At 39.4% G+C, this 50,579-nt stretch carries 44 protein-coding genes, 1 pseudogene and 2 riboswitches; of the genes and pseudogenes, 30 read left to right on the forward strand and 15 right to left on the reverse strand.

Features of this window, described 5'->3' with window-relative positions:
• Positions 1-516: 516 nt before the first annotated feature.
• The 7 genes from BABA_RS18965 to BABA_RS18995 all read left to right on the forward strand — a co-directional run bounded on the left by BABA_RS18965 (position 517) and on the right by BABA_RS18995 (position 10,572).
• Positions 517-1,755 carry an ABC transporter substrate-binding protein gene (locus tag BABA_RS18965; RefSeq protein ID WP_007086848.1) on the forward strand — a complete coding sequence of 413 codons (1,239 nt, stop codon included), beginning with the start codon at positions 517-519 and terminating at the stop codon, positions 1,753-1,755.
• Between the two features lie 279 nt (positions 1,756-2,034).
• Positions 2,035-2,961, forward strand: coding sequence for a carbohydrate ABC transporter permease (locus BABA_RS18970; protein WP_007086849.1), 927 nt, complete (start codon positions 2,035-2,037; stop codon positions 2,959-2,961).
• The gene (locus tag BABA_RS18975; protein ID WP_007086850.1) at positions 2,958-3,779 is read left to right on the forward strand and encodes a carbohydrate ABC transporter permease; all 822 of its coding nucleotides are present in this window, start codon (positions 2,958-2,960) and stop codon (positions 3,777-3,779) included. Before BABA_RS18970 ends, BABA_RS18975 begins: the two co-directional genes overlap by 4 nt.
• 39 nt (positions 3,780-3,818) lie before the next feature.
• Positions 3,819-6,878 carry a glycoside hydrolase family 2 TIM barrel-domain containing protein gene (locus tag BABA_RS18980; RefSeq protein ID WP_007086851.1) on the forward strand — a complete coding sequence of 1,020 codons (3,060 nt, stop codon included), beginning with the start codon at positions 3,819-3,821 and terminating at the stop codon, positions 6,876-6,878.
• A gap of 61 nt (positions 6,879-6,939) precedes the next feature.
• The gene (locus BABA_RS18985; RefSeq protein ID WP_007086852.1) at positions 6,940-8,604 is read left to right on the forward strand and encodes an amylo-alpha-1,6-glucosidase; all 1,665 of its coding nucleotides are present in this window, start codon (positions 6,940-6,942) and stop codon (positions 8,602-8,604) included.
• 12 nt (positions 8,605-8,616) lie between these two features.
• Positions 8,617-9,498, forward strand: coding sequence for a DMT family transporter (locus BABA_RS18990; protein WP_007086853.1), 882 nt, complete (start codon positions 8,617-8,619; stop codon positions 9,496-9,498).
• Between the two features lie 75 nt (positions 9,499-9,573).
• Positions 9,574-10,572 (forward strand): LacI family DNA-binding transcriptional regulator, encoded by a 999-nt coding sequence (locus BABA_RS18995; protein WP_007086854.1) that lies wholly within the window; start codon positions 9,574-9,576, stop codon positions 10,570-10,572.
• Between the two features lie 241 nt (positions 10,573-10,813).
• Here BABA_RS18995 and BABA_RS19000 read toward each other — a convergent pair whose 3' ends face one another.
• The 3 genes from BABA_RS19000 to BABA_RS19010 are packed head-to-tail and all read right to left on the reverse strand — an operon-like array spanning position 10,814 to position 13,936.
• Positions 10,814-12,211, reverse strand: coding sequence for an amino acid permease (locus BABA_RS19000; RefSeq protein ID WP_007086855.1), 1,398 nt, complete (start codon positions 12,209-12,211; stop codon positions 10,814-10,816).
• Positions 12,208-12,813 (reverse strand): YitT family protein, encoded by a 606-nt coding sequence (locus BABA_RS19005; RefSeq protein WP_007086856.1) that lies wholly within the window; start codon positions 12,811-12,813, stop codon positions 12,208-12,210. The genes BABA_RS19000 and BABA_RS19005 overlap by 4 nt, the downstream gene beginning before the upstream one ends.
• Complete coding sequence (locus BABA_RS19010) at positions 12,794-13,936, reverse strand: aminotransferase class V-fold PLP-dependent enzyme (protein ID WP_007086857.1); 1,143 nt, start codon at positions 13,934-13,936, stop codon at positions 12,794-12,796. Before BABA_RS19010 ends, BABA_RS19005 begins: the two co-directional genes overlap by 20 nt.
• A 65-nt stretch (positions 13,937-14,001) precedes the next feature.
• On the opposite strand from BABA_RS19010, the gene BABA_RS19015 reads away from it, so the two are divergent.
• From BABA_RS19015 to BABA_RS19025, 3 genes are all read left to right on the forward strand, one after another.
• Positions 14,002-14,679 carry a Crp/Fnr family transcriptional regulator gene (locus BABA_RS19015; RefSeq protein ID WP_007086858.1) on the forward strand — a complete coding sequence of 226 codons (678 nt, stop codon included), beginning with the start codon at positions 14,002-14,004 and terminating at the stop codon, positions 14,677-14,679.
• A 799-nt stretch (positions 14,680-15,478) separates the two neighbouring features.
• The gene (locus tag BABA_RS19020) at positions 15,479-15,697 is read left to right on the forward strand and encodes a hypothetical protein (protein ID WP_007086859.1); all 219 of its coding nucleotides are present in this window, start codon (positions 15,479-15,481) and stop codon (positions 15,695-15,697) included.
• Complete coding sequence (locus BABA_RS19025; protein ID WP_007086860.1) at positions 15,690-16,115, forward strand: hypothetical protein; 426 nt, start codon at positions 15,690-15,692, stop codon at positions 16,113-16,115. The genes BABA_RS19020 and BABA_RS19025 overlap by 8 nt, the downstream gene beginning before the upstream one ends.
• Before the next feature lie 75 nt (positions 16,116-16,190).
• Here the strand turns inward: BABA_RS19025 and BABA_RS19030 are convergent, their stop codons facing one another.
• The 4 genes and pseudogenes from BABA_RS19030 to BABA_RS27400 form a co-directional block, all read right to left on the reverse strand.
• Complete coding sequence (locus tag BABA_RS19030; protein ID WP_007086861.1) at positions 16,191-17,717, reverse strand: APC family permease; 1,527 nt, start codon at positions 17,715-17,717, stop codon at positions 16,191-16,193.
• Between the two features lie 592 nt (positions 17,718-18,309).
• The gene (locus BABA_RS19035) at positions 18,310-18,771 is read right to left on the reverse strand and encodes a staygreen family protein (RefSeq protein ID WP_007086862.1); all 462 of its coding nucleotides are present in this window, start codon (positions 18,769-18,771) and stop codon (positions 18,310-18,312) included.
• A 20-nt stretch (positions 18,772-18,791) separates the two neighbouring features.
• Positions 18,792-19,337: pseudogene (locus tag BABA_RS28175) on the reverse strand (HXXEE domain-containing protein).
• 595 nt (positions 19,338-19,932) lie between these two features.
• On the reverse strand, positions 19,933-20,100 hold the full coding sequence (locus tag BABA_RS27400; RefSeq protein ID WP_157273228.1) for a hypothetical protein: 168 nt from the start codon (positions 20,098-20,100) through the stop codon (positions 19,933-19,935).
• Between the two features lie 289 nt (positions 20,101-20,389).
• Here BABA_RS27400 and BABA_RS19045 point away from each other — a divergent pair, with 289 nt between their 5' ends.
• Complete coding sequence (locus tag BABA_RS19045; protein ID WP_007086864.1) at positions 20,390-21,229, forward strand: YitT family protein; 840 nt, start codon at positions 20,390-20,392, stop codon at positions 21,227-21,229.
• A 271-nt stretch (positions 21,230-21,500) separates the two neighbouring features.
• Here BABA_RS19045 and BABA_RS19050 read toward each other — a convergent pair whose 3' ends face one another.
• The 3 genes from BABA_RS19050 to BABA_RS19065 form a co-directional block, all read right to left on the reverse strand.
• Positions 21,501-21,965, reverse strand: coding sequence for a hypothetical protein (locus tag BABA_RS19050; protein WP_007086865.1), 465 nt, complete (start codon positions 21,963-21,965; stop codon positions 21,501-21,503).
• Positions 21,966-22,292: 327 nt separating this feature from the next.
• Positions 22,293-23,462, reverse strand: coding sequence for an MFS transporter (locus BABA_RS19055; RefSeq protein WP_007086866.1), 1,170 nt, complete (start codon positions 23,460-23,462; stop codon positions 22,293-22,295).
• Between the two features lie 90 nt (positions 23,463-23,552).
• Positions 23,553-23,652, reverse strand: a riboswitch (purine riboswitch).
• A 500-nt stretch (positions 23,653-24,152) separates the two neighbouring features.
• Entirely contained in the window at positions 24,153-25,187 is a 1,035-nt protein-coding gene (locus tag BABA_RS19065; protein ID WP_007086868.1) for a DUF3231 family protein, read from the reverse strand.
• Between the two features lie 711 nt (positions 25,188-25,898).
• On the opposite strand from BABA_RS19065, the gene BABA_RS19075 reads away from it, so the two are divergent.
• Complete coding sequence (locus BABA_RS19075; RefSeq protein ID WP_007086870.1) at positions 25,899-28,928, forward strand: efflux RND transporter permease subunit; 3,030 nt, start codon at positions 25,899-25,901, stop codon at positions 28,926-28,928.
• Positions 28,929-29,005: 77 nt separating this feature from the next.
• On the opposite strand, the gene BABA_RS19080 is transcribed toward BABA_RS19075, so the two are convergent.
• Complete coding sequence (locus BABA_RS19080) at positions 29,006-29,671, reverse strand: GntR family transcriptional regulator (protein ID WP_007086871.1); 666 nt, start codon at positions 29,669-29,671, stop codon at positions 29,006-29,008.
• Positions 29,672-30,080: 409 nt separating this feature from the next.
• Here BABA_RS19080 and BABA_RS19085 point away from each other — a divergent pair, with 409 nt between their 5' ends.
• The 4 genes from BABA_RS19085 to BABA_RS19100 all read left to right on the forward strand — a co-directional run bounded on the left by BABA_RS19085 (position 30,081) and on the right by BABA_RS19100 (position 34,080).
• Positions 30,081-31,100 carry a zinc-binding alcohol dehydrogenase family protein gene (locus tag BABA_RS19085; protein ID WP_007086872.1) on the forward strand — a complete coding sequence of 340 codons (1,020 nt, stop codon included), beginning with the start codon at positions 30,081-30,083 and terminating at the stop codon, positions 31,098-31,100.
• A gap of 24 nt (positions 31,101-31,124) precedes the next feature.
• A complete protein-coding gene (locus BABA_RS19090; protein ID WP_007086873.1) occupies positions 31,125-32,159 on the forward strand; it encodes a TRAP transporter substrate-binding protein in 1,035 nt (344 codons plus the stop codon).
• A gap of 83 nt (positions 32,160-32,242) precedes the next feature.
• Positions 32,243-32,803, forward strand: coding sequence for a TRAP transporter small permease (locus BABA_RS19095; protein ID WP_007086874.1), 561 nt, complete (start codon positions 32,243-32,245; stop codon positions 32,801-32,803).
• Positions 32,800-34,080, forward strand: coding sequence for a TRAP transporter large permease (locus BABA_RS19100; RefSeq protein ID WP_007086875.1), 1,281 nt, complete (start codon positions 32,800-32,802; stop codon positions 34,078-34,080). Before BABA_RS19095 ends, BABA_RS19100 begins: the two co-directional genes overlap by 4 nt.
• Positions 34,081-34,162: 82 nt before the next feature.
• Here the strand turns inward: BABA_RS19100 and BABA_RS19105 are convergent, their stop codons facing one another.
• Positions 34,163-34,591 (reverse strand): MarR family winged helix-turn-helix transcriptional regulator, encoded by a 429-nt coding sequence (locus BABA_RS19105; protein ID WP_007086876.1) that lies wholly within the window; start codon positions 34,589-34,591, stop codon positions 34,163-34,165.
• A 119-nt stretch (positions 34,592-34,710) separates the two neighbouring features.
• Between BABA_RS19105 and BABA_RS19110 the strand changes: the two genes are divergently transcribed.
• Positions 34,711-35,298, forward strand: coding sequence for an NAD(P)H-dependent oxidoreductase (locus BABA_RS19110; protein ID WP_007086877.1), 588 nt, complete (start codon positions 34,711-34,713; stop codon positions 35,296-35,298).
• A 263-nt stretch (positions 35,299-35,561) separates the two neighbouring features.
• On the opposite strand, the gene BABA_RS19115 is transcribed toward BABA_RS19110, so the two are convergent.
• Positions 35,562-36,236 (reverse strand): GntR family transcriptional regulator, encoded by a 675-nt coding sequence (locus BABA_RS19115; protein WP_007086878.1) that lies wholly within the window; start codon positions 36,234-36,236, stop codon positions 35,562-35,564.
• A gap of 224 nt (positions 36,237-36,460) precedes the next feature.
• On the opposite strand from BABA_RS19115, the gene BABA_RS19120 reads away from it, so the two are divergent.
• From BABA_RS19120 to BABA_RS19160, 9 genes are all read left to right on the forward strand, one after another.
• On the forward strand, positions 36,461-37,258 hold the full coding sequence (locus tag BABA_RS19120; RefSeq protein ID WP_007086879.1) for a transporter substrate-binding domain-containing protein: 798 nt from the start codon (positions 36,461-36,463) through the stop codon (positions 37,256-37,258).
• 103 nt (positions 37,259-37,361) lie between these two features.
• Positions 37,362-38,516 (forward strand): saccharopine dehydrogenase family protein, encoded by a 1,155-nt coding sequence (locus BABA_RS19125; RefSeq protein WP_007086880.1) that lies wholly within the window; start codon positions 37,362-37,364, stop codon positions 38,514-38,516.
• A gap of 86 nt (positions 38,517-38,602) precedes the next feature.
• Positions 38,603-39,259 carry an amino acid ABC transporter permease gene (locus BABA_RS19130; RefSeq protein WP_007086881.1) on the forward strand — a complete coding sequence of 219 codons (657 nt, stop codon included), beginning with the start codon at positions 38,603-38,605 and terminating at the stop codon, positions 39,257-39,259.
• A gap of 38 nt (positions 39,260-39,297) precedes the next feature.
• Positions 39,298-40,050 carry an amino acid ABC transporter ATP-binding protein gene (locus tag BABA_RS19135; RefSeq protein WP_007086882.1) on the forward strand — a complete coding sequence of 251 codons (753 nt, stop codon included), beginning with the start codon at positions 39,298-39,300 and terminating at the stop codon, positions 40,048-40,050.
• A 415-nt stretch (positions 40,051-40,465) separates the two neighbouring features.
• Positions 40,466-41,341, forward strand: a complete 876-nt coding sequence (locus BABA_RS19140) for a permease (protein ID WP_007086883.1) — start codon at positions 40,466-40,468, stop codon at positions 41,339-41,341.
• A 13-nt stretch (positions 41,342-41,354) separates the two neighbouring features.
• The gene (locus tag BABA_RS19145) at positions 41,355-42,221 is read left to right on the forward strand and encodes a TIGR03943 family putative permease subunit (RefSeq protein WP_007086884.1); all 867 of its coding nucleotides are present in this window, start codon (positions 41,355-41,357) and stop codon (positions 42,219-42,221) included.
• Positions 42,222-42,548: 327 nt separating this feature from the next.
• The gene (locus BABA_RS19150; protein WP_007086885.1) at positions 42,549-43,193 is read left to right on the forward strand and encodes a helix-turn-helix domain-containing protein; all 645 of its coding nucleotides are present in this window, start codon (positions 42,549-42,551) and stop codon (positions 43,191-43,193) included.
• Between the two features lie 50 nt (positions 43,194-43,243).
• On the forward strand, positions 43,244-43,993 hold the full coding sequence (tatC, locus tag BABA_RS19155) for a twin-arginine translocase subunit TatC (protein ID WP_040346974.1): 750 nt from the start codon (positions 43,244-43,246) through the stop codon (positions 43,991-43,993).
• A 36-nt stretch (positions 43,994-44,029) separates the two neighbouring features.
• A complete protein-coding gene (locus tag BABA_RS19160) occupies positions 44,030-44,245 on the forward strand; it encodes a hypothetical protein (protein ID WP_007086887.1) in 216 nt (71 codons plus the stop codon).
• A 647-nt stretch (positions 44,246-44,892) separates the two neighbouring features.
• Here BABA_RS19160 and BABA_RS19165 read toward each other — a convergent pair.
• Complete coding sequence (locus BABA_RS19165; protein WP_007086888.1) at positions 44,893-45,096, reverse strand: hypothetical protein; 204 nt, start codon at positions 45,094-45,096, stop codon at positions 44,893-44,895.
• A 168-nt stretch (positions 45,097-45,264) separates the two neighbouring features.
• On the opposite strand from BABA_RS19165, the gene BABA_RS26160 reads away from it, so the two are divergent.
• Entirely contained in the window at positions 45,265-45,882 is a 618-nt protein-coding gene (locus tag BABA_RS26160) for a DUF6241 domain-containing protein (RefSeq protein ID WP_007086889.1), read from the forward strand.
• 47 nt (positions 45,883-45,929) lie between these two features.
• Here the strand turns inward: BABA_RS26160 and BABA_RS19175 are convergent, their stop codons facing one another.
• Positions 45,930-46,112, reverse strand: a complete 183-nt coding sequence (locus BABA_RS19175; protein WP_007086890.1) for a hypothetical protein — start codon at positions 46,110-46,112, stop codon at positions 45,930-45,932.
• A gap of 546 nt (positions 46,113-46,658) precedes the next feature.
• Positions 46,659-46,842: riboswitch (Lysine riboswitch) on the forward strand.
• Positions 46,843-46,994: 152 nt separating this feature from the next.
• On the opposite strand from BABA_RS19175, the gene BABA_RS19180 reads away from it, so the two are divergent.
• The 3 genes from BABA_RS19180 (at position 46,995) to BABA_RS19190 (ending at position 50,367) form a co-directional block, all read left to right on the forward strand.
• Positions 46,995-47,708: a cysteine hydrolase family protein gene (locus BABA_RS19180; protein ID WP_007086891.1), complete on the forward strand. Its 714-nt coding sequence runs from the start codon at positions 46,995-46,997 to the stop codon at positions 47,706-47,708.
• Positions 47,709-47,727: 19 nt separating this feature from the next.
• Positions 47,728-49,074, forward strand: coding sequence for an APC family permease (locus tag BABA_RS19185; protein WP_007086892.1), 1,347 nt, complete (start codon positions 47,728-47,730; stop codon positions 49,072-49,074).
• A gap of 201 nt (positions 49,075-49,275) precedes the next feature.
• Positions 49,276-50,367, forward strand: coding sequence for a PfkB family carbohydrate kinase (locus BABA_RS19190; RefSeq protein ID WP_007086893.1), 1,092 nt, complete (start codon positions 49,276-49,278; stop codon positions 50,365-50,367).
• Positions 50,368-50,579: the final 212 nt, after the last annotated feature.

Genomic DNA, 50,579 nt, shown 5'->3' on the forward strand with positions numbered 1-50,579 from the left:
AGCCGATGAAGGACAAAACTCCAAAAATCCTGAGCAAAATGGTCTTCATCAAGTCATCGAAGGCGAGTTATTCACACTTGGAGGAAAGACGAAATAGGCTGTTGGAATAAGAATTAAAGACAAAATATAGGTTCCTTTCGCTAGAAATGTCTTTAAGAGCACTTTTTAAAGACAAAATGCATGTTCCTTTCGCCAGAAATGTCTTTAAGAGCACTTATTAAAGACAAAATGCATGTTCCTTTCGCCAGAAATGTCTTTAAGAGCACTTTTTAAAGACAAAAGACATCACAACTCATGCACAAATCCTCCTATTTTACTAAATAAATCCACTATCTTATTAGTCTTTTACCACAACAAACCTTTCATTCAATCCTTTTCTAAAAGTTGAAAACCCTACCAAAGCATAATTTTCCAGATTCTCACCGATATAATTTTAGTAAAAATACATATAAAACCGTTTACATTTAGTAAAATTCAGAATATAATGGGGATGTCATAAAAAATGGAGGTCATACGATGAAGCTAGTAAACTTTAAATCTATTTTCGTTTTATTTATTGCTGCCATGTTACTCTTAGCAGGTTGTAGTTCCTCATCTAGTAAAAAAAGTGATACTGCGAAAGATGGGAAAGTAAAACTGCGCTTTGCCACTTGGGATGTTGGAAGCGATGTTGACTTACAGCAAAAGATGATTGACAAATTTAATAAATCTCACGATAACATCGAAGTTACTTTAGAGGCTTATGGAAGTGAATATGATACAAAAATTACTGCTGGTATGGGGGCAAAGGATGCTCCAGACATTATGTATATGTGGAACTACCCGCAATACAAGGATGCATTAGAGCCACTAGATTCTTACATTAAAAAAGAAGGCGCTGAGTACAAAGACAATTTCTATGAAACTCTTTGGAACTATAACTCCGCAGATGGAAACGTCCTTGGATTACCAGTTGGATACACAACACATGTTGTTTACTACAACAAAGCATTGTTTGATAAAGCAGGTGTTGAATATCCAAAAGCAGGATGGACGTGGGATGACCTTCAAGCAGCTGCTAAGAAACTAACAAATAAGGAATCAAAAGTAACTGGATTTGCCTTTCCAGGAAAACCTGACCCATATGATTTCGAAATGTTCCTTTGGGGTAACAACGCGGATTATATTGATAAAGAAGGTAACTTAAAAGGAAACCTTGATTCGAAAAAATCAATCGAAGTGTTTGACATGTTCCAAAACATGGCGAAACAAGGTATTGCCATCACTACCGAGGGTTCTGGAACAACAGAAATGAAATCAGGTAAAGTTGGAATGTTCGTATACGGAGCATGGGGGCTAACTCCTTTTAAAGAAGCTGGAATTGATTACGGTGTTGTAGAATTACCAACGTTTAAAAATGGGAAAAGCGTAAGTATTTTAAGTTCTTCAGGTATTTCCATTTCTAAAAACTCAAAACATAAAGAAGAAGCATTTGAATTTATAAAATTCTGGACAAACGAAGAAGCAAATAAAGAAAGAATTGGTTTCGAACTGCCAGTTTTAAAATCAGTAGTTAAAAGTGAAAATCTTGAGCAGGATGAAATGAAGAGTGTGTTCTATTCCATGCTTAAAAAGAGTGACGGATATACACCAGCATCCTTCATCGTTGATGACTGGAGCGAAGTATCTGACAAACTAAACGATGTTTTCGAATCTATTTTTAACCCGAGTACATTTATGGAACCAAAAGAAGCATTAAAGAGTGCTGCTAAGTAAAACTTTCATTTCTTCATAAGTTAAGAAAGTATAAAATTTTCAACTTCGAGAATTGTCTAGCTTCAGCGCCCTAGCGGCTAGCGTCCTTCGCTCTCCGCCCTACGATAAGTCAACATCGGTTCACTACGTTCACCGTGTTTCCTTTATCTCAGTTGGGGAGCTCTAGGCCGTACGCCGCTGACCAGGGCGCTTGCGCTTTTCTTAGGTGGTAAAGCACTTTGCAACTAGCTACTAAAGTGCTTTACCTTATTTTCTTATTCTGACTAAGGGGTCATCTTCATGAAATCGAATAAATCGAATAGCTATCAGCTAGTAAGTAGGAAAGTACCCTATTTATTTATATCACCGTGGATTATTGGATTTTTGGTGTTTACCTTAGGGCCATTGGCTTTTTCATTAGTGATGAGCTTCTATAATTGGCCGATTACAAGTGCACCAACCTTTGTGGGAATCGAAAACTATAAAACGATGTTCACTGGCGACCCACAATTCTATAAATCTTTAGCTATTACCTTTAAGTTTGCTGCCATTTTTGTACCGTTAAACTTAGTTAGTGCCTTAATCCTAGCACTCCTCATTACGCAGCCATTAAAAGGAATGAAATTTTTCCGTACCATTTTCTATTTACCTGCGGTTGTTTCTGGAGTTGCCATTTCAATTATTTGGGGCTGGATTTTCAACTCTCAATACGGGATTTTAAACTATTTACTATCATTCATTGGCATTGAAGGACCAAAATGGCTTGTGGATCCGAAATGGGCGATTCTTACCATTGTCATTGCGAGTGCCTGGGGTGTCGGAACGATGATGCTGATTTTTTATACAGATATTAAGGGAATTCCACCAGAATTATATGAAGCAGCGGCGATTGATGGCGCTGGTCCATTTCGTCAGTTCTTCAGCATTACCATTCCAAGTATTACACCAACGATTCTATTTAACGTCATTACATCGGTCATTGGAGCCTTGCAGCAGTTAGCATTAGTGTTACTTTTAACCGGCGGCGGTCCATTAAAATCAACCTATTTCTACGGAATATATGTGTTTAATAACGCGTTTAAACACCAAAAATTAGGATATGCAAGTGCAAACGCGTGGTTTATGTTCATCGTCATCCTCATCTTAACGATGTTCATCTTCAAATCATCATCTACATGGGTATTTTACGAAAATGAAGTGAAAAAAGAAGGGAAGAAGAAAAAATGAGGATGTCAAAAAAACATAAAATCATCATGTACAGCCTTCTTGGGTTATTTACCCTTTACTTCTTACTACCATTTGTATGGGTAATCCTTTCAGCATTAAAAACAGAGTCAGAAGTGTTTAGTTTCCCACCAAAGATTTTTCCACATGTACCACAATGGGGGAACTTTATTGATGCGTGGAACAGCCAGCCGTTCGGCACTTATTTTATTAACTCCGTTATTGTAACGGTGATGACGACGCTGGGTCAGCTGATTTCATGTTCATTAGTTGCATACGGATTTGCACGATATGATTTCAAATTTAAAAATGGACTTTTCGTCCTATTGCTTGCAACGATGATGATTCCTTGGGACGTAACGATGATTCCGTTATATATGGAATTCAATTTATTCGGGTGGATTAATACCTTGAAACCATTAATTGTCCCGGCGTTTTTTGGATCAGCCTATTATATCTTTTTATTACGGCAATTCCTGATGAATATACCAAAGGATCTTGAAAATGCGGCGAGAATTGATGGGGCAAACGAATTTCAGATTTTCTTTAAGATCTTCGTGCCGATTATGAAAGCACCACTTATCCTAATCGCGGTATTAAATATTTTATTAGTCTGGAACGACTACCTTGGTCCATTAATTTACCTTCAAGATCAATCGAAATATACATTAGCACTAGGACTTGCAGCATTTAAAGGGGTTCATGATCTGCAAATCTTACCGATTATGTCAATCACATTAGTCATGATTATCCCACCTGTTCTTGTGTTCCTAATTGCACAGAAGTATATTGTCGAAGGAATCAGTGGTTCCATAAAGTAAGAAAGACAATCAACATAGAGTCATCGGAGGAAAATTACTATGCGACGAGAGATGAAAAGATGGGAGAACATTCACCTAACGGGAATCAACAGACTCCCTGCCCATACCGATTTTTACAGATATGAAACGAGAGAGAACGCAAACACATTTAATCGTGAAAAAAGTATTGGATATACATCACTAGACGGCATGTGGAAGTTCCTGTTTGTTGACGCACCAGAACTTTCACCAAAAGGATTTGAAGCGGAGCACTTCCCAGTTGAAGGATTAGATGATATCGAGGTTCCGTCTAGTTGGCAGATTAAGGGCTACGGAAACATGCATTATACGGACGTTTTATACCCTTTTGCCATTAACCCGCCGTTTGTCCCACAAGAAAATCCAACCGGGATTTATTTTAGAGATATCGAGGTTTCCGACCTAACTGGCGAACAAGCACTTATCTTAAAATTCAATGGAGTCGACTCTGCTTTCGATTTATATGTGAACGGAAAACATGTCGGCTTCAGCAAGGTGTCAAGATTACCGTCTGAATTTGATATTACAGACTATGTAAGACAAGGAAGTAACCGTCTCACGGTTCGGGTTTATCAATTTTCTGATGGCACGTACCTTGAGGACCAAGATATGTGGTGGCTATCTGGAATATTTAGAAGTGTAGAGCTCTATAAAATCAACAAAGATGCCCTACAGGATCTCTATGTGGAGACACTTCCTGATGAAAACTATGAACACTTCACATTAAAAATGGACGGAATGTTTTTAACCAGCCATGTAAAAGATGTAGTCGCTACTCTTACCTTTCAAGGCGAAAAAGTAGATGAATTTGAAATTGAAGTGATCGATGGCAAATTCGAGATCAGTAGAGTGGTCGAACATCCACTTCTATGGAATGCCGAAGAGCCAAATCTCTATCATCTCGTCTTTGAATATGGTTTACCAAACGGTCAACAGGAAGTCGTGCCCCTTCGCATTGGTTTCCGTGCCATTGAAGTCATCGATAACGAAATTCGTGTCAACGGTAAACGGATTTTCTTTAACGGTGTGAACCGTCACGACTCGCATCCGAAGACTGGTCGAACCGTAAGCTATGAGGATATGCTTCAAGATATTAAAATGATGAAACAGCACAATATCAACGCGGTACGTACAGCGCACTATCCAAATAATGATGTATTCTATGATTTATGTGATGAGTACGGCCTCTATGTGATTGATGAAGCAGACCTTGAGTGTCACGGCTTTGAAAACACGGGTAACTACAATTGGATTTCTGATAATGAGCTATGGGAACAACAATATGTAGACCGTGCCGTAAGAATGGTGAAAAGGGATCGCAACCATCCAAGTGTGATCATGTGGTCACTAGGAAACGAGTCAGGTGCTGGACGTAACTTCACGGCCATGTACAACGCAATCAAAGCACTCGACTCTACTAGATTGGTCCATTACGAGGGGGACAGAGTTGCAGCCTATAGTGATATTTATACAACCATGTACACTCGCCTAAAACCGCTTGAAGAGATTGGTAAAGATACAGAAGGCAAGAAGCCTCATATCTTATGTGAATATGGCCACGCCATGGGGAACGGCCCTGGCGGCTTGACGGATTACCAACAAGTAATGAGGAAGTATCCTAGATTACAAGGTGGTTTCATCTGGGAATGGTGTGACCATGGAATCGAAACGACAAACGAAAATGGGGAAACCTATTATTTATATGGCGGTGATTACGGGGATTTCCCTACAAATGGAAACTTCTGTATTGACGGGCTTGTGTTCCCGGATCGAACGCCATCACCAGGACTTTTAGAATACAAAAAGGTCATCGAGCCGATTGTAACGGAAATCGTAAACCTGGACGAAGGAAAAATTCGCTTGAAGAACCTGTATGATTTTAGAAATTTAAGCGGAACCCTTCTTCATATTGAAGTAAAATCTTTTGGTACACTTATAGAGGAAAAAGAAATAAAGCTTCCAAGCATCCAGCCGCATGAAGAAGCAGAAATGATTTTACCAATCAATTTGGAAAATGCCGCTCAGTATGACGATGTTCGCATCTACCTGAGCTACCGAGAAGCTGAAGACACTCTCTATGCTGAAAAAGGTCATGAGATCACAAAGGAAAGCTTCTTATTAGAATCGACAAAAGTTGAAAAAGTAGTGAAAATGGTTGCTTCAACGGGATCCAATTTCATGATTGAGGAAGATGGCGCCCAGCTTACCATTGAAAACGATCAGTTTAAGGCTATCTTCTCAAACGTGTTCGGAACATTAGTGTCCTTCGAATCTGAAGGAGAAGAAATCATCAACAAAGGACCTGAAGTTACCCTTTGGAGAGCGATTATTGACAATGATATGTATAAAAAGGATGACTGGGTGAACAAGTACTTCCTAAAAAATACAAAAGAACAGCTAGGCGAAGTTTCTTACGAAATGGCAGAGGATCATGTCGATGTCGTCATCACGAAATACCTATCTACGGTGAATCAAGCATGGGGCTTCCACCTAACGTACAACTACCGTATGACGAAGAATGGTGCCCTACATGTTGACCTGAAAGGTGAAAAAGTCCTACGTGGTCATGAAATACCGGAAATGCTGCCGCGAATCGGGATCACCTTGCACCTTAATCAGGATTACAACCATGTTACTTGGTATGGCCGGGGAGATTCCGAATCCTATCAAGATACAAAGCGCAGCCAGCCAATAGGCCTTTACAGCAAGACCGTTCAAGAAATGCATACTGATTATGTGTATCCGCAGGAAAATGGTTCACGCTGTGATACTTCCTTCCTTGCGCTTGCAAAAGGTGATCATGAGTACCTGATCAATTTTAAAGAAGAGTATGACTTTACGATTCATGACTATGAAACCAGTGCTCTTGAAGAGGCAAAACACCGCGGTCATATTGATAAGTCACCATTCAATGTGTTGACGATCGATTACAAACAAAGCGGCGTCGGAAGCAATAGCTGTGGTGAGGAACAGCTTCCTCCCTATCGAACCGTGATTGAGGACTTCCACCTTCAATTTGAACTAAGAAAAGTTCAGAAGGATCTTCTAGTAGAAGAAAGTAAATTCTTTACAGCACGTTAAGAGATAAGCAGGGGAAACCCTGCTTATTATATAGAAAGCGTATAAAGGAGAAATAAAGTCTATGAAATTAGATATAAGTGAAATTCCTTTTTCCAGATTCGGTTCTTACTTTTGCGTATCGCAGGAAAAAGATTCAGGGGAAATTTATATACGAGATGTTCATGGCGGGGATGACGCCCCATCAAAGCTTTTTAAGCTTGATCTGTTACAGGATGGAGTGGAAAAAAAGTTTGACATCCTTGCAACTGAAACGTCCCTCCGCTTTTATCTAGTAGAGGATTTAGAGAAATATGCAGAAATCATCATCCCGGAAGAGGACGAGCTTCAACTTGAAACAAAGGGTGTCGAGGTCCGCCTGCAAGCAAGCAAAGTGAAGTACGACACCTTACACGAATATGAGGATGGGATGTATGAATACCACATCTATCCAAAGGAACTAAAACTGATGATTAGCAAGCTGTCCGGTGAGATGTCTGTTCATGCTCCTTGGAACGTGATTGGCAATGATTTTATCGATATACGCATGAAGGATGGTCACTTTGTGATGGAGAGCTACCGTACTGTTTTTAAGCCAAAGAAATATGGAAGCTTTGAAGCGGGAAAAGAAAAGGTGGAGAAACTCTATCAGGAGTGGCTAGAAAATAGTACCGAGAAGAATGAAGTCTATGAGGCTTCCATTGACCGTGCTGCCTATATTACTTGGTCAAGTATCGTTCATCCGGATGGCCTCTTAAAAAATTACGCGATGTATATGTCAAAGCTATGGATGTATAATATCTGGTCTTGGGACAACTGTTTTAATGCGCTGCATCTTGGAGCGAACTATCCAGAGCTCGCCTATTCACAGCTAAAAATCTTCATCGATACACAGGATGAATCCGGGGCGTATCCGGATTTTGTGAATGATAAATTTGTTTCTTATAACTGTATTAAACCGCCAATTTTCAGCCTTATTTATGAAAAACTCATGAATATGAATGACTATTTTATGGAGGAAAAACGTCTAAGAGAGGTTTATGAATCGACAAAAAAAGTCATGAAGTATTTTGAATTATATAGAACCTATGAAGGCAGACTGCCGCATTATAAGCATGGCAATGACTCAGGCTGGGATAATGCGTCTTTATTTCACCGTGGAATGCCGGTGGAAGCACCGGATCTTGCAAGCTTTTTAATTCGAACACATGATATTTTAGCAAAATTTGCCGGCCTTCTTGGGGAAGAGGAAGAAGCGAAACAATTTACAGAAAAAGCGGATGATCTGTTTGATCTGTTAATGAAGCGACTTTATGACGAAAAAGGCTTCTTTGGCCGTGTGGGCAAGGACGCTGAAAAAATTGACATCCGCTCAAGCTTGATTTTACGATTGCCCGTTTTAATTGGGTATCGACTAGATCAAAAGGTGATGGATCAGCTTGTGGATGACCTTGTGGAAAACTTTGAAACGAAATACGGATTCGCAACCGAAATGCCATCAAGTCCATTTTATAAGGAGAATGGCTATTGGCTTGGCCCCATTTGGGCTCCTGTTACGTATCTTTTTGTTGATTCATTAAAAAGCTATGGCTACAGTGAGATTGGTGAGAAAATAAGAGAGAAATTTTTAAATCTTACACTTGCCGGCGGAATGGCGGAAAACTTCGACCCGCATAATGGAAAAGGGCTTGTTGATACCTCCTTTACGTGGACGTCAAGTGTCTTCCTAGAATTACTTGAAAATAAATAGGCGGCGGATTACATGAAGAAATATATCGGGGAAATAGGCCTTACCATTGTAGCTGTTATTTGGGGAAGCGGTTTTGTCGCAAGTGCGGTGTCACTTGATCATTTTACACCCTATCAAATTCTTGCGATCCGTTTCCTGATCGGTGTCATTTTGTTAGGGCTTGTCTTTTTTAAAAAACTAAAGAATATCAAAAAAAGTACGATTATGAAGGGTTCGATCATTGGCATCTTTTTATACTTGGCATTTGCCCTGCAAACGGTCGGCTTGGTCTATACCACACCATCGAAAAATGCCTTTTTAACCGCAGTGAATGTGGTGATCGTTCCGTTTATCGCCTTTTTTATTTTTAAACGAAAAATGGATAAGTTTGAGCTTCTTGGCGCAATGCTTGCTGTTACAGGTATTGGGGTGTTGTCATTGAGGCTCTCAGGAGGCGTCAATTTCGGGGACTTCCTTACGTTATTATGTGCGGTCGGATTCGCGTTCCATATTTTCTACACAGCACAGTTTGTAAAAGATGAAGATCCCGTCCTGTTAACAATCATTCAAATGGCAGTTGCTGCCGTTTTAGGTTTTATCGTTGTCCTGTTCAAGGGTGAAACGCATCTTACAGCAAGTTTTGAAGGGGTATCTGCCGTTCTGTACTTAGGCGTGTTCTCAACAACAATTGCCTTTTTACTGCAGACAGTCGCCCAGAAATTCACAACTGAGACAAATGCAGCCATCATTTTATCTACAGAAGCCTTCTGGGGAATGGTCTTCTCCGTCATCATTTTAAATGAAGAATTAACGGTAAAAATGATCGCTGGAGCAATCCTTATCCTCACAGCCATCATCATTTCAGAAACGAAACTAAAATTTCTGAAAAGGAAACGCTTCAAAGAAGCAACGTAGCCAATCGATTTTATTTTAAGAAAAGACATTAATTGTAATATAATAGAAGTATATAAGAAAAAGTGGGTATGAAAAATGGCGACGATTAAAGATATAGCAGATTTAGCACAGGTCTCCATGGCAACGGTTTCTCGGGTGTTAAATTATGATGAAACACTAAATGTGGCGCCTGAGACAAGAAAGCGAATTTTCGAAGCGGCTGAGGAACTTAACTATGTCATCACATCGAAAAATAAGAAGACAAAGAAGAAAGGGATTGTAGGGCTCTACTATTCCTATTCACTTGAAGAGGAATTGGTCGACACCTATTATCTCTCCATTCGGGTCGCGTTAGAAAAGAAACTCAAAGGTATGGGGATGGAAATTCTTAATGTCACCAATGACGACACAAAGAAAAATCTTTCTAAATTGGACGGAATCATCTGCCTTGGAACCTTTAAAAAAGCAGATATTGAATTAATCAAGAGCTTTGATAAGCCATCGGTGTTTGTGGATGCCAACCCAGATGAGAATTGTTTCGATGCTGTCGTCATTGATTTTAACTCAGCAACGAAAAATGCGCTCAACTATTTAGTTGACTTGGGTCATCAAAAGATCGGCTTTATCGGCGGAGTCGAAACCGATATGTATGGGAACCGTTTCAAGGATTTACGGCAGGACGTGTTTGAATCCTATCTTAAGGAAAAAGGTATCTTCAATGAGGATTTCGTCAAAATTGGCGGCTACAATCCAAAGGAAGGCTATCAGATTTTGAAGGAAATGCTTAGCCAAGATGAAAAGCCAACCGCTTTATTTGTAGCTAACGACTCTATTGCAGTCGGCTGCTACAAGGCGGCCTATGAACTAGGCGTAAACATTCCGGATGACCTCAGCATCGTTGGCTTTAACGACGTATCCTCCGCTCAATACATGATGCCACCGCTTACTACGGTGAAGCTGTACACAGAGATCATGGGAGAATCTGCAGTTGACTTACTGCTTGAGCGCATCGCAACAAAGCGTGAAATCTGTAAAAAACTAACCATTCATACCAAACTCATTTTAAGAGGCAGTGCGGCTAAGGTAAAAAAGTAAGGATGGAATCTAAATCCACGAGACAGAAAAGGCTCGTGGGTTTTTTGCGTTAATCAGGGGGACGGCTCTAGTGGCATTTAAGGAAAAAGGTTATAAAATCGTCCCGGTGGATTCCCTGTTTGTCTAGTGGCGGAATGGTCATCATGAGTGAAAAGTTGTTTAAAGCTGTAAAGAATGAAAGAAAAAATAAAGGGTTCAGTTTCCAGCTTGTGCCGGAGGCTGAACCCCATTTATTTGGATTTTAGGATTTTACTTGATTTTCGATTACTGCCGGCATTGTTTTTCGGCGTAGGAAGAAGATGATGCTCACGACGATGATAAAAGGCACTCCCACTATCCATGCGACTCGGAAGTCTGGGGAAAAGGCCATCGTAATTAGAATGGCACTTAATAAAATAATCCCAATCCACTGCAATAATGGAAACAAAGGTGCTTTTACTGGCAGTGGTTCCGGGTGATGCAAATGAACTGTCTTTCTAAAATTCAAGTGGCTTACTAGAATGATGATCCATACGAGAATCCCACCAAAAAGGGCAACCCCAAAAAGATAATTAAAAGCCATGGGACTAAAATAGGAAACTAGACTGGCAATCAAGACTCCTCCGCTAGACGCTAAGATCGCATTCACAGGGGTTCCCGTTTTGCTTAAATTCCCTAAAGCTTTGGGAGCGTAGCGGCCACGTGATAAGGAGAAAAGCATTCGTGATGTGAGATATAGATTTGTGTTCATACTTGATAACGCGGCTGTTAATACGACAAAGTTCATAATACCGGCTGCATACCGAATGCCAGAGTTTTCGAATACTTTTACAAACGGGCTCTGTTCCACTACTTGTGCACCGGCATGTGCCCAAGGGACGATGGCAAGAATAATTGCCAACGACAAGATATAGAAGAGGAATAATCGGATAATCATGGTTTTCATGGCTTTTGGAACGGCCTTTTGTGGGTTCTTTGACTCACCGGCGGTAACGGCAATAATTTCTACTCCATAAAAGGAGAAAATGGCCATCAGCACACCCATCCACACCCCTTTAAACCCATGTGGAAAGAAACCCTGGTTGTCTGTATAATGGCTAAAACCTACGGATTCAGAATGTCCAATTCCAAATACGACGGTGATTCCGAAAATGATAAAGAGAACAATGGCAACGACTTTAATCATAGCAAACCAATATTCAATCGTTCCAAAATTACCTACAGAACGGCTGTTTACATAGAGGATAATGGCGCCAAATCCCAGTGCCCACAGCCAAACAGGGATCGAAGGGAACCAATATTGCATATAAATTCCTACCGCTACAGCCTCACTCCCGATGGCAATCACTTGGGCGGCCCAATACGTATACCGAACTAAAAATCCTACCCAGGAATTAAGATACATTTCCGCATAGGTACCAAATGAGCCAGCTGTAGGGTGAACTACCGCCATTTCAGATAGACTGAACATCATGATCACAGCAATGCACGCAGTAATCACATAGCTAATAAGTACACCCGGACCTGCATAGCCAATCGCAATTCCACTTCCCATAAACAATCCAGTTCCTATTGCCCCACCAATGGCAATCATCGTTAGTTGTCGGTCAGTAAGGGCACGCTGCAACCCTTCTTCTTGCTTGATTAAATGATCCTTCATAAACTGGCCTCCTCATTTTTGTATCGTTGAAGTAAGGATATCGATGAATCCACGCTTTTTCCTGCAATGATAATGCTAATAAATGTAAGAACAGTATGATCAAATCCGTCTGTTAAAAAGGTTAAAAAAAGGACAAAGCCATTGACGACCATCATCGTTTTTCCAATCGTGATGAAGGGGAAATGCTTGGCAATCACGACGCTGGCAATATCGAGTCCACCGGTGGTTGCGCCCGCTTGAATCACGATGCCTATACCGATCCCAGAGAGAACCCCACCTAAAATACAACCGATTATGGGTGAAGGTAGGGTGGGGATTGTCGTTAAAATGGCTAAGAAGAGAGAGAGTGCCCCCATTCCAATTAAACTAAAGAGAGCAAAAGAGGAACCGATGGAACGGTATCCGATTAAAAATAAGGGAATATTGAGTACAAAATAGATTAGTCCTAAGGGAGAATGCAGGGCGTTCGCCACTATGACGGCAATTCCCCCTAATCCTGGTGCTGTAATCCCGTTTGGTTTTTGAAAAACATAGTAAGCAGCAGCTACAAGGAAGGTTCCTAGTAGAATCGCTGCTATTTTTTTACTTTGTAATAAGAGCATGGGCAATCGCCTCAATGGTTTGGACTATTTCTTCTTCTGTGTTGTAGAAATGTGGAGCAATTCTAAGCACATCATTACGGGCTGATACAATAATTCCTTGGGATTTCAAGTGACCTTCCAAAATGCCAGCATTTTTAACCCGTATGGCGGTATTACTTCCTTTTTGCTGAATATCTAACGGACTTGCGATCTCCAGTCCATGTTTTTGCGCCGTATCTATACAAACGCTAGATAGCTGTTCTAAATAGGTTTCGATTGGTTTGATGCCAATATCATTCAAGAGCGAAATTCCCGCATGTGCTGCATAGGCATTGATCATGGGCGGTGTACCTGTATCAAATCTCCGAGCACCATCCGCGTAGTCTAAAATTTGATTGGTAAAGGCAAAGGGATTTTGCCGGCTAAACCATCCGGTTGTCAGGGGTTCCAATTGATTTGCTAGTTCCTTTTTTATATACATAAAGGCGATTCCCGGAACTCCTAGTAAAAACTTCTGGGCTCCCGCAACAAGGGCATCGATATTGCTGTCTTTGACGTCAATCGGAACGCTTCCCGCAGACTGGTAGGCATCGACAAATAAGAAGGATCCTTTGCTATGTGCAAGGGAGGAAAGCGATTTCAAGTTTTGCTTGAAGCCGTTATAATAAGATACATGTGCGATGGACGTGACAAGCGTATTTGTATCAATTGCTTTTTCATAGGATTCAAATGGGATTGTATGATTCTCATCAGCAGGTAGAAAGGTTACTTGAGCATTTCTCTTTTTGTGAGAAAGCCAAACATGTCCAATGCATGGAAAATCAATATCTGTTGTCACTACTTTATTTCGATCGGATGTAAAGGAAAGTGCACTTGCGAATGCGGAGGCGGCGTCCGAAACACTAGATAATACAGCGATCTCTTCTGGATCTGCATTGATCAGTGCGGCAAATTCACTTTTTGCATCTTGAACCCGCTCCATCCAGCCGTTCCAATCCATGCCGTTTTCAGTCCAGCTTTCCAAGTAATGATTTATCGCATCTTTCACTGGTAAGCTGATCGCGCTTTGTGAACAACTGGATAAATGAATGGTATTCGTAAGTGTTGGGAAAAGTTTTCTTTGTTCTTTAAAAGGATGACTCATCGATTTTCTTCCTTTCTATAAAAATATCAATTTCAATTTCATTAGGTTAAAGGAGGCGTGTACAAATGAACTTATGGGTGGAACAAGGAAACTGGGACCCTGAACTTTTTAAGCAGCATGGAACGAAAAAATTCTACTCAAAGGGTACCTGCCTTTTTATGGAGCATCAGGCCATGTCGGATATTTATTTAATCCTAACTGGACGAGTAAGGGCGTACCTGTTATCCCCCTCTGGTGAAGAACGGCATTTGTTTGTATTAGGGTCGAATTCTATCATTGGTGAATGCAATGTTTGGTCTGGTGCAACTTATCCGTATTGTGCTGCTGCTTCAACAGACATAGAAGTCATTCGAATTCCCCATGCCCCATTCCGAGAAATTGTTAGAGGAACCCCAGGCCTATTTGAACGAGTGCTGCAATCCATGAGCCAAAAACAAAACGCCTTGCTTGTGCAAACACACCTAATGAGTTTTTCAAACATTGGAGAACGTGTCATGTTTGTGCTGGCGCAATTGGCTGAAACATATGGGGAAAGTTTGGGCGATGGTGTTTTGATCGCCATTCCCTTTACACATCAAGAACTTTCCCAGGTCGTTGGCTCCTCAAGAGTAAGCGTCTCCAATGTCATGCTTTATTTACAAGAAAAGGGCTTAATTAGTAAAATAAATAAACAATACCTGATTCACTCCATAAACGCCTTCAAACTTTTAACCTATGACAAGTTTAATTCTAAACACGATTGAATTCTGTAAAGTGTTTTACAAAACTTCCGAATTTAGCGAATATTGTGTAGTATAGGTAAGATGAACTTCAGTCGTGCAACGTGGTGACATTTTTCGACGCCTTTTATACTAGAAACCCTCTATTTATCTATGGTGAGGGGAGTTTAACTAATCGTTTGATTAGTATCAAAATGTACTACTTTTTGCTGATTATTAGTTTTTATAAGGTACTAGTGAAGATAGTGTCGAAGATTGAGAGCGATCTTCGACAGAAATTTTACCGACCCACAAGCCTGAGTAAGTTTTACATAAGGGTTTTGGCCATATTTAATCAAACGATTAATTAGTAAATTTCATGCTAATCAAATGTTTGATTGGATTTGCCGCTTTTGCTGTTAAAAGGGGGGGGGAAGTGACTTTTTGGATGAGAAGTTTGTCGAGAAGCGGTTTGGTAATAACGAGTGAAAAGTGTCAACTTACCGGGCGACACGTCTTGCGCAAAGGTTCGTGCTTCCTTATTATTTCTAAAATTGAATTCCTTCCGATATCACCCCCAAACATGCTGGTTTTCCAATAAAATATTATTTACGAATTCTTTTTTATGATTCTATAATTACAAAGCTTATGAAGGTAGAATTGAATAGTTATTAAGTTTACTAGGTGATTCAAGGGAACTTGTTCTTTTTATTTTCCAGTTTTGCTGTATTACGGAATCGTGATTAAGGGGTAATGTACGTGTTACGTGTGATGCTAATTGATGATGAAGAAGATGCACTTGATCTATTAGAAATATTATTGTATGGGAGGCTTTTATCTCCATTTGCCTGGTGATCAGAAACGGACACTATCATGGAAAACAAAAAAGGAGAAAGAAGTGTGTGCCTTTTTGGTTCATCATCTTGATAAACCTGTCGATACCGATAGTATCATTGAAGAATATAATTTTGAAACACCGGTAACAAAATGCCATCAAGTTGTTAGGACAAGGGGGAGCTGTACTCCAAATTCAAACGAACGATGTGAATATTTCGGTGCCTAACAAGTCTATTATGGACTTTGAGGAAGACTTGTATTTCCGTGTCGTTCCTGTTAAAGATGAAGCTCATCGACAATTGATTGAGGAACAAGCTGAGCAGGGACAAATCGTGAAGAATATTATCGAAGATCAAAATAAGGAAATTCAAGCACTAGGCCGTCCCATGGAAATTGAGACGAATATGCAAAATCACTTGGTTACAATTATGATGCCATTACCAACTGATGTTCAGCTAACGAATAAGATGCTTGAGAATCTAGCGATTTTTATTCAGCATAGCGATGGTACAAAAGAAGTACTTCCTGGGAAAATGGGCTTTTGTCCATTTACTGCTAAGAATTTCGGGGTTAGGCCCCCATGCAATCAAATACTGTACTTATGCAAAAAAATCGCACCTAATTATCCGTTTTTGAACGTATGAGCGGACAATCAGGTGCATTTAGACATTAGGGACAGACTCCAGGTTATTGATTGTTTCGTTAAATCAACTTGTAAATCATGACTTAAAAGATAGGTCATTGTGTTGATGTTTTTTCGGTATCGCATCATTATACGGCATATTGCTATGCCCGTAACTGTGATGAATCATCATATAGAGTAAGCCAATACCGACTACCACGACTCCTGAAACGAGCACGATATAGTTATCATACCAGGGCGCATCCGGTGTTCTTGGCCAACACATGTTGATCATGGCGACGATTCCGTAGATAAGTGCACCAATATTAACAGGCAATCCCCATTTGCCTAAATGGTATTTGCCACTTGGATTCCATCCTTTTAGTCTAGCCCGAAGTGCAGCAAGGACAACCATTTGAAAGCCAATATAAATGCCAAGTGATGCAAAACTGATGATCTTTGTGAGTGCATCCTCTGACACTTTTGAGCCAAGAACAATGATCGCTGGAATAATAGCGGCTAGAAGCAATGCATATGGTGGAATGTGACGAGCAGATGAGAACTTTTTTAAGAGTTGACTTCCTATAATCATGTCATCACGGCCATATGAATAGGCAAGTCTACTGGCTGCAGCCTGTAAACTTATGGCACATGAAAGGAAAGAAATCAAAACAATCCCTAGTACAACCTTTGCACCCACAGTACCAAACGCATTTGTTAAAATGGTATCAACTGGAGTCACGTCTTTACTGGCGATCACTGCTGGAATATCAGCAACGGAAAGGACTAAAGCAAGGGTAACAAAAACGGCGGCAGCACCTCCAATATAAATCGTCCTCCGCATGGCCTTTGGGATCAGTCCACCTGGATTGGGTACTTCCTCTGCCACATCCCCACATGCTTCGAACCCGAAATAGAGAAAGGTTCCAATTAAACTAGCGGCAGCAAAAGCGTAAAAGTAGCTATGGCTACCCGCGGCGTCAAAAGAATCAAAGAGAACACTTAGACCATGATGTCTTTGTGTTAGTAGCAGCCAAAAACCAACGGCAAGTGCACCAATAATCTCAGCCGTAAATCCAATTAATGCAGCGGCTGCGAGAACCTTCGTGCCAAGAAAATTGATGATGGTCGATAGGACTAGAATACCGATTGCGCAATGAATGGTTGAGTTCACTGATACGTCAAAACCTAAAACCTGTGCCAGAAAAGGCCCAGCTCCATATACCACACTGGCAATCGTGACAAACAAAGCAATTAAATAAACCCAGCCGGTCATCCACGCATACTTGCGTCCCCATAATCTTCGGGCCCAAGGATACACACCACCTGCAACAGGGAATTGTGCAACCACCTCACTAAAGACAAGTGCGACTAGAAGCTGTCCGAGACCACAGATGATCAGACCCCAAATCATGGGCGGGCCGCCTTGCGCAAGTGCGTAAGCAAATAATGTGTACACGCCTACTACAGGGGAAAGATAGGTGAACCCAAGGGAAAAGTTTGCCCATGGACTCATGTCACGGCGAAATTCAGATTCATAGCCAAGCGCCGCCAGTTGTGAAGCATCACTATCAACATGTTCTACTGTAGATCCACCCATTGTCTTGGTTTGATTTTCTTGCATATTTGAGCCTCCTTAAAATAGTAGATATATTCTTATATGCAAGTACCATACCAATCCGAAATTGTGGTAATATTCAGCAAATTGAACCTAGATAGATAGAGAGTAATATTCAATTTTGAATATCCTATTCACTAATGAATTAACTTTACGTTTTTCCCCTGGTTTAGTCTTATTTGGTGTGTTAGAAGAAATGCCGCTGTAAATCTGGGTGGCACTTTTCGACGCGCTTTATAATAGAAACTCCCTGTTTATCGGTGGTGGGGAAGTTTTAATCAATCGTTTGTTTAGTATCATAACGTGCCAACTTTTGTAGGTTACTAGTTTTTATAAGTTACTATTGAAGGTAATTGTAGAAGATGGAGACCTTCTATCGACAGTAAATTTCCGATAAATTGCCCTGAGTTCTTTCTGCATAAGGGTTTTGACCACATTTAATCAAACGATTAGCTAGTAAATTTCTTGCTAATCAAACAGTTGAATGGATTTGCTGCTTTTGTTGGTAAAGAGGGGGTTAAGTGGTTTTTGAGGGACGAAATTTGGCGGGAGGAGGGTTGGTGTTAACGAGTGAAAAGCGGTTCGGTTTCACTCGTTTTTATTTAGGCTGTATATATTTTCGAGGAGTTCCGTAGTAAAGTACCTGATGAAATGGTGAATAGGTGGATTCGAAATGAAGATAGACGGGAGAATCCAGTAGCTGTGAGTAGTTGTTGAAAAAGGCGCGATCACCATAAAAGATAGCTGTTAAGGCAAGTGGGGCTTCACGCTGGAAGATCATGAAGCGCTTTTTAGCTGCCTGTTCATCATACTCCCCTCCGCTTACATAGACATGGGCCACCAAAGTAAATTGATCCTGTTGCTGGGTCCATTCTGCTAAAACCTCATCACGCATATCTACATTAATAGCGGTCAGGTTATAGTAAGGGCCAATGGTCAAAAATAAATGACCCGTTGTATCAGAATGTGTCAAGGTATACTTCCGACCACTAACAGGCAGTCTCTCGTTGGCTGAGGGTAAAAATGTAGTATGGAGCTTTGAAGATTGAAACTGGCTCATCTTAATCACCCTTTCATAAATCAGTTAAATTTCCGACCTAATAGATTTCCTAATAGAAAAATGGGTACCATTAACAGGCTAAAGGGAATACTCTTCCCCAGTAAATGTCCATCGATGAAACCTCCTTTAAACAAGAGGCAATACATGAGTAGAGAATAGGGAATCATGAGGCCTATCGCCGTTATCACACCCGGTGTATAGCCCTTAAGTACGATGGTTTGCCCAATATGTGAAAAGGCCTGTAGGAAGAATAGGTTCAGAATTGCCGTATAGAGCAGAAAGTTTGCCTTCCCGATTGGAAGCAGGCAGGCGGTCATCGGGGTAATCAGGGAAATGAACAGTAAGATTCATGCCATACTAATAGAAAGCTGGGGGGAAGTCGCACCCAACTTTTTTTTTATGGTTAAGGTCATTTTACCGAGAAAAGTGGGTGGAACGTTATGTTTGTGCTTTCTTAGAAAATTCTCAATGGTGATGATCTCCTCTAAGGCATGAAACATGAATGTGATAGGGAACAACCAAATGATAATTTCAAGATAGAGAGGTTCATGGACTATCGCCGGCATCTTTTTCCTCCTCGGTTGGGGTATGTGAGCATGTCTACTTACTACATGATATGCTATAAATTGGTGGGGCAGACCTCCACAAAGCTAATCTTTAGGGTGATGAGTTAGAAGAGATCTCGTTGTGTATCGGGGTAGCCTATTTCGACATGTTTTATAATAGAAACTCTCTATTTATCGGTGCTGGGGGTAGTTTTAATCAATCGTTTGATTAGTATCAAAACGTGTCCATTTTTGTAGGTTCATCGTTTTTATAAGTTACTATTGATGATCTTTGTCGAAGAGTGGGACCTTCCATCGACAGAATTTTTCTAGGGAACTGGCTTAAATACGTGAAACATAAGGGTTTTGCCCACATTTAATCAAACGATTCATTAGGTCATTTCGTGTTAATCAAATGTTTGATTGGATGTGCTGTTTTTGCTGTTAAAAGAGAAGGTTGAGTGATTTTTTAGGTGCGAGGTTTGTCGAAAGGCGGTTTGGTCATAACGAGTGAAAAGGGGCTCGGCAGCGCTGCTTATTGAGGAACCAAGTAGTCTTCCAAGCGGACATTATAGCAACAAAAAAACAGCTTCAACTGGAAGCTGTTTTACATTTATTAGATGGCTTGTTTCAAATGTTCCTTATTTCCGGCCATGTGTTTAAGTGTTGATTGTAGGTCAGCTAAATCCTGTGCATCAATTTCTTCAATTCCATCGAATATAGAAATGGTTAAATACGTACAAATGACAAAAACAGTGATGACAGTAAACCAAGCAACAAACATTTTATGGTCCCCCTTGTTTAAAAACTTACACTCATTTTAATTGATTTTTTTAAAATTAAATGTGATTTATGTCACAAAAAACAGGATAAATATTGACTACTTTTTCCCAAATAAACAAGCGGATAAAACGGCTATATATGTAGGGGTGTTGCCTATGAATCTTGCGCTTTTCTTCCATAGTCCTGTGGACATTGGCTTCAAGTCATTTATCAAAGTGTATTGTACGATGCAAATGTTCCGCGCTATAATGATGTGAGTTTGTGCTTAAGAAATTATTGTGAGGTAGTATATGAAAAAAACAACCAAAGATATTATTATTATCATAATTGGTGCATTTTTATTTGCGTTAGGTGTTAATGTGTTTGTTATTCCGAATGAACTTGGGGAAGGCGGGGTAACGGGGATCACGATTATTACCTACTATTTATTTGATTGGTCACCAGGTTTAATCAACTTAATTTTGAATGCCTTTTTGTTAATTGTCGGATATAAATTTTTGAATAAGGTCACAACGATTTATACGATTATTGCCGTCGTGTTTAATTCACTTTTTCTTCATCTGACAGAAGGCTGGACGATTGCTTCTGATGAGGTGATGGTGAATGCCATTTTTGGCGGAATTATCATAGGAGTTGGAATTGGCTTAATTATTCGGGTTGGCGGAACAACAGCCGGTACGACTATCTTAGCGCGGATTACTCATAAGTTTTTAGGCTGGAGTATTAGCTATGGTTTATTGTTTTTTGATTTAATCGTTGCAGGTTCATCTTATTTTATCATTGGCGCGGAAAAGCTGATGCTGACCATTATTATGTTGTATATAGGGACGAAAGTGATGGAATTTGTCATTGAAGGCTTGAATCCCAAGAAGGCGATTACGATTATTTCTGATAAACCAACTGACATTGCTGAACAGGTGACGACTTCTATGGACAGAGGGGTAACCGTGTACTCGGGTCATGGTTATTACACCAAAACCCCTAAGGAAATTCTTTATATTGTGATTAGTAAGCAGGAAGTCATCAAGTTGAAACGAATTGTTCAATCGACGGATCCGAATGCTTTCATTGCGATCCATGATGTTCGTGATGTATTCGGGGAAGGATTTATTGATATTTCGAAGTCATGAAGTAGGGGATGCTATTCATAGAAAATGTAAAAAGGCGGGAGATTATCTGCAAATTTCCCCGGCAATTATCGACAATGATTGTTAGCGATTCAGAGGTGGAATCTTTATAGATTCCTATTTTGCTACTGATTAATCATACGATTGGTTAGTAAAGCCTAAATGGAAATTCGTCGAAAGGGTGTCGATTAGTGAAAATAGAGGGTACGGAAAAGGCGGGGGCAGATCCCCGCTTAACCAAACCGCAATTTACTATCTTCATCGAACCTTCCTATTACTGAATGAGGATATTCCCTACATATTGAGCATTGCCTGCTGAATTAATAAATTCCACTTCCAGGACGTAACTTCCTTTACTCGTTGGGATCTGGAATTCTCCAGAATCATCTAATGCAAGTTCGATTTGTTTGTTATCTTTTAATAGGGCAACTGTTATCGTTGGGTCAGTCCAAATATCTCCGCCATTTTTTTCGTTCTCTTTAAATTCCAATGACACCTTCTGGCCTGAAAAAACCTTTATTTCATCCAGTGAGGATGCGAATTTTTCAATATCCTCTATCTTTTGTTTTACATCTTCACTTGCAGTGTTCCACCTGATATTAGCTTCTGTTAATTGTACAGATACAAGATCCAAATCTAAATGAGCAGTTGGCACCCCGACATCATAATCTTCACCAAAACAACCTGTTAAAGAAAAGACAAATAACAAGCCTATCATGAATTTGAAAAAATGGTTCATCTATCTTCACTCCTGATTATTTTTGCTCAAATTCATTCTAACAAATTTTAACAATCATGTGCTTATTTTTTATATAATTAATAGGGCACTTTAGGAAATATGAGTATTTCCTAATTTAAACGGAATTTTTCTATTTATTTTTCAAACACAGTGAAATCGAGCCATTTAAAAAGGAGACAATATTCTATGTGTTAGAAAAAGGTACTGATTGAATTTAAATGAGCAGGAAAGATTTTAATCAGCGTTGAATATTGGGCAATGTAAAGAGGGCAAGAACGGGGAATATTTCCCCATTCTTGCCCTCTGTTTATATTTATTCCTCTAAGATTAAGCGGCAGTAGTGTTTTCTCTAACTATAGTCGGTCTTGTCAAAGAGAAGATGGCACATAGCAACGCGATGATGACAATGATACTTCCCACCCAAGCGGTACTAGAAACGGTGCCGGTTTGGTTTAGCACGAGGCCGCCAATGGCTGACCCGAGCGAAATACCGATTTGCAATGCGGAATTATTAAAGCTTTGCTGGATATCGGATGTTGCAGGGTCGGTTTGGATCAAATAGCTTTGTTGCGGTGGCGCCAAACTCCAACTTAATGCTGCCCATATCATCATCACCGGAATAAATACGACAAGTGAAAAAGTGGTTAATGGTAATATACCTAGTACAATCGCAAAGGCACTAATGACAGTGATGATGCTTTTGCGAGCGCCAATCCCATCCGAAAGTGTTCCACCGAAAGCTCCCCCGCCTACAGCGGCCAAACCAAATACAAAATAGCAGATACTAATCCAATAAGAATTCAGATGAAGATTTGTTTCCAAAAATGGTGTGAAATAAGCATAAATCGTATAATGTCCCGCTAACATAAACAAGGTAGCAAGATGGGCACTTCCAATTTTCGCACTGGCTACAGCTTTTAATTGTTGTGAAAGTGGAATCGTCCTTTCTCCAGGAATACTCTCCAAATAGAGGGAGATCAGCACCATGGATCCGATTGATAACACAGCAATCCCAAGGAAGATTACGCGCCATCCCACTGTATTGGTAATGAGGATTCCCAGTGGCACACCCAACACAAGTGAGGAACTAATCCCCATATAAATGAGACCCACGGCCTTTGCTCGGTGAGCAGGAGCCACAACTTTTGCAGCAATTGTCAAAGAAAGGACGACAATCAGTGCAGTACTTGCTGCCGTTAACACCCTTGCAATCATCATAAAGGTAAAATTCGGACTGAAATAAGTCATGACATTACCGAGGAAAAAGACGAACAAGGATGTAAGATACAATTTCTTCCGTTCTATTTTGCTGGTTAGTACAAGCAAAACAGGGCCGGCAATGGCATAAATCAGCGCGAACACTGTGATCAGCTGTCCGGCAGAGCTTAAAGAAATGCTAAAATCATCGGCAATGGTGGGCAAGATCCCTCCTACGATTAATTCAACTAATCCAACTGCGACAGTGGATAAGGCTAATATAAAAACTTTAAAATTCATCGTCTGTTTTCTTCCTTTCTATATTAAAAGTAAAAAAAATAGGCCTTGAAGGTTCTTTTCGGAAAATAAAAAAAATCCTGATTACAAAAAACGAATAAATTCATTTTCTGTAATCAGGATTTTATGGTTCCTGGTAGAGACCCTCAAGCCATATTCTTGAAGTTATACAGGTAGTTATTTAGTTTATTTATGTTCACTTTGAAAATAGTACTATGCTTTATGCTATTTTTCAAGTGTAGGATTTTTCCAACATTGCGAGTTTGATGAGGATTTAGAGATTGAAGGGACTTTTGACGTATTCGCCACCCGATCTGATATAGACGAAAAAGTCGCTTAATTAGTAATTATTATGAAAGAAGGCTTAAATAGACGGAGAGATTCCGCCTATTGACTTGAAAAATGCGAAAATGGGGGATTTTGCTTGGCATAATCGGAAAACCTCCGTTTATTTTACCCGAAATGAGCTCCAATCTGCATCCAACCGGAAAACCTCCGCTTATTTTGCTTTTTCTGATTTCTCGATTAAGACCAGCACCTCAAAACGGAACTATTTCCTTGTAATGAGGAATGACCTTTTTGGGGATATTCGTATAAAACAAAAGAGCCCAGGGGACGGTTCTCCTGGCATTCACAAAAGTAAAAAGCCAGGGTGACCGTAATCATGGGTGAACCGCATGAGTTCACCACAGACTAGTCAGACGCCAGCTTTTCTCTTTCTGGTGCATGCGGTGCTTGCTCCATCCACCCTTTCCCAATATAAATTTTGGCCGCATCTTCAACAAACGCTCCAATTTTTAAAAATGACTTTGTGTAAAGGAGACCAATATCACGCCTGCCATTTACAGCTACTGAATTTCCAAAGGCTCTTATTTTCATTGAAAACATATCCATCTTATGAAATAGCATTAATTTATCCGAAAAAGGAGAAAAGGTAGATGTTGTCACTAAATCATCAAGAAAAGATGGTGCAGGTAAATGCTCATCATAGAGTTTTTGCATATAGTCTTCAATAGTTGATGTTGTAAGGTCTCTGCCTTTTTCAAATAATTTCCGAATCTTTTCATCTTTTGCTACTTGAGCAAATGCCATAATTAAGGCCTTACTCGTGACATTATTTTCGATGTTATCATAAAAGTGAGTAATCTCTAATGCGTGCATAGGTCGTACATGCCCAAAAAAACCATTGAGAAAATCCTGATGAATAAAATCCAATTTATCTGGGATTGGAATTAAAGGTGGCTTCATGATTAGCCCTTTATTCATTAGTATTTCTTTGATTTGCTCCATTAAATCCATAGTGGAATCCATACAATATCTAAAAAATTCCTTTACATCTTTTCGGTAAACAAGAGGAATGGCTATAGTATAAATACTCATCCCAGCTTTCGCCGTGTATTTTAGATAATGGACATAGAATTCGTCTTGAAATAAACGGGGAGCCCCTAGGTTCACGTCCTCTTCAGAAAAACCTTTGGGAATAGGGAAATTCTCCTTTTTGAAGATTTCCTCTGTTTTTTTCAAAAAATCTTCGCTTAATTTTAATGCATTTTCTAACAATGTCTTGATATCACTATCTTTAACATGTTGAAGATAATAACTTATAACACATTTTCCCATACTGTTTCCCATATAGGTTGCCCATAGTTTTCCCATTTCTGCTGATGTTAAATGTTCATTTGTGTCGATTTTATAGGAGCTTAATTTAATCGGTTTAATGGTTTTCATGATTACTCCCTTCGCCTAATTTTTCCTCTAGTATTTTCTTCTTTTCAAAGTCATATTCTAAGATTAGCGATATCCGTGAATGGGGAAAATGATCGCCATTCCCAAACGTATGGAGCTGCTTTTCAACCGGTCAGTCATACTCTTGGATCGCGGGAATGACCGTATTTTAAGCCAACTGTGACTTAGTTGTTATCGAGAACCCGATGAAGACCATTTTACCGGTATTTTTCGGCGTTTTGGTCTTCATCGGCTGGATGAAGACCATTTTGCTGTGATTTTTCAGAGTTTTGGTCTTCATTGGCTTAATGAAGACCATTTTGCTGTGATTTTTTAGAATTTTGGTCTTCATCAGCTTGATGAAGACCATTTTGCTAGTATTTTTAAGAGTTTTGGTCTTCATAAGTACCAAGAATGATATTACGACGCAGTTTCCTCCAATTACGACCTATTTTCAAATACTTATAACATCATTTTGACCAATTACTACGTATTTCACAAAACTTACAACATTTACTGGATATTAATTGGAAACAACCAAGGAATGCTCCTCTTTTGGAAGTGGATTAATAGGGAAAGTTCTAGGTCTGAGGTCGTAGTTAACATTACATCACCTGCCCGATGTTGATGATGAATTGGAAAACTTATAATAAACAGGGGGAATTACCCAGTTGATGAGAGTAAGCCAAGGAATAAACGGAGGGGAAGAGTGTAATGAAATCATGGATTAAATTTTCACTAAGGAACGCAGGGGTTATTTTTATTGCCATGTTAATGGTGATTGCCGGGGGGATTTATTCAGTCAGAACGATGAAGATGGAGTCAATGCCTAATGTCGACATTCCTTATATTGTCGTCCAGGTTCCCTATATCGGGGCGACTCCTGACCAAGGATTAGAGGATATTGGCAAGCCGTTGGAAGAAACCTTGTCGGGCATCAAGAAACTAGATAATTTGTATATTGAAGCACACAGTAATATGGTCGTGGGGATTCTTGAATTTGACATGAGCAAAGATATGGACGAAGCGGAGAAGGATGTCACATCGGCCGTCGCATCGATGAAGCTGCCTGCCGGTGCAGAAAAGCCTGCCATTTTAAAGGACGGCCCATCTGCTATGCCTGTATTTTCGTTTGCTCTTTCATCTGATACAGCAAATCAATCAGACCTAACACAATATATCAATGAACGAATTAAGCCGGCCTTGACAGGAATTGATGGCGTCGGAGCCATTGATATTTCGGGTGCGACGGAAAAAGAAGTGGCAATCAAACTTGATCCTGAAAAAATGAAGCAGCATGGAATCACGTACGAGACAGTGAAGCAAACGCTCCAAGCACACCATTTTTCATTCCCGGCGGGGCAGGTAAATGTGGATGATAAGACATTCAATGTGCAAGCCGATTACAAGCTAGAATCAGTTGAGGATGTTAAAAAGATTCAAATTTTGGCTCAAGGATCTGCTGGAGTCGAACAAGTGAACTTGTCGGATATCGCGTCCATTTCTTATAGCAACAAAAAGGAAACGGTCATCACCCGATTGAATGAAAAGCCAGCTGTTCTGGTAGAAATGTTAGCGCAGCCCGGCTCTAATACAGTTGAAGTAGTGGAGCAGGCGAAGGAAAAGCTGGATGCATTAGATCTTCCGGCTGGTTACACCTTAACGAAATTATATGATACCTCAAAAGAAGTAAAGACATCTGTTGATGGGATGCTTCGGGAAGTACTGCTTGGCACTTTGTTTGCCGTGATCGTCACGTTCTTATTCCTTCGTAATATAAGAGCAACGATTGTCGCCGTTCTTTCGATTCCTTTATCGATCTTAGCATCGATGATTACCTTAAACTATTTTGGCTATAGCTTAAACATGATGACTCTTGCTGGAATTGCGGTCGCCGTCGGCCGGGTTATTGATGATTCAATTGTCGTGATTGAAAATATTTACCGGCGAACCTTATCTAGCGCTAAACGTGATGAGCGAATGGTTCTGACTGCCGCCAAAGAAGTAGGAGGGGCGATTACCTCGTCCACCCTTACGACCATTGCTGTATTCGGTCCGCTTTCTTTTGTTCCAGGGATCATTGGCCGCTTTTTTGCTCCGTTTGGTATCACGGTTATTGTGGCGCTCGCGTTTTCCCTGATCGTTTCGTTAACCGTTGTGCCATTATTGGCGAAACTATTTTTACTAGGGATCAAACACCAGGAGGTCAAAGAAACATTTTTTGAAAAAGCTTATAAGCATGTTTTGTCATGGGTCTTAAATAAACGGGCAGTCACCATTGTTCTAGCCATCATCTTGTTTGCCGGATCATTGGCATTAGTTCCACGGATTCCGCAGAACTTCTTACCGCAAGAAAAAGCGGTCTCCTACCGTTTAACAGGTGATTTACCTGCCGGAACTTCATTAGAAAAAGCAAATGAGATGGCGGTTAAGGTAGAAGATATTTTGAAAAATGAAAAGGATATTAAACATACGCAAACGATTGTGAATGGGGAACATATCCGTTTTTCAATCGATTTAAAGGATGGCGTTACGAAAGAGCAAACAAGTGATTTTGAAAAAAGTGTAAGAGCAAAAGTAGAAAAATTGGATGATCAAATGCAGGTAGCCCTTTCTCCAGTTGGGATTGTTGGAACATCTGGCCTGGCGTTAATGGTCGAGGGTGGGAATGCTAAAGATTTAGAGACGGCCGGGAAGCTGATCACGGATAAAATTAAGAATATTGATGGCTTAGAAAATGTCGAATCCAATCTCTCGGGAGTGAAGGAACAGCTCCAATTGAAAATCGATGATCAGCAAGCGGCTGAAAAAGGGTTAAGTCCGATTATGATCGCAGGCTTTGTGAGAGAGCTCATTTCCGGTGACCATGTCGCAGATATGCAAGTGGAAGGGAAAACAACGAGTGTCAATTTGTCATTGACTAGCACCTCCGGGGGCACCATCAATGATATGTTGAGTCAAAAGATTACCAATCCGATGGGGCAGCAGGTAAGCCTCTCAGAAGTGGCAACCCTGACAAAAACGCCAAGTCCATCCGCTTTGTATCGTTTAAATCAGCAGCCATATGTGCAGATTACAGGCCGAATCACGACGGATAATTCTTCCGGCGTGCAGGCAGAGGTCGATAAGCGACTGAAAACCTTAGATTTACCAAAAGGGATAAGCTATCATTCAGAAGGTCAAGCGCAAGCGATGAATGAAGGATTTACCAATATGATGGTGGCGATGGCCGTTGCGGTAGTGCTAGTGTTTATCGTGATGCTGATTGCCTTTGGAAATATGTTAATGCCAGTAGCCATTCTATCTTCGTTACCATTCTTATTTTCCGGTGGATTACTAGGATTATATCTGACTGAACAAGCACTTGGTATGCCGGCTTTAGTTGGTTTTCTGATGTTAATCGGTATTGTTGTCACAAATGCAATTGTCTTGATGGAGCGAGTGAAGCAGAATGAGAAGAAGGGCATGGCGGTCGGTGCCGCGTTACTGGAAGCCGGAAAAACCCGACTCCGTCCGATTCTCATGACGGCTTTTGCAACCATCGGCGCCTTATTACCATTAGCCCTATCAAGTGAAGGCGGATTAATTTCAAGATCGCTAGCGATTGTGGTCATTTCAGGGTTGTTGACATCGACTCTATTAACTTTGGTGATTGTCCCAACGACGTATCATGTGTTGAAATCGGTAAAGGCGAGATTTTCTAAGAAGGATACAGATCAGATTACTGAAAAGGAATCCGCGTAGAGTTCATAGATGATTAAATCAAAAAAGTAAGAGTATGCTCTTACTTTTTTGGTTTAACCGAAGCAGGGAGTGCCTGTTTATTTCATCACCTCATCCCATCGCACTTCAGCTTCCTTTTTTAAGCTTTCGAGATGGAGTGTTAATGTTCCTAAAATAGTTGGTAAGTCTCGATCCTGCATGGCTTCAAATAATCGTCGATGATCTTTATGCCTTGTTTTTGTACTTTCCAATGAAGTGGAGTGGACGATTCGCGACAAGGACACATGTGTATTTAATGAGGAATAAATCTCCGCTATTTTTGTATTTTCTGCCCATGTAATTAACATTTTATGAAATTTCATATCTAATTTACTATACATTTCAAAAGGAAATGGGCTAACTTCAAGCAGGGAATCCATTTCTTGAACAATTTGTCCCCATTCCTCTACTTGATCATCCGTTATTTTAGGGATTACCCGTTGTGCTGCCCACATTTCAATCATTAACCGAGCATCAAGTACTTCAATAAATTCGCTGAAATTGATTTGTGTCACATACGTTCCTTTTCGAGGTAAAATCTCAATTAGACCTTCGTGAACAAGCTGATTGATTGCATCTTTAACTGGGGAGCGGCTTACGCCAAACTCTTCTGCTAATTTATGAATGTCTAGCTTTTCACCGGGGGTGTATTTTCGTCCAATAATTTTTCCGCGCAAAACATCATATACCTGTGTCGTCAAAAGTGAAGTTTCAATTTTAGACAAGTGACTATTCCTCCTGTTTGTCAGATGATGCTTGATCAGCTGAAAGGATAAAATTTCAAAATTGTTCTAACATGTAACATATTAGATAACTATTTTACAAAATCAAATTTATGGTTCTTACTTTCAATTATAAATTTTTATTGGTAAAAAAGAAACCATCCATGATGATATTTTGATACAAATAAATATTCACAATATAAAAAAACTATTGACGGGGGAAAACATAAGAATGTATGATAACAATGTGATATGTAACATTTCACATATTAGGAGCAAAATTGAAAACGCAACCAGTAGTGTGAATTATTTGCCTTTTAGTAGATAAGGATCAAGCTGCCGAATTTGTCGCTTTCATTATCCAACATCGACAAAGGATTAATTTTTTTACCACCATAAGGAGATAGACGACATGAAAAGTTTAGTTTGTGAGGAGCCAAATAGGTTTACCATGAAGGATTTGGACATTCCTTCATTAAAAGAAGGGGAAGCATTAATACGGATCCGACGTATTGGCATTTGTGGAACTGACTTCCATGCATACAGGGGGCGTCAGCCGTTTTTTACGTATCCACGCATTTTAGGTCATGAATTATCTGGAGAAATTGCCGAAATTCCTGCAAATGCAGGTGATTTCACGGTAGGGGATCAGGTAGTCATTATTCCTTATCTTGAATGTGGAAAATGTATTGCCTGTCTTAGTGGAAAAACAAATTGCTGTACAGAATTAGAGCTTATAGGAGTTCATATTGATGGGGGGATGCAGGAATATCTTGCGGTTCCGATTACTCACCTCATGAAAACAAATGATATTACATTAGAGCAAGCTGCAACAGTTGAATGTCTAAGTATTGGTGCACATGCTGTAAGACGTGCTGATTTAAAAAAGGCAGAGTTTGCGATTGTAATTGGAGCAGGCCCGATTGGACTAGGTGTCATGAAATACGCTAAACTAGCTGGTGCTCAAGTAATTGCGGTTGATATGAATGAACAGCGCTTGGATTTTTGCCGCAAGTGGGCTGAGGTTGATTTCACCGTGAACGCAGCAAATGGAGATGCCTTAGAAGAGATTAAGAAAATAACAAATGGTGATTTTGCAACCGCTGTCTTTGATGTGACTGGAAATGTGAATTCCATGAATAATTCGTATACATTTGCCTCTAATGGTGGGCGATTAATCTTTGTTGGACTTGTACAAGCAGATTTTTCCTTCCCGGATCCAGAGTTCCATAGACGAGAACTCACGTTATTATCAAGCCGGAATGCTACCAAGGAAGACCTTGAACATGTCGTACAATCAATAAGACAAGGACAAGTTAATACAGATAGTTTCATTACTTCTAAGACATCGTTTCAAGAAATAATGGAGAAATTTGAAACGTTCATGGAACCTGAATCAAATACAATCAAGGCCATGATCACAATAGATTAAACAAAAAAAGGGGAGTTTACGAAAATGAAAAAGTTAGGAATCGTTTTAGCACTATTTCTTGTATTCGGATCCATTTTAGCAGCTTGCGGAAAAAAGGAAGAAACTGTATCAAAGGAGACTACTGCTAGCAAAGACAAATCCTACACCATTAAGTTAGCTAATTATTATGCACCAGATCATCCGCAAAACGTTGCATTGCTTGAAAAATTCAAACCGTTGGTTGAAGAAAAATCAGGCGGAACGCTCAAAGTTGAAATTTTCGAAAATAACAAGCTTGGTGGAGAGAAAGATTTTTATACGGCTGTTCGTAATGGAACAGTTGAAATGGGACTTCCTGGTATGATCATGCAAGCGGATGTTCCGAAAATGGGAGTTATTGAATGGCCATTCTTATTAAATGATTTTAACCATGCCAAAACAGTATTAGATGGACCAATTGGGAAAGAATTGACTGACGAACTTGCAGCAAAACATGGCGTTCATCCATTGGTATGGAGTGCGAACGGATTTAGAATGGTTTCCTCTAGTAAGGAAGTTGCAAGTATGGCTGACTTTAAAGGACTTAGACTTCGTATGCCAAATACACCTGTATTTGTAAAATTAGGTCAATTGCTAGGAGCTAACGTTTCGCCAATGCCACTTTCAGAAGTATTTACCGCACTAGAGCAAAAAGTAGTTGATGGACAAGATAATCCTATCGGGGTTGTAAAATCTTCTGGTTTCTATGAAGTTCAATCCCATATTTTAGAGTCACGTCACGGTTTTACACCAAACATCTTAATTATTAATCAGAAATTCTGGGATAAATTATCTGACAAACAAAGAAAAGCGATCGAAGAAGCGGCAAAGGAATATTCTGATTTTGAGTGGAAGTTATCAGAAGAAAGCTATGAAGCGGACAAGAAGTTCCTCAAGGAAAAAGGGATGAAGTTTATTACCCCTGATGATAAGTTCAAAAAACAAATGGCAGATGCCGTTCAACCAATTTATGAAGATTACTACAAAGAATATCCATGGGCTAAAGAAATGGTCGAAAAGATTAAAGAAACAGGAAAATAATCATTCAGTAGAGACCGGGGTTCTATAGGAACCCTTCTCTACTTTTTGGAACGTCATATACGTTTGGTAAGGAGTTGTCACCTATGAAAGGATTAGTGTCCAAGATCGATGCTCTATTGAAACTTGTTATCGTGGTATGTTTGTCGCTAATGGCGATTTTTGTCTTCACGAATGTTGTCTTGCGATATGTGTTTAATTCAGGAATCACTTGGTCTGAAGAGGTATCACGATTCTTATTTGTTTGGTTAATATTTTTAGGTGCCATCCTTGCGTTTAAAGATAATGAGCACTTAGGAGTGGACTCACTTGTTAAAAAGCTGCCAATAGCAGGAAAAAAAGTAATCTATATTGTTAGTAATCTTATATTGCTTATTACACTCGTATTCCTTTTTGACGGAAGCTGGAAACTAACTTTGCTTAATACGGATCTGTCTGCACCGGCAACTGGAATGTCCTATGCCTATATTTATGCATTCGGGATGATTATGAGTGGAGCTATGATCCTTATTATTCTATTTAAGCTATTTAGACTTATTTTTAAAAAGGATGTTAGCGAGTTAATTATGTCAACCGGTTCGGAAGAACTAGTAGATTCAGTTGAACGGGAAAACAGCAAAAAAGAAACGGGGGCGAAGAAGAAATGACAATAGCAATCTTTGTTGGTTCCTTGCTAGCTGCCATGGCTTTGGGAATCCCGATCGCATTTGCACTTTTAGTTAGTGGAATTGTCCTTATGTTATCAATGGGTATTTTCGATACCCAAATACTAGCTTCTAATTTAATTCAGGGAGCTGACAATTTTCCGCTTATGGCCATCCCTTTCTTTATTCTTGCTGGTGAGTTAATGAATGCAGGGGGAATCTCCAAACGGATTATTAATTTTGCCATGTCCTATGTAGGTCATCTCCGTGGAGGATTAGGATATGTTGCGATCATCTCGAGTGTATTGTTTGCCGGATTATCCGGATCCGCGGTGGCTGATACCGCAGCACTAGGAGCCATTTTAATCCCAATGATGGTAAGCCAAGATTATAATCGAAATCGTTCAGCTGGTTTGATTGCGGCTGGGGGGATTATCGCTCCGATAATTCCGCCGAGTATTCCCATGATCGTTTTTGGGGTGACAGCCGGCGTTTCCATTTCGAAGTTATTTATGTCGGGAATTGTACCTGGTCTGATTCTTGCGATTGCTTTAATCGTTGTTTGGACCGTTGTGGTTAGAAAAGATAAAGTAAAAACACAGCCGCGAAGATCCGGTAAAGAAAGAGTACAAGCCACCATTTCTGCCTTTTGGGCACTTCTTTTACCTATTATCATTATTGGTGGGTTACGTGGTGGAATCTTTACACCAACGGAAGCTGCTTCCGTTGCAGCTTTTTACGCTTTATTTGTTGGCATGTTTATTTACCGAGAATTAACATTTAAACAGCTTTATGAGGTACTTGTGGCTGCTGCGAAAACAACGAGTGTTATTATGCTCCTGGCTGCAGCTGCAATGGTATCAGGCTGGCTCATTACAGTTGCAAACATACCAGGGCAGTTAACCGCAATACTGGAACCTTTTATGCATAATCAAACATTATTACTTTTCATTATTGTTCTCATTGTACTCATTGTAGGAACTTCGATGGACGTGACACCTACTATTTTAATTCTTACACCAGTATTAATGCCAGTGGTCACTCAAGCTGGAATTGACCCAGTCTATTTTGGGCTCATCTTTGTGTTAACCACTTGTATTGGGTTATTAACTCCACCAGTAGGAACGGTTTTAAACGTCGCTGCCGGAGTTGGAAAGATTGGAATAGACGATATTTTGAAAGGCATCTGGCCATTCCTAATAGCAGAAGTATTAGTTGTTCTTCTTCTCATCCTGTTCCCATCATTAGTTTTAATGCCATTGGATTGGTTCACGAAATAGGAAGAAAGGCTGCTGCGGCAGCCTTTTTTGTGGTTGGGTAGACTAATTTTCACGAACGTTTAATCGTGAAAAAATAGGCGATTTAAAAAAATAGCTTGGCCTGAAGAATATCTAGCGCGCTGTTAATCTCCTCTAAATCTTCTTTTGAAGCATTTTGTATTCGATGTAGGAAACGTGATTCTACATGGGCAAAGGCTTCGTTCATCATGGTTTCTCCAGCCTTTGAGAGACGAATATATTGTTTTCGACGATCTTCGGTATCGCTTATTTTTTCAATTAAATTTTTTTCATTTAATTTTTTCAATTCACGACTCGTATTTGGCATAGACATATGTTGGCAATCACTGATTTCACTAAGGGTAACAGGCTGGCTAACGGTTATATATTCAAGAATGTTATATTGCACGGGTGTGATGGAATCAGATTTTGCCTGTTGAGTTAATTCGTGTGTCACACGATGAACCGATGTCGTAAAGGACACACATTTTAAAAAAAGAGCTTTTTTATCCATATCTCTCACCTCTTACCATGAAGATAACAAATTTGTTGTCATAATACAATTATCATTTGACAACAAAAAATACGACTGCTATGATTTTATTATCAAATGAAAAGTAAAAGGGGTGCTTTATGAAAATCCTTGTAATTTACACCCATCCTAACCATCAGAGTTTATGTTACGCATTTTTACAAAAGGTCCTCAAAGGAAGTCATGAAAATCCAAATATAAAGGACATACAGGTGTTAGATTTGTATGAGGAGGGTTTTAATCCACTTCTTGTGTTTAACGAGCATAAACGAAGACGTGATATGTATCGTGATCCACACCTTGAAAAATATCGACAGCAAATTTCTTGGGCTGACAAGATTGTCTTTGTCTATCCCATTTGGTGGGGTAGACCTCCAGCCATGATGTTAGGATACATTGATCAATTATTTGCTGCAAATTTTGCCTACAAGGATAAGAAGGGACTACTACCGGAGGGACTATTGAAAGGAAAATCAGTTGTATGTGTGTCCACCATGAAAGGGCCTGCAAACTATCCACTTCTCTGGTTGAATAATTCACATAAAATATTGATGAAAAAAGCCTTATTTAGTTTTGTCGGAATTAACCAAGTTAAGTTTTTTGAGTTTGGTAATATGGAAAGTCCAAAGGGAAAACAAACAAAAAAACTAGAAAAGATTTATCGTTATTTTAAAAAGATAGATTGTTAAAGTTCCGCTTCACTCGAAAAATCTTGTTTCATAGAATTACCTACTTGGATTGTTAGTAAAAAGTTAAGGGAGTGGTTGATGCGTATTTTGTGCCAAGTGCGACTTACTCACTTGGGTCTTTGGCCTGGAATGAAGGACATTTCGGCCTGGATTCTTGGAGTTTGTCCTTCATCGGCTTGATGAAGGACATTTCGGCTTGGATTCTTGGAGTTTTGTCCTTCATCGGCTCGATGAAGAATGAAGCGAAAGAACCGTCCCCTGCCTCAAAAAATCTCATCCAATTCTTTATATTCGTTATAGCCATTTACGACGCTTTTGATGGAATGTTTAAAGTGATTTTCTAGGGCTGTTTTTAATTCAGTTTCTTTTTTCTGTTCTATTAAGCTTAATATATGACTGTGTTCATTAGGACTGTAGGGCTCTTGTGTCTGATTGTTAAAAAACTCATCATAAAGAATGAGATAGATATTGGTTTGAGTAATGAGCCGTTCAATAAATTCGTTTAAAAACTTGTTGTTGCATTTTTCGGTTATAGCCAGATGGAAATCTTTATTTACCTTAACGAAGGTTTCCGTATTTTTATCGGCTAAAGCCAGTTTCTCCTTCTCAATATTTTCCCTAATAGTAGAGAAGTCCTTTTCAGTCAAATAGTCCATTGATTTACTAGCTGCAATAAATTCCAAATTTCCCCGCAGTTCATACGCTTGGATGATCTCATCTAGTGTTGGGCTTGTTACAAAAGCTCCTTTATTCGGCACGATATCTACTAATCCTTCAGATGCTAAATTTTTTAACGCATTGCGAATCGGCGTCCGACTTACCTTTAATGTGTCAGAAATTCTATTTTCAACTAGTTGTTTTCCTGGTGCTAATTTACGTGCTAAAATGGCTGTTTTAATATGGTTGTAAACAAAGTGCTCTACAGTGTCTATTTTCATAAAATCCCCCACCTGCTTTCTTTCCTCTTACTCATGTTTATTCCTAATTTTCTAAATATATTGACAACGTTATTTTTCTTAGTATACACTATAAATATATAAATTGTACTACAATTTTGGACAACAATGAATATTCTTCAGAGCCTTTTTAAGATTAAACGGAAGGAGATTAACGATAAAGGGAAATGAATGCGCTATCAAAATAATTTAAAGGGGTTGTTATGATGAGGAAGAAATTGTATTTGTCTTTTATTGCTATTCTATTAATCGGTATTATTGCAGGGTGTAGTGGCAGCAAAGAAACAGGCGCAAATAAAAAACAAACGGTTTTAGAAAGAGTCGAAAAATCAAAAGTTTTAAAGGTTGCCTTTGAAGGAACCTACCCACCCTTTAACTTCGTAGATGATAAAAAAAATTATATCGGTTTTGATGTAGATGTTTCGAATGAAATTGCCAAGCGTTTGGGAGTAAAGACTGAGTTTATCGCAACAAAGTGGGACAGTCTTATTGGTGGATTAAAGGCAGATAAATTTGATATTATTATCGGCCAAATGACGGTAACGGAGGAACGGAAAAAGAGTGTGGATTTCACTGATCCATATGTTGTTACTGGATCTGTCTTGGTCACTAGAGAGGATACAAATGATATAACAAAGCTTGAAGATATAAAAGGGAAAAATGTTGGTGTAGGTGGCGGAACAACATTTGAAGAAGTGGCAAAAAGCGTGGATGGAGCAAATGTTAAATTATATAAATCCGTAAGTGATTACATCCAAGACCTACAGAATAAACGATTAGACGTTATTATCAATGACCAATTATTGATGGGCTACAATATTAAGGAAAATAAGTTACCAATCAAAATTACAAGCGGCATATTAAATAAAGATGAAATTGGTATGGCCATAAAAAAGGACAATGCAGACTTTGTGAAAAAAGTTAATGAAGCGATAGCTGCCATGAAAGAAGATGGTACCTATGACGAGATGTATAAAAAATGGTTTGGAGATAGCAAATTATAAACGGACAATGTTTATTTTTACAAAAAAAATAAGAGTTTTCTAGACTGATATGAAAACTCTTTTACTCACCATTCCACGGAAAAGTTAAGAGGAGGAGTCAAAAATGCGAGCAGTTGTTTTAGGAACTGGAATGATTGGTACAACAGTAGTCAGTGAGTTAGCAAAATATCCAACTATTGAATCCGTCACAGCAGTCGATGGTATCAAAGCAAGTGTTGAAAAATGCTTAGAAATTGCTGCTAATCCAAAGGTGATTGGCCAAGTAGCATCACTGCAAACCGAGGAAGATATTGCAAAGGTGTTAAAAGATGCAGATGTTGCGGTGGCTTGTCTGCCTCACTCCTTAAGTTTACCAGCTATTAAAGCAGCGATTTCAGCCAAATGCCATCTTGTCGATTTAGTTGGATCCAAGATCGAAGAGAAAATGAAACTGGATCAGGCAGCAAAAGATGCCGGTGTTATTATTATGCCAGGTTGTGGGGTGGCGCCGGGAATCACCAATTTTTTAGCGGCTCAAGGAATTGAATTATTGGATGAGGCGGATGAAGCTGTCATGATCTGTGGGGGAATCCCAAGATTCCCAGTCCCTCCATTATGGTACCAGGTTGTTTTTCGATTAGAAAGTGTATTAGGTCTATATACAAGACCAGCGTTAGCAGCGGAAAATGGGGAGCTTGTAGAATTGCCTCCGCTTTCAGGCTTGGAAAAGTTAACATTTCCTGATCCTGTTGGGAATTGTGAAGCTGTCATAACAGACGCTCACAGTACAGCCTATACACTTAAAGATAAAGTAAAAAAGCTGTATGAGAAAACGGTTCGTTACGAAGGACACTGGAATAAAATGGGGGTCTTGGCTGAACTAGGATTCCTAGATGACAAGCCTTTAGAAATTGACGGGAATTACATAACGCCAAGAGCTTTTGCCGAAAAAGTGTTATCACCAAAGTTACAAGGAAGTTCCAAAGAGGACATTACGGTTGTGCGTGTTGAAGTTAGTGGGTTTAAAAACGGAAATCAGACAAAGTACACATGGGAAATGGTTGATTTATATGACCATGAAAGAAATATTACATCCATGGCGAAAACAACAGCATTACCAGCGATGCTGCTGGCCAATTGGATTGCACAGGGGAAGATCAATGCTGTTGGAATTGTACCAATTGAAAAGGTCATTATTAATGAACACTTTGGTCCTTTTGTAGAAGAGTTAAAATCATTGGGGATTGAAATAGCATTTAAAGAAGAAGTTTTAGTTTAAGGCTCTGTATCTTTAGGCTTTGTAAAAAGAGCCTAAAGATACGCTCATATATGATGATTGCAGATTGTTAGATCGGAGGAAACTTAATGAATATATCAATTATTATTGAGTCCTTGCCAACTTTACTAAATGCTACTTTAATGACTATTTTTTTAGCGGTAATTTCCATTATTATTGCACTCTTTCTAGGATTTTTCACGGCATTAGCCAGAATATCTAAGATTAAACCTTTAGAGATCATTGCTAGAACCTATGTGTCTATTATTCGTGGAACCCCGTTATTAGTACAAGTTTTTGTTATTTATTACGGACTACCACAAATTAATATCGAAATGGATCCAATACCTTCAGGGATTCTCGCTTTAAGCTTAAATGCGGGTGCCTATTTATCAGAATCTTTCCGTGCGGCGATTCTATCCGTTGATAAAGGGCAGATGGAAGCAGCTGCATCTCTTGGTATGACTTACGGGCAAGGGTTACGTAGGATTATTCTTCCGCAAAGTCTTCGTATTGCTATTCCGACATTGTCCAATACCTTTATCATCCTAATTAAAGATACTTCCCTGATCTCGGTCATTACGGTTACAGAATTATTGCAAATGTCCTCCTTACTCATTGCGAAGACATTCGAGCCATTAACGATTTATTTATTGGCTGCAGCCATTTATTGGGTTCTTATTACTGTTTTAACCGCTTTATTGGACAAAATGGAAAAGCGGACATCCCAACATTTAACGCTCTAAATTGACTTGAATCCAGAAAAAAGGGGAGGGAGATGGGTATGAGCATCATTCAGTTGAAAAACATTAAAAAGAAATTTGGAACGAATGAAGTACTTCGGGGTATTGACCTTTCTGTAAATAAAAGTGAAGTAGTCGTTGTTATGGGGCCAAGCGGGTCTGGAAAGTCGACATTATTACGTTGTCTGACATTTTTAGAAGAACCAACCGAAGGGATCATTCAAATCGGCAATCATAAGGTTACCGCAGGAGAATTAACTCGTAAACGAAAGACTATTATAAGAGAATTAAGAAAAACGACAGGCTTTGTTTTTCAAAATTTCAATTTATTTCCTCATAAAACGGCCCTTGAAAATGTGATGGAGGGTCCCATCGTTGTCCAAGGAAAAAGTAAAGAGGAGGCTATGAAAATAGCTAGACCCCTTCTTGAGAAAGTAGGGCTAGGCGAACGCTGTGATCATTATCCCTCTCAGCTTTCGGGAGGTCAGCAGCAAAGAACAGCCATTGCTCGGGCACTTTCTATGAAACCGATGGTTATGCTTTACGACGAACCTACCTCTGCATTGGATCCAGAACTAGTTCGAGAGGTTCTCCAGGTCATGAAGGATCTCGCTCAAGAAGGAATGACAATGGTCGTCGTCACACATGAAATGAACTTTGCTAAAGAAGTGGCTGATCGAGTCATCTTTATGGACGGTGGTGTCATTGTCGAACAAGGAACATCAGCCGACATTTTCGACCATCCTAAAGAAGAAAGAACAAAGAGATTCCTTTCGAAGGTTAGTGGTGAATGAAGCAGGGGACGGACAGTTCTCTTGCTTCGTTTTTATTTTTAATCGAAATAATTAGGGTGAAGCCCCGCTGCTGAAAAGCAACGGGGCTTCACTTTTATAAATTGCAATTTTATGTCAATGGCTTAGGATGATAAGTTAGAAATGTCGTCGTTTATCGGGGTGACATATTTCGATGCGTTTTTATAATAGAAACTCTCTATTTATCGGGGGTTGGGCTATTTTCAATTAATCGTTTGTTTAATATCAAAATTTGCAGATTTTTGTAGGTTAATAGTTTTTATAACAGGTTCTTTGTGTCTTATCAATCGTGGTTCGGTAAATAAAACCAGGAACCCTTAGTATCTGCTACTTTTGTTCCTATCTGTTATAATGGAACATATTTTTTAAAAGAGTAGTTTCACTTAGGGGGACTCCTATGGATCAATTATTGCAATTAAATACAATTTTTATCAGTATCGTGATAGAAGCCATTCCCTTTATTGTGATAGGGGCGTTTGTATCTGCGCTTATCGAAGTATTTGTATCTGAAAATATGATTGTCCGCATCATGCCTAAAAATCGGTACTTATCCGTTATAACAGGTAGTTTAATAGGGGCCGTATTTCCGGGATGTGAATGTGGAATCATTCCAATCACTAGAAGATTAGTTGAAAAAGGAGTGGCGCTTCCGGCGGCTATTTCCTTTATGCTTACGGGGCCTATTATTAATCCAATTGTTCTGTTCTCTACTTATATTGCCTTTGGTAATAGTTGGATCATGGTCTGGTACCGATCCGGGTTTGCCGTTGTGGTTTCCATTTTAGTCGGAATTGTTCTTTCTTACGTGATTAAGGATAACCAATTGAAACTAAACCCTGACAAACACATTCATGTGCATGACCATTCGCAACAAAGCGTTAAGCAAAAATGGTGGAGCGTAATCACGCATACGAGCGATGAGTTTTTTAATGTAGGGAAGTACTTGGTTATGGGTTCGCTCATTGCTGCTGCCATGCAAACCTATATTCCAACCGCTGCACTGGCTGCACTTGGACATACAAAAGTAGCTGGTGTGCTCGTCATGATGGCGCTCGCTTTCATCTTATCAATTTGTTCTGAGGCCGATGCTTTTGTGGCATCCTCATTCAGAAACACGTTTTCGCAAAGCTCGATTACGGCGTTTTTGGTGTTCGGTGCAATGGTTGATATAAAAAACCTGCTTATGATGTTTGGCACGTTTAAACCAAAATTCGTGATCCTTCTTGTTTCATTAATTACAACAATCGTGTTTGTTGGCTCACTCTTACTATAAAGGGGGGAATCAAATGTTTCGTGTAGTCATTCTATTAATGTTTACCTATTTGTTTTTTTATTTGCATATGTCTGGAAATATTTCAAAATATATCAATATGAAATATTCCTTTCTTACCAATAGTATGATTTATGCGTTATTCTTCCTCACAATTGTCGAAGGAATCAGGTGGTATCTTTCTGAGAAAAAGTCGGAGAAAGATGGAGATTGTCACGTATGCCATCACGATCAACCACATGCGATAAAAAAACCTGCATTGGGCAAAAGTATAAAAAGAATGGTTTCGTATACCATGATTATTCTTCCTGCACTTACAGGTGTCCTTTTACCTGTTGCAACCCTTGACTCCAAGTTAGTCAATGCTAAAGGCTTTCAATTTCCCGCGTTAGAGGATGGGGCAGACCGTTATGGCATGCACCAAATTTTAAATCCTGATATGAGTCAATTCATGGGGAAGGACGGGTTTTTGGATTTAGTTCATAAAGAATTTAAATCCTATAAAGGAAAGGAACATATCACCTTAACAGATGAGGACTATTTAAAAGGATTAGAAGTCATCTATAACTTTTCTGGCGAATTTGTTGGGAAGTCCATTACGATGAAGGGCTTTTCTTATAACGGTCCGGGTATAGATGGAAACCAAATCTTCTTATTTCGTTTTGGTATCATCCACTGTATTGCTGACTCTGGCGTTTTCGGCATGCTGATTGAATTTCCTGATCAGGTACAGATACCAAATGACCAGTGGTACCAGGTAACGGGAACAGTGGATACGATGTATTACCAACCCTTTAAAATGAAAATCCCCATTTTAAAAGTAACTGATTATAAAATCATTGAACAGCCTAAAGATGCCTATGTTTATCGAAATAGTTTTTAATGCTCGAAAATTCCTCTTAAAGAAGAGGAATTTTTTTGTTTGTATTGTTGACATTTAATCAACATATCAACGTTTGTCGATTGACTAAATAAAATTATAGAATTTTTTTAAAAGGTGAATAGGTCATATACTCAGAAATCAAACTTTATATGTTATTTTTGTGTCAAATGAAAATATGTATATTGACAAAACGTCAACACGAGTATATATTTCTACTAAATGATGGTTTTTTTGAACAAGGGATATGGACTTTCATGAAGAATGTTACTAGTGTCCTATACTCATTTCTACTTGTGGATTAGGTTTTTAATAGAAAGGAAGGTAGAGATGTCGGATATGAGAATGGAAAATAGGTTTGGAGTGTTTTTGAAGAAATTGATCGAAGAACGGTTTTTATCCATGCGGAAGCTTAGTGCGCTTACTGATATTGATACTGCCACAATCTCACGGATTATTAACGGAAAGCGCAAAGCGACTCCTCAACATTTACAAAAATTTGCTAACTGCCTTGACGTTCCGATTGCGGAATTATTTGAAGCTGCCGGCTATACAGTGAAACAGGAGCAGAACAGTCATTCTTCTGATATTCAAATGTCGATTGAACATATTCAACATGTCCTTAAAACCTCTAATGTATACGATCAGCAGTTTAGTATTGAAAGTGTGAAACAGCAATTAGCTCATTATGAACAATATGTTCAAACGGAAGAGGGCAAGGAGATTATACATAAGAGCTTTACGGATAAGCTTAAGAAACTAGGCAGCATAGGCCCATTTATTAATCAGTTGAAGGAAATGTTTGAGCGATTTCAACTTCAGAAGGGAACAACTCGTGATCTTGTCATCATTGGTAGTGCCATATTATATTTTATTGTACCAGTGGATGTTATTCCAGATTACATTTTTCCAGTCGGTTTTATTGATGATGCGGTCGCTGTCCAAATGATTCACAGCTTACTTTCGGTAAAGTAAAGAAATAATCCTCTAAAAAATACACTTTTGTAAATGGTAGGCGCTGCATGTTGACTGATAAAGAACTTAATTTAGTAGAACATCTTGGTGAGTTGCGAAAAAGATTGATTATTTCGTCGCTGGCTTTTCTAGTGTTTCTTGTAATTGGATTTGTTTATGTCAAAGAGATTTATCTTTTTTTTATGGGGAATCTTGGATATAAGTTACTGATATTGGGGCCGAGTGATATTATGTGGATTTATTTCCACATCGCCGCCGTTGTGGCCGGAGCTGGAACAATCCCGGTAGCTGCATGGCAGGGTTGGTTATTTGTAAAACCGGCTTTAAAGCCAATGGAAAGGAAGATTGCATTCGCGTATATCCCTGCCTTATTCTTTCTTTTTATTGCAGGCATGGCATTTGGTTATTACTTTATCTTTCCAAACATCATGAAGTTTCTCATACATCTGAGTAACGATATGATGACGACCTCCTTCACGGCAGATAAATATTTCAGTTTTTTAATTAATATGACGTTACCGTTTGGCGTTGCTTTTGAATTGCCGCTTGTCGCGATGTTTTTAACTACTTTAGGCATCGTGAATCCTTATCGAATCGGAAAACTCAGAAAGTATGCGTATTTTATTCTAGTAATTATTGCTTCAATGATTTCTCCCCCGGAATTTATATCTCATATTTCTGTAGCGATCCCACTGATTCTTATATATGAAATAAGTGTAGTTTTATCCAAAATCGTTTTTAAACGAAAGCAGGCGCGTATTCAGGCTATACATGCGGATGAAGAACCTTTTACCGATTAATGGATTTTACGAATAAGTAAGAAGGGGATTATGAAAATGAATTCCAACCGAACATTTTCTATATCAAAAAGTCATTGTAATTATTGTCATAAGGAATTTTATGAATTTAAGCATTATGAATTAAACAAATGTCCGAATTGTAATGCTGAATTTGATAACAAAGGCGATTGTTACATTGAAGAAAACGTGGATGTTGAAATTGAAGTTGATTCTAAAAATGGGAAATTAAACATTAGCTTACATATAATATAGATTGACAACTTGCAGAGAGGAATGTCCTGACACTTCTCTCTTTTTTAGGTTTAAAATACCGAAAAACCGATGCCTGTCACCGCCCGGGAAACTTAACACTGTCCTATTACTTGATAGCAGCCCCTTTCATGTAGCCCCTTTCATGTCCAGCGGCTAACCTGAGTTCCATTTACAGCAGTCTTCGACATATTTTTCACGCATTTGGATGGTGATGTTCAGGATTGGGGCAGGTTTGGGCTATTTTCAATTAATCGTTTGATTAGTATCAAAACGTGGTGATTTTTGTAGTTTGCTAGTTTTTATAGGTTACTATTGAAGATTGTTGGCGAAGTTGGGGACCTAACAACGACAGAAATTTTACCGACAAACTGGACAGAGTTCTTTTAACATAAGGGTTTTGGTCCCATTTAATCAAACGATTAATTAGTAAATTTCTTGTTCATCAAACGATTGGTTGGAATTGCTGCTTTTGCTGTTATTGAGGGGGTTACGTGATTTTTGTGGTACGAAGTTTGTCGATGGGTGGTTTGGTATTAACGAGTGAAAATTAAAATGTGTTGGAGGCGGAAAAGGGCCGTGAGAACCCACCCCTTGGTATTACTCGCTCATCCCAAGAAACTCCTCTTGTGCTACTGCTGTTCGTTTTGTTAAAATCTTAGGCTCCGTAAAAAGTGAATTCCTAATGAAAAGATTAATAGTGATAACGCCATTATGGTAATTAACCATGCCCTCTCAAACAGGTTGTATCCCTTTTTTTCCGCAAACCATTCTCCAAGTAATATAATAAGATAATAGATAATAAACTGTTTTACAAACAATAAACTAAAGCTCCATAATCCTTGAGCATCCATATAATTAATCCCCTTTCACTTGATAAATATATTCGGTGGCTCTAGGGGTTATTCTGGTTGGTATACTATGGAAAATGGATATATAATTAAACTACCTTTTTATCATCCCTTCTTTTTTATTACCTTACATATATAATCAAAATCAATTAGAAACTGGGGTTGCAATTTTTGGAAACTGATTGGCAAAAAGAAAAGATTAAAAAGCTACTGATGTCTTTAGGCATCCTTGTTCTTGTGCTGATCATTGCTGCTTTTGCTGTTTATAAAATCAATGCTAACGCTCGTGCATATGAATTAAAGCAGCAAGAGAAACAACAGTACGAAGAAGAACGACGTGCTGCATTAGAAAAGGAACAAGAAGAAGAGGCTAAACGTGCTGAAGAAGAGGCTCTTAAAAATCTTGCAGGACGTATTGGTTTCATTGAGGGGATTGAATATGACACAGGACTTACCCCGGAATCTACTGAAGGTCAAGTAATGAAGGTGATGCACGAAATGACGCATCAAAAGGTTAGGGCAGAAAGAAAATATGGTGCCATTCCAATGGTGGAAGACACAGTGAATCAAGTGATCGAAATCGTTTCTGCCAGTAACTTTACTAATAAAGAGAAGATGCTTGAGATTGTAGAAAATTGGAAGAAGGGTCGGTTCAATATCATTGATTCTGATCACAATTTCCTTTGGGAGCAACAAGAGGGTTTAGTGGGCAGGGCATATGGAGTTCTAAGTTTTACTGAAGAAAAAGAGTTTGTAAGGGAGAAGTTTCCACAATTTGTCCAAAAGTAAGCAGAAGAATGCTTGGGTGAGTAGGGGGTACAGCCCCCCCTCAAGACTCATCCCAGAGTCTTTAAATCGTCCCCATTATACATTTCTAATTGGTGCCGCAACTCTGTTATGTAATGCATCATTGCCAGTCTTACGACAGATGGGTAGTATCGATTGTTAAGCTCATGTTCACATTCCTCTAAATCCATCTTTTTCACTGTGATAATTTTAGTTAATTCTTCAATACTCATAGATTCATCCCCCTACATATTAAAAATTCACCATCACTATAAGGATTCAGCTTTGACCGGGATTGCCAGGGCAAAACCACCACATTTTACTCACTCTCCCAAGCTATTTCTATAGCTACAGGATGGACATTTTTTTCGTAGTTTATACAAAAATTTGTCTCTGAAAATAGTAATGATATTTGAGGGGGAACTCCTAAGGATAAATATTAATCTGATTGTAAAGATGTCATAAAAAAATTGTAATTATCTTTTTATTGATAGTATACAATTATGTAAAATATTGGATTCTAATTCCTGTTTTATGCATGCTCTATAGTGGGGAATAAATAGGGCCAAGGGTAAGGTTTGGGTGATATTTTGGTTTGTTCGATTTGGTGAACAAAACGAAAGAGATAGACCAAGAGAACTGTCCCCTGCTTCGAAAAAAAAACCATAAAAACCGTCCCGGCGGTTCCGATTGGTGACCCTTTGGATACTACTTCCATTGACATTAAAATACCGTTATTTTAGAATATACACAATAATTGAATAAGCCTCACTTTAACCTAGTGGGGTAGAGGCGCGATGTTTAATAGTCTTTAGTGGAGCTTGGGAACGCTGTGATGCTAAGGAGAAGGGGATGTCGCCGAAGTGTGGAATAGGTCTCGCTATTACATGCTGGGTCTGCAGTGAATAATTGCAGGACTGTCTTAATAAGCTGACAGGTTTATTAAGTTGTGCTATCTCTTGTGGGATAACGGGTGGGGACTTTAGAATGACTACAATGTTTTCTGAGTTCATCTCAGAATGGGTTTGTAGTTTTTTTATTGCAAAAAAAGGGAATGACGGGCAGATTTCTGTTATTTCTTTTTGCACATATCGAAATTCTAGGAGGCTATCAACATGGAAAAGCAACAAACGTTATACTATGAATTTGTCCCGGCGGGTGAGGAAAGGATTCAACCAGATCCAAGTAAAACCGCTCTATTAATCGTGGACATGCAAAATCAGTTTATCAGTAAGGATTTTGGGGATGCCGATGTAGCGAGAGAAAAAGGCATGTGGGATAAATGGGAATATTTTTATAATCGCCTAGAAGACATCGTTATACCAAATAATCAAAAACTATTAGAGTTCTTTAGAACCAATCAATTAGAAGTTACTTTTGGCAGGATTGCCTGCCATCACAAAGATGGGCGCGACCGATCTCCTGTTCAAAGAAGACCTGGCTGGAATAATATCCTGCTGCCAATCGGGCATTACGGGGCAGAAATGGTAGATGAACTGAAACCATTAGAGGATGAAATTGTCGTTAATAAAACTACTGATAGTGTTCTTTCTGGAACGAATTATGAATTTCTCCTTCGAAATATGGGGATTGAAACAGTCGTCTGCACAGGTGTTGTGACCGATCAATGTGTGGCCTCTACTGTCAGAAGTTTAGCGGATGCGGGATTTGAAGTGATTTTAGTAGAGGATGCCTGCTGTGCAGCAACACAAGCATTACATGATGCTGAAATTATGATTATGAATCAAATTTATTGTGAAGTCATGAGCACGGATGAAACGATCCGATTGATAAGTAATCAAATGGGGAAAACGTTACAGGAAGCCTAAGTGAGAGGAAGCTTTTTTTATGAGTTTGTCAAATAATAGCGGAAATCATCCGCAGTTTAAGAGAGTTCTAAGTTTAAGGGATCTTGTGATTTATGGGATCGCCTTTATGACACCAATTGCGCCTGCGTACATTTATGGCTATGCGGCAGTTTCCACTAGAGGAATGCTCTCGTTAGCGTATTTAATCGCCATGGTCGCGATGATGTTTTCTGCCTATAGCTATGGACGGATGGCCGCGGCTTTCCCTGTGGCAGGTTCAACGTATACGTATACACAGCGTTCTATTAATCCGCATCTCGGTTTTTTTGCCGGATGGGCGATGTTCATGGATTACGTTTTAGTCCCACTGATTGTTTTCATGGTAGGTGCCTCTTATGCAAATGCTCTTGTTCCTTCTATCCCTTATTGGGTGTGGGTACTCATCATTGCTGTAGTGATTACCTTTATCAATATTCTTGGGATTGAAATGGCGGCAAAAACAAACAACATCCTTGTCCTCTTTATGGGCCTTGTGGTTGTTATTTTTGTGATCTTCTGCATTAAGGCTATTGTTGGCGGGGAATCAGCCAATAGCATTATTTCAATCAAGCCGTTCTTTCACGATGAAACGTTTGCTACTTCTGCTATTATTGCAGGGGCTGCCATGGCCTGTTTTTCGTTTTTAGGATTTGATAGTATTACGACTTTGTCAGAAGAAGCAATCAATCCAAAGGATGATATGTGGAAAGCAGCTATGCTTGCATGCCTGATCGGCGGGTTACTCTTTATCGTACAAGCCTATGTCGCTCAGCTTGTGTGGCCGGATGTGAATTCCTTTAGTTCCGCAGATACAGCCCTATTTGATATTGCGAAAAAGGCCGGCGGGGCAGCACTAGCTACGATTTATACGATTGCGATTATCGTTTCCACCTTTACGGCAGGTTTAACCGGGCAAGCAAGTGCCTCCCGATTAATGTTTAGTATGGGGCGTGATGAAGTACTGCCGAAAAAGTTCTTTACGTATGTACATCCTAGGTTTAAAACGCCTATTCTGAATATCTTGTTAATGTGTATCATTAGCGTTGTCGGAGCACTTGCTCTTCCGATTTCCTTTGTCGCGGAATTAATGAATTTTGGCGGGTTAACAGGCTTTATGTTTGTGAACTTGTCTGTAATTGTGTATTATTACTTCCGAAAAAAAGAGAAAAAGTTCGTACGCTATTTCTTACTGCCCGCATTAGGATTTTTAATCTGTTTTTATTTGTTTATTAATCTTTCTGCCTTAACATTGAAAGTAGGCTTCGTGTGGCTGGCAATTGGATTTGTCTACGCACTCATAACAACAAAAGGATTTAAGAAAAAACCGCCTATTATGGAAGGGTTGTAAAGGGGAACCGCGGGGACGGTTCTGCTGGCATTTTCCAATGCGAAAAAGCCAGGAGAACTGTCCCTTTTGGTTTCTTGCAATCCATTTATTGATTATAATAGAATAACTTATCATCCACTTTCGAAATGGTCAGGCTGTTCCAATCGAAAAGGGAAAACGAAGCACAAGAACCGTCCCCTGCTTCAGAAATGAGGTTGTTCCATGGATAAAGAGGCTCAAATTTTACATTATATTAAGATGAATCCTTTTATTTCACAGCAGGAGTTATCGAGTAAGGTTGGATTATCACGGCCTGCTGTTGCGAATTATATTGCGAGTCTGACGAAACGCGGTGAGATTAAAGGGCGTGGCTATATTCTCCGCGAGGAATCGGCGATTGTTTGTATTGGGGGAGCCAATACAGACAGGAAAGCGCGGTCAGATCAAAATGTGCGTTTATATTCATCTAATTCAGTAAAAATTACGGAAGCTTGTGGCGGTGTAGCACGCAATTTGGCTGAAAGTTTAAGCCGGCTCGGACTTACCACTTCTCTTATGGCCTGTGTCGGGGATGACAAAGAAGGTAACTGGATCCTGAAGGAAACGAAAAGTCAGGGAGTGGATGTTAGCCAGGTTTGGGTGTTACCAACCGAACAAACGGGAACCTTTACTACCCTTTTGGATATCAATGGTGAAAGCGTTGTCTCCATGGCGGATATGAATATATACGAGAAACTAACCACTTCCATGTTTGAGGAAAAATGGTCCCATATTAGTGCCTCAACTGCGGTGTTTTTGGATACAAATATCCCTGAGGAAAGTATTAGTTATGTAATGAAGCGCTGCAGTGATGTAAATATCCCTATTTACATCGATCCAGTATCTCCAGTCAAGGCAAGAAAACTTCCTTTTCGTCTTGATGGTGTCGAACTTCTGATTCTAAATCGTGGAGAAGCAGAGATCCTAACTGACATAAAAATTGACTCCATCAAGAATTGTCAAACAGCCTGTGAAAAAATGAGTCAGCGTGGCGTTCAAAAAGTGTTGATCACACTCGGTGATCAGGGGGTTTATTACTATTCTCCTGAGGAATCTGGGCACTTGCTTCCTTTTAAAACGGAGGTTGTCGATGTCACGGGGGCTGGTGACGCATTTGCGGCATGCGCCATCTATGGAATCATGAATAAAGAATCACTAGTTCGTGCTTGCCAATTAGGACTTGCCGGTGCGGCTCTTACCCTTCAAACCGAAGAATCTATTTCATCCTTTTTAAAGCCTGAAAAAATTGAGGAAATCGTAAAGGAGTATTCGTGACTTTTTCTTAAGGCTCCGAATGTTGATTTCACTATATTTGAAAAATAAACGGAAAAATTCCGACTATTTTGGGAAATACCCATATTTCCTTAAAAATAAGAGAAGTTTTTCCGGTTATCTTATCCAAAATCGTTGGATTTTGTCTTATTTAGAGCAGTTAATCGGAATATCTCCGCTTATATCTGCTTCTTGAGCTTCCTCTATATACATTA

The sequence above is a fragment of the Neobacillus bataviensis LMG 21833 genome, from assembly GCF_000307875.1.
Lineage (GTDB): Bacteria > Bacillota > Bacilli > Bacillales > Cytobacillaceae > Neobacillus > Neobacillus bataviensis.

What these genes read in the sequence shown, in the direction of transcription:
- BABA_RS18965 (WP_007086848.1), top strand. Translation starts at nt 517, where the DNA reads ATGAAGCTAGTAAACTTTAAATCTATTTTCGTTTTATTTATTGCTGCC.
- BABA_RS18970 (WP_007086849.1), top strand. Translation starts at nt 2,035, where the DNA reads ATGAAATCGAATAAATCGAATAGCTATCAGCTAGTAAGTAGGAAAGTA.
- BABA_RS18975 (WP_007086850.1), top strand. Translation starts at nt 2,958, where the DNA reads ATGAGGATGTCAAAAAAACATAAAATCATCATGTACAGCCTTCTTGGG.
- BABA_RS18980 (WP_007086851.1), top strand. Translation starts at nt 3,819, where the DNA reads ATGCGACGAGAGATGAAAAGATGGGAGAACATTCACCTAACGGGAATC.
- BABA_RS18985 (WP_007086852.1), top strand. Translation starts at nt 6,940, where the DNA reads ATGAAATTAGATATAAGTGAAATTCCTTTTTCCAGATTCGGTTCTTAC.
- BABA_RS18990 (WP_007086853.1), top strand. Translation starts at nt 8,617, where the DNA reads ATGAAGAAATATATCGGGGAAATAGGCCTTACCATTGTAGCTGTTATT.
- BABA_RS18995 (WP_007086854.1), top strand. Translation starts at nt 9,574, where the DNA reads ATGGCGACGATTAAAGATATAGCAGATTTAGCACAGGTCTCCATGGCA.
- BABA_RS19000 (WP_007086855.1), bottom strand. Translation starts at nt 12,211, where the DNA reads ATGAAGGATCATTTAATCAAGCAAGAAGAAGGGTTGCAGCGTGCCCTT.
- BABA_RS19005 (WP_007086856.1), bottom strand. Translation starts at nt 12,813, where the DNA reads ATGCTCTTATTACAAAGTAAAAAAATAGCAGCGATTCTACTAGGAACC.
- BABA_RS19010 (WP_007086857.1), bottom strand. Translation starts at nt 13,936, where the DNA reads ATGAGTCATCCTTTTAAAGAACAAAGAAAACTTTTCCCAACACTTACG.
- BABA_RS19015 (WP_007086858.1), top strand. Translation starts at nt 14,002, where the DNA reads ATGAACTTATGGGTGGAACAAGGAAACTGGGACCCTGAACTTTTTAAG.
- BABA_RS19030 (WP_007086861.1), bottom strand. Translation starts at nt 17,717, where the DNA reads ATGCAAGAAAATCAAACCAAGACAATGGGTGGATCTACAGTAGAACAT.
- BABA_RS19035 (WP_007086862.1), bottom strand. Translation starts at nt 18,771, where the DNA reads ATGAGCCAGTTTCAATCTTCAAAGCTCCATACTACATTTTTACCCTCA.
- BABA_RS27400 (WP_157273228.1), bottom strand. Translation starts at nt 20,100, where the DNA reads ATGTTTGTTGCTTGGTTTACTGTCATCACTGTTTTTGTCATTTGTACG.
- BABA_RS19045 (WP_007086864.1), top strand. Translation starts at nt 20,390, where the DNA reads ATGAAAAAAACAACCAAAGATATTATTATTATCATAATTGGTGCATTT.
- BABA_RS19050 (WP_007086865.1), bottom strand. Translation starts at nt 21,965, where the DNA reads ATGAACCATTTTTTCAAATTCATGATAGGCTTGTTATTTGTCTTTTCT.
- BABA_RS19055 (WP_007086866.1), bottom strand. Translation starts at nt 23,462, where the DNA reads ATGAATTTTAAAGTTTTTATATTAGCCTTATCCACTGTCGCAGTTGGA.
- BABA_RS19065 (WP_007086868.1), bottom strand. Translation starts at nt 25,187, where the DNA reads ATGAAAACCATTAAACCGATTAAATTAAGCTCCTATAAAATCGACACA.
- BABA_RS19075 (WP_007086870.1), top strand. Translation starts at nt 25,899, where the DNA reads ATGAAATCATGGATTAAATTTTCACTAAGGAACGCAGGGGTTATTTTT.
- BABA_RS19085 (WP_007086872.1), top strand. Translation starts at nt 30,081, where the DNA reads ATGAAAAGTTTAGTTTGTGAGGAGCCAAATAGGTTTACCATGAAGGAT.
- BABA_RS19090 (WP_007086873.1), top strand. Translation starts at nt 31,125, where the DNA reads ATGAAAAAGTTAGGAATCGTTTTAGCACTATTTCTTGTATTCGGATCC.
- BABA_RS19095 (WP_007086874.1), top strand. Translation starts at nt 32,243, where the DNA reads ATGAAAGGATTAGTGTCCAAGATCGATGCTCTATTGAAACTTGTTATC.
- BABA_RS19100 (WP_007086875.1), top strand. Translation starts at nt 32,800, where the DNA reads ATGACAATAGCAATCTTTGTTGGTTCCTTGCTAGCTGCCATGGCTTTG.
- BABA_RS19105 (WP_007086876.1), bottom strand. Translation starts at nt 34,591, where the DNA reads ATGGATAAAAAAGCTCTTTTTTTAAAATGTGTGTCCTTTACGACATCG.
- BABA_RS19110 (WP_007086877.1), top strand. Translation starts at nt 34,711, where the DNA reads ATGAAAATCCTTGTAATTTACACCCATCCTAACCATCAGAGTTTATGT.
- BABA_RS19115 (WP_007086878.1), bottom strand. Translation starts at nt 36,236, where the DNA reads ATGAAAATAGACACTGTAGAGCACTTTGTTTACAACCATATTAAAACA.
- BABA_RS19120 (WP_007086879.1), top strand. Translation starts at nt 36,461, where the DNA reads ATGAGGAAGAAATTGTATTTGTCTTTTATTGCTATTCTATTAATCGGT.
- BABA_RS19125 (WP_007086880.1), top strand. Translation starts at nt 37,362, where the DNA reads ATGCGAGCAGTTGTTTTAGGAACTGGAATGATTGGTACAACAGTAGTC.
- BABA_RS19130 (WP_007086881.1), top strand. Translation starts at nt 38,603, where the DNA reads ATGAATATATCAATTATTATTGAGTCCTTGCCAACTTTACTAAATGCT.
- BABA_RS19135 (WP_007086882.1), top strand. Translation starts at nt 39,298, where the DNA reads ATGAGCATCATTCAGTTGAAAAACATTAAAAAGAAATTTGGAACGAAT.
- BABA_RS19140 (WP_007086883.1), top strand. Translation starts at nt 40,466, where the DNA reads ATGGATCAATTATTGCAATTAAATACAATTTTTATCAGTATCGTGATA.
- BABA_RS19145 (WP_007086884.1), top strand. Translation starts at nt 41,355, where the DNA reads ATGTTTCGTGTAGTCATTCTATTAATGTTTACCTATTTGTTTTTTTAT.
- BABA_RS19150 (WP_007086885.1), top strand. Translation starts at nt 42,549, where the DNA reads ATGTCGGATATGAGAATGGAAAATAGGTTTGGAGTGTTTTTGAAGAAA.
- BABA_RS19160 (WP_007086887.1), top strand. Translation starts at nt 44,030, where the DNA reads ATGAATTCCAACCGAACATTTTCTATATCAAAAAGTCATTGTAATTAT.
- BABA_RS19165 (WP_007086888.1), bottom strand. Translation starts at nt 45,096, where the DNA reads ATGGATGCTCAAGGATTATGGAGCTTTAGTTTATTGTTTGTAAAACAG.
- BABA_RS19175 (WP_007086890.1), bottom strand. Translation starts at nt 46,112, where the DNA reads ATGAGTATTGAAGAATTAACTAAAATTATCACAGTGAAAAAGATGGAT.
- BABA_RS19180 (WP_007086891.1), top strand. Translation starts at nt 46,995, where the DNA reads ATGGAAAAGCAACAAACGTTATACTATGAATTTGTCCCGGCGGGTGAG.
- BABA_RS19185 (WP_007086892.1), top strand. Translation starts at nt 47,728, where the DNA reads ATGAGTTTGTCAAATAATAGCGGAAATCATCCGCAGTTTAAGAGAGTT.
- BABA_RS19190 (WP_007086893.1), top strand. Translation starts at nt 49,276, where the DNA reads ATGGATAAAGAGGCTCAAATTTTACATTATATTAAGATGAATCCTTTT.